The organism is Caulobacter sp. LARHSG274 (assembly GCF_052871235.1).
In genome coordinates this window covers 62,672-112,398 of the sequence record NZ_JBIXJO010000016.1, presented here as the reverse complement: position 1 = coordinate 112,398, position 49,727 = coordinate 62,672, and the positions used below count along the sequence as shown (strand labels likewise).

Below are 49,727 nucleotides of genomic sequence, written 5' to 3'. Positions count from 1 at the left end.
ACAGGCCCGAGCCGCCGACGTCCTCCTGCACATAGACCCCGGCGAATCCCAGGGCCGCGGCCTCGCGCAGCGCCTCGACGGGGAAATGCTTGGTCTCGTCCCAATGGGCCGCATGCGGGGCAAGGCGGTCGGCGGCGAACTCGCCGGCCATGGCCTGGATCGCGTTCTGGTCTTCGGTCAGGGCGAAAGGCATGGTGGGACCCATAAAGGGGCGGTTCGGGACCCAGATCCCGAACCGCCAGTTGGACGCCGCCTCCGGGAGGACATGCGGCGCACCGAGGCCTATTTCATCGTCGGGATGACGAAGGCTGAGTCCTCGACGGCGCCTTCGGGCCAGCGGGCGGTGACGGTCTTGAGCTTGGTGTAGAACTTGACGCCCTCGGTGCCGTACTGGTTGGTGTCGCCAAAGCCCGAGCGCTTCCAGCCGCCGAAGCTGTGATAGGCCACCGGCACGGGGATGGGCACGTTGATGCCGACCATGCCGACATTGACGCGGGATGCGAACTCGCGGGCGGCGCGGCCGTTGCGGGTGAAGATCGCCACGCCGTTGCCGTAGGGGTGGTCGCTGGGCAGGGCGATGGCTTCCTCGAAGCTCTCGGCCCGGACGATCTGCAGCACCGGGCCGAAGATCTCCTCCTGGTAGGTCTTCATGGTCCGGGTGACGCCGTCGAACAGCGACGGGCCGATGAAGAAGCCCTGCTCGAAGCCCTGCAGACTGAAGTCGCGGCCGTCGACCACCAGCTCCGCCCCCTCGTCGATCCCGACCTGGATGTAGTCGGCGATCTTGCTGCGATGGGCGGCGCTGACCACCGGGCCGTAATGGGCCGCGGCGTCGGTGGAGATTCCCACCTTCAGGGTCTCGATCTCGGCCACCAGCCGCTCGCGCAGGTCGTCGGCGGTCTTGCGGCCGACCGGCACCACCACCGGCAGGGCCATGCAGCGCTCGCCGGCCGAGCCGAAGGCCGCCCCCGACAGGTCCTTGACCACCTGGTCAAGATCCGCGTCCGGCAGCACGATCCCGTGGTTCTTGGCCCCGCCCATGGCCTGGACGCGTTTGCCGTGCGCCGTGCCCGTTTGATAGACGTATTGGGCGATGTCGGAGCTGCCCACGAAGCTGACGGCCTTGATCAGCGGATGGGCCAGGATGGCGTCGACGCAGGCCTTGTCGCCATGCACGACATTGAGCACCCCGGCGGGCGCGCCGGCCTCCATGAACAGCTGGGCCAGCATCACCGGCACGGTCGGGTCCTTCTCCGACGGCTTGAGGATGAAGCTGTTGCCCACCGCGATCGCAATCCCGAACATCCACATCGGGATCATGGCCGGGAAGTTGAACGGGGTGATGCCCGCGCAGACCCCCAGGGGCTGGCGCATCGAATAGACGTCGATGCCCGGGCCGGCGCTTTCGGTGTAGTCGCCCTTCAGCACATGCGGGATCCCGCAGGCGAACTCGATGACTTCCAGGCCGCGCTGGATGTCGCCCTTGCTGTCGGCGATGACCTTGCCGTGCTCGGACGACAGCACCTCGGCCAGGGCGTTCATGTCGCGCTCGATCAGCCGCTTGAACTCGAACATCACCCGCGCCCGGCGCTGGGGATTGGTCGCCGCCCAGCCGAGCTGGGCCCGGGCCGCGACCTGCACCGCCGCATCCAGCTCCTCGACGGTGGCCAGCTGCACGCGGGCCTGCACCTGGCCGGTGTTGGGGTTGAAGACCTCGCCGAAACGGCCGGAGGCGCCGGGCAGGATCTCTCCGTTCACGAAATGGTCGATGGTCCGCATGACGCCGTCCCTGTTCCTAAGCGCCCGGACTATTCCGAAAAGGTGCAACATCGCCATTGCATATATGCAAGGCATCGGGGCAAATTCTCACAGCCATGTTCGATTGGGACGATCTTCGCTACTTCCTGGCCGCCGCCCGGGCCGGCTCGTTCAGCGCCGCCGCCCAGACGACAGGCGTGGACACCGCCACCGTCAGTCGACGTGTCGCAAGGCTGGAAACGGCGCTGAAGGCGACGCTGTTCGTCCGCTCGGCCGCGGGCCTGCAGGTCACCAGCACCGGGTCACGCTTGCTCGAGACGGGTTTGCAGGCCGAGACCGCCATGCACGCCGCCGCGCGCTCGGGCGATCCAGAGGCCGGGGGCGGGACCGTGCGGATCAGCGTCGCCGAAGGGTTCGGCGCCCACGTCCTGGCTCCGGCCTTGCCCGCCTTCCGGCGGGGGCGGCCGACCTTGCGGATCGAACTGGCGGCCAATGCCGGCTTCCTGTCGCCGACCCGGCGCGAGGTGGACCTGGCCGTGACCCTCAGCGCGCCGACCGACGGCCGCCTGCTGGTCGAGCCGCTGACGGACTACCAGCTGGCCGTCTACACCTCGTCACGGTACCTGGCCGACAGCGGTCCGCTGGACGACGCCGAGGATCTGCGGCGATGCCAGGTCGTCGGCTATGTCGACGACCTGCTGTATTCGCCGGAACTGCGCTATCTGGACGAGGTCGCGCCCGGGCTGGAGACGGCGCTGTCGAGCTCGTCGATCCGCGCCCAGTGCGAGATCATTCTGGCCGGCGGCGGGGTCGGGGTGCTGCCCTGCTTCCTGGCCGAGGGCCTGGTGCGGGTGGCGCCGCGCGTGCTGCTGCAGCGCCGCTTCTGGGTCAGCACCCTGCGCGAGGTCGCCGCAAGCGCCCGGGTGCGAGCTGTCCGGGCCTGGCTGCAGGACCTTGCCGTCGCCCGCAGCCGCGATCTTCGCCCTTTCGACTGAGGTGCGAGGCCTGCTTCTAAATGTCTGGAAACTGGAGCAGCGCCAAGGTCTCCTTCTGGCGCTGTGCGGGCGCGAAGACCTTACAGGCGCAGACGTAGTAATCTGAAACTCACCTCGTTGGATTTCGACGCGGCGGTGGTTGGCGAGCTTCAAGGCGCTCAAGTTCGAGATCATCATCACCGACCAGCACCGCCCTGGCTGAACCCCATCGGGCCTGGACTGCGTTCCCGCCTCGGTCGGTCGCCACGGAACCGTCCATGGCGACCAGGTCTTGTCTCTAACGCTGATCCTCGGTTGCCGCGATCGCCGCCTTGGCCGCGAGGATGTAGGCGGTGGTGGTGCTCACCGTGTATTCGCTCTCGAACCACAGGAACGGCCAGTCGGTCATCATTTCAGGGAAGTCAGGCTTGATGATCAGCACGCCCGGCGCCATCCCGCCGGGAATGAACCCGTAGTCAGCGCGATTATGGCCATAGCCGTTCAGCTTCGAGCGCGTGCCGACGGTCGAGACCAGGGACAGGTTGTTGGCCGGGTGGCGGCCGAGCATGTAGTCCAGCGCGTGCAAGGTGTATTCCGGTCCGATCAGGTCCGGAAACGCCTTGTGCGCCAGGTACATGTTGACGCCGAAATTGGCGACTTCCCCCGATCCCGCCCATGAGCCCATCGCGATCGGGACGCCGAACGGATTATTGGTCAGCTCGGCGTCGACCCGCGGCTTGGCGGCGGCCACCAGGGCCTTGATCCGCGCCCGATAGTCCGCGTCCATATAGGGGAGCGCGCGCACGGCGACGCCGCTGACGCGGTCGAAATTCGTTTCGATCGCCGGCGTCAGGGTGCGCAGCCTCGCGGTGTAGACCGCGTCGCCCTTGGTGGTGATGATCAGTTCCACGGTCGCAGAGACCTTGGCTAGGTCAAGGAACCGGGACATGAAGCCGCTGTCGTCGCGGCCGTCGCTGCCATTGGCCGTCTTGCTTTCCTGGGCCGACCACAGCGCCTCGGCGGCGGACAGGGCTTCGGCCGAGGTCGCCGGGTCGAAGTCCTTGAGCGCGCGGCTGGCGGCCGCGAGGCTGCCGGCCACCATCAGGTCGTTGGCCGGATAGTCGGTGGTGAACGCCCAGCGGTCGTCGGGCGCGCCCGAGCGGTCGCCTCGGGTCTCGTTCGGCCCGAGCGAGGAATCGTAGAGCTTGCCGTCGGTTTGCGATCCGGCATCGCCGAGATGAGCGTATTGGCGAAGCTTCGGGTCGATGATGCCGACGATGGCGTGCCCGAAGACCTTGTACTGCGCGAGCAACTGCAGCGTGCCGTGGCGGATCTGCTGGAGCGCGTCGGGCGCGCCGTCCGGCTTGCGGATCTCGACCTCACGCGCCTTCTCGTCGATGCTGGTTTCATCCCAGTCGAGTCCGAAAAGCTCGCGCGTCCAGACGAGGTCGCGCACCACCTGCGCGTTCTGCGGGGTCTGGATGTCGTAGTCGCCGGCGTCCTGGAAACCGCCGACCGCCAGCCCGGGAATATGCTCCCCCGGCTTGAACGGCGAATCCAGGTTCGGCCCCATGCGATATCCATCGAAATGGACGTGATTGGGCGGGGCCTGAACCGCATCGTCCAGGTGCGAGGCGCGCTGCCACACTCGGTACTGCTCCCGCACGGTCATGTGGTCCATCTGCACGGGAAGATAGGTGTCGAGCGACGGCTGCCAGATCCGCGCATAGGCGTCGGCGGCGATCGGGAAGGGGTTGGTCGTCTGCCCGGCATAGGAGATGGCGTAGACGCCCGGTTCGCGCACGCTCGAGAAATCGAACGCGGCGTATTTGTAGCGTAGCCATTTGCCGCGCTGCTGAACCGCCGCGCTGAACACAGGCTTTGCGCCGCTGTCGGTGATTTTGACCAGAGTGGCCTCTCCAGGCCCGTCGGATGCTGGATCCAGCTCGATCAGCGCCACCTTGCTGCGCTGCGGCGTGTAGCCGGCCTGGTTGAAGGAGACGACCGGCGCTCGCTTCCAGCCCGCGATCACGTGGGGTCGTACGTGCCAGACGACGGCGTCTTGCTTTGCGCCCGCGGCGATCAGGGAACGGACGACGAACCAGCCGTTCTGCGCCCGATTGCGCGCGTCATATAGTGCGAGCGGCGTATTGGCGGTGATGGTGACGCGGGTATTGGGGTCTTCCGGCGAAAGGGTCACGCTCCGAGCGCCAGACGCCATCGGCTGAGGATCGCCCGAACCGTCGGTCTCCATCGGCCCGTTGGGATTGCGCGGAAACAGGCCGGGCTGGTCGCCCATCAGATAGGTCTTGCCGAAATAGGCGGTCGGCAGGAAATCCAGGTTGAAGCCGGCCTTGCCGACGAGCTCCGGCGGGAGCGGGGCGTCGAGATCCACCGCGATGCGGAAGCCACCATCCTCGGGGGTCACCTTCACCCGATAGTTCAGATTCGCCTTCGGATAGCTCGAGCGCACGACGACCTGGCCCGGCGTCTCGCCGAGCGTGCGCTCGCCGAACGTCGGCACCGGATCCCATTGCTCGGGCGTCGGATTGAGCCGGACCTCGCCGTCGGTCGCAATGCGTTCGCCATGCAGGACGATCTGGATGCCGGCGTTCTTCTCATCGAAGAAGATCGGGCTGAAATGATTCTGCTCGACGATCACGCTCAGGCCCGGCGCCTCGAGCGTCTGGTCCGGACTCAGTTGCAGGGTTTGGGCCTGCGCGGCCGTGATCGCAAACATCGAACACGCGGCCATGGACAGCTGGCTGGCGATGATCCTTCGCATTTCGATTCCTCTCCTGTTAGCGGTAACATTTTTATATCATCGCTCGGTCGTGATCCTCACATCGCCAATTTGGGAGCGGTGCGTTTGCTGACCCTCGCTTTCGCGGCCAGCAACCTTGAGCTTCGCGTCAGGTCGTCATCGGGATCGCTGAAGCCAGCGCGATCCGGATTTCAGCGTAACCCTCTTTTGTATGACTATTGGGAAAGCTGAACTAGGGGGAATAGACCATAGATGGAGCGAATTTATAGATATGCCATCATGCCGAGCAAGCTTCATTTGTCAGCTTAATTCTCATCGGAGCGGAGGGGGCGCTGTGGTGGCGAGGAGCTTCATCGCCGCGTCCGTGGGAGAGCGAAGAGCGCCGCGGCCGGCGACACGGACGAAAAGTCGCCGACCGCAAAGCGGATGTCGGATTTTCAGAATGAGGCGAAGGTCGGCTCCTGGCGCTGCCAGGTCCCCTTCCGGACTGCAGGGCGGGGCAGGGTGGTGAACGAACCGCAACCTGGCCTCCCATGGGCAAGCTGTGGCACGCTACGCCTATGGAGGTCGGCTGGCGTCCGCGAGGGCGCGGGAGCAGTCATCCGCTTTATGGCTTTGCGACCTAGGGAGATCTGCGATGAAGACAATGGCTAGAGCCTCCACGATCGGCGCGACCTTATTGGTGTTCGCCGTTTCGTCGGGCATCGGCCCCGCTTCCGCGCAGATGCGGCGCGCTCAGGCATCCGAACCGTCCGGTTTCGCGAGTGGCGCAGATGTCCAAACTCAACTCCGCGAAATGCTCGCCGAGATGAAACCCGATCAAGGATTCATGTGGCGACCCTTGGTCCGCGACGGTGCGACCGTGGCGGCGATCGAAATATGGAAGAAGCCGGGCCGCCCGGCTGTTCACCCCGCCGAAGCGGAATATGCAATCGTCTTAGAAGGCTCGGGCACGCTTGTTTCCGGCGGCGCCATGGCCGATCCAAAGGTCAGCAACGCCAACTTGGTTGAGGGAAGCCGAATCGAGGGCGGCACGACGCGGCCACTCGGGCCCGGCGATGTCATCTTGATCCCCGCAGGCGCACCTCATTGGTTCGGGATTGCCGGTGACCGACTGGTCCTGCTGGGAATCAAATTACCCGGATCGAAATGACCGATCCGGCGGGAGCGCGTGACGCCCGTTACGCGGAAGTTTTCGAACGCTGCCAGAGTTTCTCGCTGGCGCGGAAGCGGACTCCGCAAAGCTGGGAGGAGGTGGTGCTCGCCCAGCCGCCCAGCCGCCGAATGCCGCCATTCTGGAAGTGATCCAAAGGCCGCGATTGGTGCGGCCTCGCCGCTGGAGCAGACCATTCGGGGCGCATATGCTGCTGCCGCTGGTCGCGCGGGAGCGGATGGGCGAGCCGCGGGAGGTCGCGAACCTGGTCAGCTATCTGGCTCGCGAGGAGGCGGGCTTCATCACCGGCGTCAGCCTGACGATCGACGGCGGCTATTCGGTATAGTCCGTCGAGGCGCTGAGTTCGCGCCAGGCCTCCAGCATCGCCAGTCGCCCACGATCGGCGGCGGCGATCGCGGCCAGGGCGTCGCCGCCCAGGGGCAAGCGAAGCGGCGGCTGGTCCTCGGCGGCGATGCGCAGGATGGCCTGGGCCGCTTTCCGGGGATCGCCGGGCTGGCGGCCGTCGTATTCGGCCTGCCGACGGGCGGCGGCGCCCACGACGGCGTCGTATTCCGGCCGGCCGGGTTTCAGAGCGGTGGAGGCGCCGGCGAAATCGGTGCGGAAGCCGCCCGGCTCGATGATCGTCACCTTGACGCCGACCAGGGCCATCTCCTGCGCCAGGACCTCGGAAAAGCCCTCGACTCCCCACTTGGCCGCCGAATAGGCGGCGCGTCCCGGCGCGCCGAGCCGGCCGCCCACCGACGAGACCTGGATGATGTGGCCTCGGCCCTGCTCGCGCATCACCGGAATGGCCGCCTTGGTGACGATGACCGTCCCGAACAGATTGACCTCGATCTGCCGCCGGAAGTCGTCGAGCGAGGTGTCCTCCACCGAGCCGACATCGCCATAGCCGGCGTTGTTGACCACGACGTCGAGGCCGCCGAAGCGCTCGACCGCCAGGCGCACCGCCGCCTCGGCCGCCACCGGATCGGTGACGTCGAGGGCGGCGGCGGCCACCGCCGGGCCATGGCGCTGTTCGAGAGGCGCCAGGCTGGCCGGATCGCGCGCCGTGGCGATCAGTTGGTCGCCCGCCTCGAGGACGGCTTCGGCGAGAGCGCGGCCCAGGCCGCGCGAGGCGCCGGTGATCAGCCAGGTCTTGGACATGGGATTTCCTTTCCAGCGTTCCCCCGGGGGCGTCGCGAGAGGGGTGGGGGTGGCGTCCGTCAACCTTCCGCGGGCTCAGACGATGTTGATGGCGATGTCGATATTGCCCGCCAGCGCCTTGGAATAGGGGCAGGTGCGGTGGGCGGCCTCGACGATCGCCTGGGCCATGTCCCTCGGCAGGCCGGGCAGGACGACGTTGAGGCGGGCGGCGAGGCCGTAGCCGTCGTCATCGACATTGAGATCGATCTCGGCGTCGATCGCCGGGGCCTCGGGCAGGGCGAGCTTCATCTGCTTGGCCGCGATGGCGATCGCGCCCTCGAAACAGGCCGACCAGCCGGCGGCCAGCAGTTGCTCGGGGTTCGTGCCCGTTCCGGGGCCGCCGGGCGTGGAGAGCCTGATGTCCAGGCGTCCGTCTGCGCTGCGGGCGACGCCTTCGCGGCCGCCGGCGACATGGACCTTGCCGGTATAGAGGGTGCGGGGAGCGGTGGTCATGGTGTCGGTTCCTTTGCGAGAAGGGGGATCAGCGCAGCGAACGGAAGGCGGCGCGGACTTCCTGGGCGAACAGCGCCGGCTGCTTCCAGGCGGCGAAGTGGCCGCCGTTCGAGGCTTCGTTGAAATAGATCAGGTCGCGATAGCAGCGCTCGGCCCAGGTCCTGGGCGCGCGGAAGATCTCGCCGGGAAAGACGCTGACGGCGACGGGCAGGTCGATGACGCCGCGGGCGTTGAAGTTGTTGGTGTGGTCTTCCCAATAGATCCGGGCGGCCGAGGCGCCGGTGGCCGTCAGCCAGTAAAGCGAGAGGTCGTCGAGGATCTCGTCGCGGGTCAGGACCTTCAGGGGATCGCCGCCGCTATAGGTCCACTGGGCGATCTTTTCGTACATCCAGGCGGCCATGCCGACGGGCGAGTCGACCAGGGCGTAGCCGATGGTCTGGGGCCGGGTGTTCATCATCGCCGCATAGGCGGCGTTGTCGCGATAGAAGGCCTCCAACTGGTCGAAGGCCGCGCGCTCGTTGGCCGACAGGCCGGCCGGGGCCGGATCGCCGGCGGCGAGGGTCCTGGCGATGTCGGCCGGGACCACGGCGGGCATATTGAGATGGATGCCGAGCAGCCCCTCTACCTTCTGAAGCGCCATGCGCTGGGAGATCACCGAGCCGCAGTCGCCGCCCTGCGAGACGTAGCGGTCGTAGCCGAGGCGCAGCATCAGCGCCGACCAGGCCCGGCCGATATGGTCCGAGCCCCAGCCCAAGGTCTTCGGCTTGGCCGAGAAGCCGAAGCCGGGGATCGACGGGATGACCAGGTGGAAGGCGTCTTCGGCCCTGCCCCCATGGGCGGTAGGGTTGGTCAAGGGATCGATGGCCTTCAGGAACTCCAGGATCGAGCCCGGCCAGCCGTGGGTCATGATCATCGGCAGGGCCTGCTCGTGGCGCGAGCGGACGTGGATGAACTGGATGTCCAGACCGTCGATCTCAGTCACGAACATCGGCAGGGCGTTCAGCCGCGCCTCGACCTTGCGCCAGTCGTAGCCGGTCGCCCAGTAGCGCATCAGCGGCTCCAGGGTCTGGCGGCGGACGCCCTGGCTGTCGTCGCCGGCCGGCTCGGCGTCGGCCCAGCGGGTGGCGGCGATGCGGCGTTTCATCGTCGTGACGTCGGCCTGCGGGATGGCGACCTTGAAGGGGCGAACGGCGAGCGATGCGGCCTTGGCCAAGTGCGGCGTGAGCGCCGTCGCGCCGGCCGCGGCGAGGCCGCCCACCACCGTGCGACGGGTGGCCGGAAGGAAGAGATCGTTCACTGGGGAACTCCGTGGAGCTTGGAGAGAAGGGCGCGCCTCAGGGCGCGTAGCGGGTGAAGACGTAGTCGCGGTCCTGCACGCGGGCGGCGTGGCAGGCGAAGCAGGTCTGGTGCTCGGCCCGGTCGACGGGCTTGCCGTCGACGAACCGGCCAAAGCCCCATCCCCCGGTCGCGGCGTAGCGCGCGGAGTCCTTGACCATGACCTGGACGGTCGTCGCCGGGCCCGGGATCGAGGCCGGCGGGAAGTCGGGCGAGGGGGTGTGCTTCCAGGCCAGCTTCACCAGCACCGTGCCGTCCGGAAAGGGTCGGGTTCCGGCGCGGTAGGCGTCCAGCGCCTTGCGGTTGCCGACGACCGCCCGCAGCTCGTCCAGCGGCGCGGCCTCCTGGGCGGGGGCGACCAGGGTCCAGTCGCGATAGCCCTTCGGGAGGGTCACGCCATAGAGCGGCGACGCCGCCGACGGGGCCTGGACCGGGGCGCAGGCCCAGCACAGGCCGGCGACCACGGCGACGCCGCCGCCGATCGCCAGCATGGAGGAGGGGGAGGACATGGCGCGCCCCCGTCTCAGAAGCGATCGACGTCGATCACGGCCTGGGCGAAGGCGGCCGGGGCCTCCTGCGGCAGGTTGTGACCGATGCCGCCGGCGATCAGGCGATGGGCGTATTTGCCGGTGAATTTCCTGGCGTAGGTCACCGGTTCGGGATGCGGCGCGCCATTGGCGTCGCCCTCCAGGGTGATGGTCGGCACGGCGATGGTGGGGCCGGTCGCCAGCTGGCGCTCAAGGTCGTCGTACTGGCGCTCGCCATCGGCCAGGCCCAGCCGCCAGCGGTAGTTGTGGATGGTGATGTCGACATGGTCGGGATTGTCGAGCGAGGCGGCGCTACGATCGAACACCGCGTCGTCGAACGTCCATTGCGGCGAGGCCAGTTGCCAGATCAGCCTGGCGAAGGCGTGGGTGTTGGCCGCATAGCCGGCCCGGCCGCGGTCGGTGGCGAAGTAGAACTGGTACCACCAGGCCAGCTCCGCCTTGGGGGGCAGGGGCGCCTTGTTGGCCTGCTGGCTGCCGATCAGGTAGCCGCTGACGCTGACCAGCGCCTTGCAGCGTTCCGGCCAGAGGGCGGCCATGATGTCGGCGGTCCGCGCGCCCCAGTCGAAGCCGGCGACGATCGCCTGCTTCAGGTTCAGGGCGTCCATCAGGGCCAGGCCGTCGGCCGCCAAGGCCATCTGCTGGCCGTTGCGCGGCGTGTCGACCGACCGGAACCGCGTCGTCCCGTAACCGCGCAAATGCGGGACGATCACGCGATAACCCGCCGCCGCCAGCTGCGGGGCGACCTCGGCGAAGGCGTGGATGTCGTAGGGCCAGCCGTGCAGCAGCAGCACCGGCGTCCCGCTGATCGGCCCCAGTTCGACATAGCCGACGCTGAGCACGCCGGCGTCGATCTGTTTGAGCGCGCCGAACGGCAGGGCGTTGGCCGGCGTCGCGGCCTCGGCGCGGCGGGTTCCGGCCAAGGCCGCGGTCGCGGCGGTCAGGGTCATCGCGCCGATCAGGCGCCGGCGGCGCGCGTCGACGGCGAGGGCGGGGAGGTCATCGGCCATGGTGGATCGCCTTCCTGTTGAAGCCGTATTGAGACTAGGCGCGAGGCGATCCGTCTTGTCGTTAGGCGTCGTGAGCGCGTGTGAGCTCTTGCGCGGCCGACGGGCGAAGGACCGCCGTCGGCGAGGCTAGGGCTGGGCTGCCGCTGCGGCCTCGATCAGTTCGGCCACCGCCTTGGGGTGCGAGACCATGACGACGTGCGAGGCGCCTTCGATCACGACCGTCTTTTTGGACCCCGCCCGCGTGGCCATGAAGCCGAGCGCGGCGGGCGGGATGTTCCTGTCGCCGGTTCCATAGACGAACCACGAGGGCAGCCGCCGCCAGCTGGGGGCGCCGGAGGCCTCGGTCAGGGCTGCGTCGCGGACCGGGCGCTGGGTGGCGGCCATCAGCGCGGCCTCGGCCGGCGCGACATCGGCGGCGAACTGGGGCCCGAACCTGTCCTGGTCGATATAGAGATCCTTGCTGCCGTCGGGCAGCATGACGGGCGGCGCCAGGGCCTGGCCCAGGGAGCCGCCCGGGAAGCGTCCGGTGAGCTCCAGGGCGTTCTCGCCGGCGTCGGGGGCGAAGGCGGCCACGAAGACCAGGGCCTTGACGTTGGCCGGCGTCGCGCCGGCGTCGCTGATCACTGCGCCGCCGTAGGAGTGGCCGACCAGGACGACCGGTCCCTGGACGGCGGCGGCGACCCGCCCCACCGAAGCGGCGTCGTCCTTGACGCCGCGCAGCGGGTTGGCGGCGGCGATCACTCGGTAGCCGTCGGCCTTCAACAGGGCGGCGACCTGGTTCCAGCTGGCCGATTCCGCGAAGGCGCCGTGGACCAGGACGATGGTGACCGGCTTGTGGGACGGCGCGGCGAGCGCGCCAGATCCGCTGAGCGCCAGGACCACGGCGAGCGCGGTGAGCAGTTTGGGCATGGACAGGTTCCCGGGACGGATGACGAAGGTGGACGAGTGCGCCGCGTCCTCGATCCTGTCCGAACCCGACCGACTTTGCGTGTTAGGCGTCGCGAGATGCTGTGAGTTCTCGTGGCGCTGCCGATTGATCGGCTGGGGCGAATTCCCCTAGTCAGGACGAACCGGGTCGGCGGGCAAGCCGCGCGGGAAGGCGATGAGAGGGTCGGGTCTTGGAGCACGCATATCCCGACATGGGGGTCGACGGGCTCGCGTTCGGACCGTTCGAGTTGCGGCCCCGGCAGCGACTGCTGATCCGGAACGGCGCGCCGGTCGACATCGGCGGCCGGGCGCTGGACCTGCTGGTCGCCCTGGTCGAACAGCCCGGGCGCGTGGTGTCCAAGCGTGAACTCTTCGATCGGGTCTGGCCTGGGCGGACGGTCGAGGACGCAAGCCTGCGTTTCCACATGACCAGCCTGCGCAAGCTGCTGGGCGACGGGGAGGGGGACGAGCGCTACATCGCCACCCAGGTCGGCGTCGGCTATGCGTTCGTCGGCACGCTGAAGGCGGCCGCGATGGTCGATCCGCCGCCGCCTGCTGGAAGCAGCGTTGCGACGCTGTCGCTGAGGGCGGCCGGCGCGCTGCCGACCCGGACGCGGCTGATCGGCCGGGAAGCGGATGTCGAGCGCCTGCTGGAGGGCGTGGCTCAGCCCCGCCTGCTCACCGTGGTGGGCCCCGGCGGCATGGGCAAGACCACCCTGGCGGTCGAGGCGGGCTACCGGCTGGCCGGCGAACATGGCCGCCACGTGCGGTTCGTCGACCTGGCGGCCCTGGCCAATGGCGCGCTGATCCCGTCAGCCCTGGCCGGCGCGCTGGGCATTCCCGTGCAGACCGAGGACCCGATGACCGTCCTGCTGGGCCACATCCGCGCCCAGAACATCGTGCTGATCCTCGACAATTGCGAACATCTGGTCGACGCCGCCTGCGCCGTCGCCGAACGCATAAGGGAGACCGCCCCCAGGGTCAGCGTGCTGGCCACCAGCCGCGAACCGTTGCGGGCGCGCGATGAGCATGTCCACTGGCTGGGGGCCCTGCCGTTTCCGAGCGACACAGCGAGCCTGTCGTTGCAGGACATTCTGGCTTTCCCGGCCGTCCAGCTGTTCGTCGAGCGGGCCTGCGCCGCCAATAGCGGTCTGGCGGTGGGCGTCGAGGCGGCGCGGACGATCGCCCAGATGTGCCAGCGGCTCGACGGCATGGCCCTGGCCATCGAACTGACCGCGGTGCGGGCGGCCGCCCACGGCCTTGAGACCACCAGCGCCATGCTGGGCGAGCGCTTCGCCCTGGGCTGGACGGGACGACGCACCGCCCAGCCCCGGCAGCAGACCCTGCAGGCCACGCTGGACTGGAGTTATGGGCTCCTGAGCCAGACCGAACGGCGCACGCTGGAAAGACTGTCGGTCTTTCGCGGGCCGTTCTCGCTTAGGGCCGCCTTGCCGGTCGTCTCGGATGACCAATTGGACGAGGCGCAGGTCGTCGCCGCCTTCGAGGAACTGACGTCCAAATGCCTGGTCACGCCGGATCGGACCCACTGCCCCGAGGCCTACCGGCTGCTCGAAACCACCCGGGCTTATGGCAAGGCCAAGCTGGACGAACGCGGGCAGGCCGAGTTGGACGCCGTCCGCCGACGCCATGCGCGCTTCTTCCGCGACACGTTGGCCGGACTGGGCGAGACGCCCGAGGCGGTCTTCGCCGGCGCGGCCATGATGTCGGGGCAGATGGGCAATGTCCGCGACGCCCTGGACTGGAGCTTCGGGCCCAAAGGCGATTTGGCCGTGGCCACGTCGCTGGTGGCCGCCAGCGTTCCGCTGTTCGCCTTTCTGTCGCTGTTCGTGGAGTGCCGCACCTGGTGCGAGCGGGCGGTGCAGCGACTGGACGGTCAATTCCGCGACACCAGTGAGGAGATGGAGCTGCAGGCCGCGCTCGGCCTGACGATCATGTTCACCCGCGGCAACGCCCCGGAAGCCGGAGTCGCCCTGCGTCGGGCGCTCGACATCGCCATCGCCCTGGAGGATCGCTGGAACCAGCTGCGGCTGCTGGGCCGGCTGCACATCTTCCATGAGCGGGTGGGCGAGTTCGAGCAGGCCCTGGCGTGGGCGGAGCAGGCCGTGGAGGTCGCCGCGCAGGTCGGCGACCCCGAGGCGATCGGCTTGGCCGCTTCGCTGGCCGGCGTATCGCACCACCTGTCCGGAGACCAGGCGAGAGCGCGGCGTGAACTGGAGCTCTCGCTCTGGAAGAGTGCGCCGTCCGAGCGAAGCCGCACGCTTTACTACGGCTTCGATCATCGCAACCGATCCGGCATCGCGCTGGCGCGCGTCCTGTGGCTGCAAGGTCTGCCCGACCAGGCGCGGCGGCTGGCGGTGCAGACCGAGATCGAAGCCATGGCGCTCGATCATCCGGTGACGCGCTGCATCGCCCTGATCTGGAGCCATTCGATCTATGTCTGGACGGGCGACGAGGCCCAGGCGCAGGCCAGCCTCGAGGCCTTCGCCGAGATCGCCGAGGTCAACGGCTTTGCGCCCTACATCGCCGTCGCCCTTGGCCAGAGGGGCGCGCGGGCCGTCGAAACGGGCCGGGCCGGCGAGGGCGTGACCCGAATCGAAGAGAGCCTGGCGCGCCTGCACGCCGCCCGATACGAACTGCTGACCACGACCTTCGAGCTTGCCCTGGCCCAGGGCCTGCTGCTCAGCGGCCGACCCGACGACGCCCTGCGGACGGTGGACGCCACTCTGGCGCGGTGCCGCGCGAACGGAGAAGCTCTCGCATTGCCGGAACTGCTCCGTCTGCGCGCGCGCATCGTCGCGCAACACCGCGTCGAACAGGACGGCGAAGCCGAACGGCTGCTGGGCGAGGCCTTGGACGTCAGCCGCCGACAGGGCGCGCGCGCCTGGGAACTGCGGGCCGCGCACGACCTGGCGCAGCTTTGGCTGGCGCAGGGAAGGGCGGCCGAGGCGCTCGCGCTCTTGGGCCTGTTCCGCGACGCCTTTGTTGAGGGGCTGGACACGGTCGATTTTCGCGGTCTCGAAAGTCTTTGGAGTTCGATCCAGAAGGCCGAGGTTTCGTCCCAAGGACTGTGACTGACCTTCCCCACACCGATTGGTGGCGCCGCTCGATAGAAAAGCGTCCAGACCGACATTCGCTCCTCCTTCAGGCGGCTCAGCGCGAAGCCTTTGGGCATGCGGGCCCGCCGTCGTTGGCCGAACGCAGAGCCCATCTCGCCGCCCTGAAGGGGGCGCTCGTCGCCTGGCGCGAGCGGATCGAGGCGGCGATCGACAGCGATTTCGGCCACCGTTCGCGGTACGAAACGGCGATCCTGGAGGTGACACAGCCCCTGTCCGATCGCGCCGGCTACGAATCTGGGGGGGCGGACGTTCGAATCGTTCCGGGCGCACCTACGCTATTTTACGCCAGGGTTTCCCAGAGCTACCCCGGAGCCGCCGAAAGTACGCTAACGGTTTGCGAAGCGCCCGAGGCGTTTGTGCTTTGCCAAGCACAATTAAAGCGCGGAAGAACCGCGCGTTAAGGTTGCGCCCCTAGAAAAGGGGCATGTCACCGCTCCTTAAACCGACGTTCGACAATCGACCCGACCTCGCGGCGAGCGATCTGCTGCCGCTGTCGGAGGCGAGCCTGGCGTTGCTAGATGCGGCCTCGGCGTTTGAGCCGATCGATGACCGCCTGCTGGCGACGACCCCAGCCAGGGATCTGTCGAATTGCATTTCAGGGCTCGTCACCTCGCTTCGCGCTTTGGACGTCAACGCCGTGGTTAAGCGAAAGAGCTGGTGGCACCAATTCACCGGCGCCGATCTGGAAGCGCGGCTCAAGTTCGATCTGGCCTGCAAGACCTTGCGTGGCGCGTGCGAAGAAGGCCGCGCGCGGGCCACAGCCGCTCGGGACGCTGGCAGCTTGCTCTGGCGCACGGCGCGCAGGACGGAAGCCGAACAGGAGCGGCTCGCCTTGGTGGTCCGTGAAGCGAGGGCGGCGCTGAGCGCCCCCGGCGCGCGTGAGGCGCCTCCTGAAATCCGCGCCCGCTTTGAACGCCGGATCGCTAACCTGATGACGCTCGAGGCCGCCAACGCACTGACGCTGAAGCAAATCGAGCTTTCGATTTCCACCCTCAAGGGACTGCTTGACCGCTTCATGGAGGTCGAGCGCCTCCTGTTGCCGCTCTGGCAGCGCGCCGGCCTAGCAGCAGCCCAGGCTGTCTCCCCTGACCCAAGAGCGCCTCACCCTTTCCTGGACTTGCCTCAGCTGCACGCCAGCCTGGTTGCCGGCCTCGACAACCTTCTTGACGGAAAAGCCAATGCCTGAGACCCAAGCGCGCGCGCGCGCGCAAAACACGTCCCTTCTCCAGGAACCTAGCGACGACGCCGTCGCCGCCCTTGCCGCATCCATCGACGTGCGCTCGCCGCTGTCGATCGCCCAGTTCGGCAAGGATGTGGGGGCCAAGACGGCGCACTACGCCGACGCCCTCCTGAGCAAAGCGCGCAGTGGCGATCTGGACGAGGCCGGCGCCCGACTGAACGAGATCATCTTGTCGACCCAGGCCTTCGACCTCGCGTCTTTGGATGGAACCTGGAGTCGCACACCGATCATCGGCCGCCTCCTGCGCCAGGGCGCAGCCATGAAGGAAAAGGCCATGGCGAAGTTTGCCTCGGTGAAAACCCAGGTGGACAAGGTCGCGGCCGATATCGACGCGACGGCCAATAGGCTGATGGCGCGCGCACAAGACTTCGACGCCATGTATGAAGGCGTCAAGGAAGAGCACGCCAGCCTGACTCTGCACGTCCGCGCTGCGGAGCGCCGCCTTGCTCACCTGGAGAAAGAGTTCGCGGACCTGGCCTCTGAACCGCAGAACACCGCCACGCTTGAGGTGGGTCAAGCGATGGAGGCCAGTCGCCAAGCCCTAGGCAAGCGCGTCGCCGACCTGTCCATGCTCGCGCACAGCAGCTTGCAGACCCTGCCGATGATCCGGGTCATGCAAGGCAACAACCTGCTGCTGATCGACAAGTTTCAAACGATCCAGCGCCTGACCCTGCCGGCGTGGAAGCGTAGCTTTACTCTGGCCCTCGCGCTCGACGAGCAACGCAACGCGGCGCAGCTGGCTAACGACATTGACGACGCGACCAACCTGTTCATGCGTCGTAACGCCGAACTGCTTCACGAGAACGCGGTGGCCACGGCCAAGACGAACCAAAGGCTGGTAATCGACATCGACACGTTGCGCCACGTCCATGACACGTTGATCCAGACCTTCGTCGATGTCCGGACCGTGCACGCCGAGGGCGAGAAATCACGCGCCGAAGCGCTGGAGGACCTGAGCAGACTTCGTGATGAAATGGTTCGCGGCCTATCGCACGAGCCCCAGCCGCAGCCCTTAGCGCGCTAAGCCCTTTCACATGCACCAGAGCGTCTCAGCGTTGGAGGGCCGGGACAGGGTCGTGCGGCTGGGCGCGGGCCTAATCACGCTGCTCGGTCTGACGATGTTTTGCCTGGGCTTAGCCTGGCACCGTACGCCCCTGCATATCCCCGACGGGTTCGATCAGAGACTGGACATTCCCGCCAGCCTGAGAGCGACTCTCGAGGCCCAAGGTGTGACGCTGGACAAACGCCCCGGATGGGTGGCGAGTCAGTTCTGGATATATACGGCGCTCTTCACATTTCGGGCCGGCCTGGTCTGGTCGCTTGTCGGCGATCTGATCCGTCGTCGTCGAATACTGGCTGGCGTCGCCGCCGTCTTGCTCGCGGTGTCGTTCATACCGCTTAAGCCGGCGCCGGACATCTGGTTCACCTTCAGCAACCGTGTGGTCGAAGCCGGAACCTCGCGCTGGGATCCGGAGCGTGTCGCTGAAGCCGACGGCGCGGCGCGCCCAAATCTGAAAATCGCAACCCTGGACCCAGGACGTCTTCGCCCTCAGGAGCAGCGAGCGGCGCACTACGTCTTGGCTCAGAGCGCCTATATCGCCAAGAAGCCTCGGGAATTGGCCAGGCATCTCGCCGGCATGGGGGCAGACTACGTTCCAGGCAGCCTCAGCGCGCGCGACCGGATCATCGCAATGTCCGGCTACGCGCGGGCCCAAGGCCAAGCTGTCGCGCCGTTTCGGGATCGGACCCTAACACCGCCAGGGCCGCTACCCGCCATAATGAGCCGCCTGACGATCTGGCTGGGTGGTTGCCTCGTGGTCGTGGCCATGCTCGTGGAGCTCCTCGCGGCTCGACTCGCCGCGCGCCTACGTCGCGTTCATGGGCTGATGCGAAGCCTCGCGTCGGACGCGGGTTTAGCGGAAAACGACTCCGTCGCCGCCCGTCCCCTTCCGCTGGCGCAGCACACCGCCACCCTCGAAGCGCGCGGCGTGAGACTCGAGCGCTTGGCGCCCTATGGTTTTGGCGTAGGCCTGTTCCTGATCCTGTTTGCGTGGCTCTGCGGATTGCCCCCCGTTTTTCCCGCAAAGGCGTTCAGTACGATCCACGTCCCTCTGCCCGGTACGGATTTCATCTTGGCGCAGGGCGCTGTCTTGCAAAGTAGCGGGAACCGCGCCTTCGTGTTCGGCGTCTCCACGGAGGTGGTCCAGATCACCTTGAATTTCCTTAAATTCGGGGCGGTCCTGGCGGGCCTGTACTGCTTCTTTGCTCGCAAATGGAAAGGTTTGGCTGCATTGGTCGCTGTCGTTGTTTTGATGGCGACAGCGGATTCCGCGATCAACGACCGTAGCGGCGCCACTGTTTCAGAGCCTGTCATCGCGGCCCTTGAAGCGCGGCTTGCAAGTCCATTTGCCGAGAAGCTCAAAGCCATCGAGATCGCCTCACTGCGCTACGAGGCTGCCCAGCGTGCCTATCTCCGTGATGATCCCGTTCGCGCCGCACAGCTGTTGAACGCGATGTCTGCGTCTGACCTAGAACCAACCTGGGCTGTGACCTGGCGAATGAAGGCGATGGCCGATTGGTGCCGTCGTCACGGACAATCCTTCTCCTCGCACTCGATCGCCGCTAAGGCGCCGAACATGGAGGGAGAGAGAATCCGGGCGATTGCGATCGGCGCGGCCGGCCTGATATTTGTGATCCTTTCGGGCCTGAGCATGATGCTGGCAGGTGTCATCGCTGGACGGCTCGGCCGCCTCTCTGGCTCGGTAGCGCTTATGCCACTCGCTCCTGCGAAGATGCCGTAAGGCAGGCTAATGCGCAGCGACGCTTGCTGACTGTCGTTCGGTTCGCTTAGATCGCCAGCGGCCACTCATAGTTCTCCGCAGCATCCGTATCTGCGCGCCATCTTTCCTGACATCGTTGAAAACGTTGCGGTTCACCGTCTGGGCGACCATTTTTCGACGATTGCTACACAGGCAATCTACGCAATCCCGACCACGATCGGGATCTAAGTGTCTCTGAACGCGCGGGGCTTCTGCGCAACCGATCTACACAATGGATCAAGCGGACGGGCCGGTGTCAGTTGCCCAAGAACCGCTTGGTGCGCTCCTGAGCCTCGATCCTGATGATTGCCTCCTCGGCCGTGGCGCATTCGCCGCCCCGCACCGAGCCGTCTCGGCATCCGGCGACAACCTGACGCGCCTCGTCAACATGCGCGACGAAATATTGCGCGCCCCGCGCTTGGCTTGGCGCCGCAGCGATGGGGGACGAGATGGCGCCGGGGGCTGTCTGCTGCGTCGGCGCAATGACCGGCCGCAGGACAAATCCACCCGTGAAACTAACAAGCGAAGCGACGAGCACTATAATGATTGCCTTGCTTCGCCACATGGCGGCAACTCCAGAACCGGTCACTAATTTACTGCACGTTCTGCGAGAAATCGAAAGAGGGTGCATGAGGCGCCTTGGGGCGCGCGCCCCGGTCGAACCCTCGCAAACGACGCTTCGTCCGAGTCGTCGCCAAGCTGTCCCCGCACCTTGCCCGCTCGCAACATCGAGAACGACGATGGTTATCGTCATCGCCGAAGCCGTGCCTTGTTCCCTTGGCTACGGCGGCCCAAACCGGCCGATGATCTCGGAGCCGCGATCATGATCGTTAAGGTCGAGTCCGCCGGCGTTTCTTAGCGGCGCATTAACCCTAATGCCGGCGTTATCGGCCTCGATTTCCAACCGATGCGAGCCTTCCATGTCCGGCCTGCCGACCCCTCCGAACGCCGGCCAGGACCTGACCGCCGCCAAGGCCTTGCTGATGGCCGGCGACGCCGCCGGGGCGCTCCCGCTGATGCGGGCGCTGGTTGCGGCCGAACCGTCCAAGCACGAGCTGCGCTACTGGCTGGCCTCGGCCGCCCTCGGCGCCGGCCAGGCCGAGGAGGCCGACGGGGCGCTGAACGACGCGCGACTGCTGCACGCCTTCGCCCTGATCCGCGGCTTCGGCGGCGACGTCCAGCGCCTGACCAAGGACCCGGAATACGCCGTCGCCGTGGCGCAGATGCTCTATGACGCCAATGCGATCGCCACCGCCGGCGTGGCGCTGAGCCTGGCCATCAGCGCCGGCCATCCGGACATGCAGGCGCTGTTCACCTACGGCCTGTGCCTGCACCACCAGGGCCGGGCCGAGGAAGCCGCCCTGGTCTTCCGCGCGGTGACCGAGAGCGACCGCACCACCGCCCAGGCGCACGAGTTCCTGCTGTTCTCGCTGTTCTTCGTGAACGACGGGGTCCGGCGCCACGCCGCCGAGGCGCGCGAATGGGGCCGGCTTTACGAGGACAAGGGCCCGGCGCCGGCCTTGAAGAACAGCCGCGAGCCGGGCCGCAAGCTGCGGATCGGCTATGTCTCGCCCAGCTTCGTCCAGCTCCAGGCTCGCCAGTTCGTCGTGCCGCTGATCGAGAGCCACGATCGCCAGCAGGTCGAGGTCTTCCTCTATCCGGCCGAGGCGGCAGGCGAGACCGAGTGGGCCCAGCCGGTGACCGTGCGCGCCATCGGCGCGCTGTCGGACCAGGACGCCGCCGCCCTGATCCGCAAGGATCGCATCGACGTGCTGGTCGACGTCTGGGGGCACAATCCGGGCAATCGCCTGCCGGTGTTCGGCCGCCGCGCCGCGCCCGTCCAGGTCACCTGGCTGAACTACCAGCAAACCACCGGCCTTTCGAACATGGACTATGCGCTGCACGCCGATTCCGTGCCGACGCCCGGAATGGCCGAGCTGTTCACCGAGACGGTCTGGACCGTGCCGCGGATCTCCGCGCCGTTCCGGCCCGATCCGCAGGCCCGCGTCTCGCCCGCCCCATCCCTGGCCAGCGGCCAGGTCACCTTCGGCAGCTTCACCAATCCGGCCAAGATCAGCGACGAAACCGTGGCCGCCTGGGCGCGGATCCTGAAGGGCCGGCCCGGATCGCGGCTGCTGCTCAAGTACCGTTATTACGAGGACCACGTGCTGGCCCGGGTCATGGCGGCGCGCTTCGCCGCCCACGGCGTCGACATGGATCGCCTGGTCTTCGACGGCCACACCAAGGGCGAGGCCTATGAGAACGCCTTCGGCCTGGTCGACCTGGCGCTCGACACCTCGCCCTGCCAGGGCGGCACCACCTCGCTGGAGGCCCTGTCGCGCGGCGTGCCGGTCCTGGCTCTGCGCGGCGAGACCTTCTACAGCCGCACGGGCGTGGCGATCGTCACGGAGGCGGGCCTGCCCGACCTGGTGACCGACAGCTGGGACGACTATGTCGCCAAGGCGATCGAGGTCTCGGCCTCGCCGGCCGGCCTGCAGGCCCTGCGCGACCGCGCCGCCGCCGGCTTCGCCGCCGCGCCCTACCGCGACGAGGCGGGCGTGGCGCGGATGATGGAGCAGGCCTATCGCGAGATGTTCGAACTCTGGCGGGTGAAGGCCTAGCTGGCCAGCGCCGTCAGAATGGCGTGCAACCGCCGGACCCGTTCCTCGGACCGCGCGAACACCCGGCCGGGCCGCGTCATGTCGTAGCTGGGGCTGACCCGCGCGCAGATCGCGTGGTCCTCCTCGAAGATCCGGCGATTGACCTGGGCGCTGGACTCGAAGAACCCCTCGACCGCCGTCTCGGCCCCGGGCTTGACGCGGGAGGTCAGCAGCCGGCTGCAGAAATGCGCCTGGTTGGGGAGCGCCGACGGGAAATAGGTCTGCAGGGCGTAGGAGTAGCCGAAGGTCGAGGAGACCATGGCGAACGGAAAGACGTACAGCGACCAATAGCCTTCATAGGCCTCGTCGACCTCGAAGAACCGCTTCATCACCGACAGGCCCTTGGCGGTGCGAGCCTGGCCGATGCGGGCCAGGTAGCCGATGTTGCGGCCCTGGTAGTCGATGCGGTCGTCGATCAGGCCCAGCGGGGCCAGGGTCTGCGGATGGATCGGATTGACGTGGTAGCCCTCCAGCGCGTTCTCGACCCCGACCCGCCAGTGGGCTTGGAAGGGGAAGGCGTTGAAGTCGCGGCGGGCCGTGATGCGCCGCGAGGCGCGCTCAAGGTCGGCGAAGGCCTCGCCCAGCTGGGCGTCGAGGCTTTCCACCGGGGCCAGGCCGACGAACAGGAAGTCGCCGCACCAGGCGGTGCGGAAGGTGCGCAGCCCAATCCCGGCCAGCTCGGCCTCGTCGAAACTGGCGCGCTGGGCCACCCGCAGTTGGCCGGCGCGATAGGCCCAGCCATGATAGGGGCAGACTACACGCCCGACCCCATGATCGCCGGTGAAATAGCGGGCGCCGCGGTGCGGGCAGACATTGTCGAAGGCCAGGATCTCGCCCTCGTCGTTGAACAGGGCCAGGTCGCCGCCGGGCCAGTCCAGGCGCAGCCAGGCGCCGGGCTCGGCCAGTTCGGCGCGATGGGCGACCAGGTGCCAGAAGTCGGTCAGCAGCCGGTCGTCCAGGCGGGGCAGGGCGGGCGTCACAGTCGGCGGGCCGGGGCGGCGTAGAGCGTGGCGCCGTCGGGGGCCTTGCGCACCACCACCGCGCCGGCGCCGATCATGCAGCCGTCGCCGACCGACACCCCCGGCAGGACCCGCGCCCCGGAGCCGAGGAAGGCGACGCGACCGACCTTGACCCCGCCCATCAGGTCGACATAGCCGCTGAGCGTCGAGAAGTCGCCGACCTGGGCGTCGTGGCCGATGCTGGCATAGGCGTTGAGGGTGACGTAGTCGCCGCCGCGCGCGTCGGCCGAGACGTCGGCGAACGGTCCCACCACCACCCCCTGGCCGAGCCGGGCCGAGGCCGAGATCCAGGCGCGGGGGTGCAGCAGGGTGGCGAAGCGTCCGCCCTGGGCGGTCAGGCGCTCGGCCAGGGTCTGCTTGCCGTCGGGGTCGCCGACCGCCATCACCAGCAGGGTTTCGGGACCGGGCTTGAAGCCATGGGTGTCGCCCAGCTGGGGCAGGTCGCGGCCGAAGGCCCTGAACGGCTGGTCGCCGTCGTCGAGATAGCCGCTGAAGCGGTCGCCGGCCTCCAGGCCCGGGGCGAACCAGTCGAAGATCTCGCGGGCGAAGGCCCCGCCGCCCACCAGCACATAGTCGGTCATGGCGTCCCCCTTCAGCTGGCCAGATAGCCGCCGTCCACCGTCCAGACCGCGCCGGTCACCCAGCGGCTGGCGGGCGACAGCAGGAACACCGCCGCGTTGGCCACGTCGGCCGGCGCGCCGAAGCCCAGCAGGTGCTGGCGTTCATAGTCCGCCATGCCGGCTTCCGACAGTCCTCGGGCCAGGCGGCCGTGCATCTCGGTCTCGACCCCGCCGGCGGCGATGGCGTTCACGCGAACCGACTTGGGGGCCAGCTCGCAGGCCAGGGATCGGGTCAGGCCCTCGACCGCCGCCTTGGCCGCCGAATAGGCCACCATGCCCGGACGGCCGCGCGAGGCGGCGGCCGACGACATGAAGACGATCGAGGCGCCGGGCTTGAGGGTCCCGGTCTTGCCGGCGGCGCGGGCCAGGCCCATGGCGCCGTTGACCGCCGCCCCGAACACCTCGTCGAGATTGCGGGTCTTGGTCAGGCGGACCGGCAGGATCAGCTCGACCCCGGCGGCGTGGAAGGCGCCGTCCAGGCCGCCGGCCTCGGCCGCGGCGGTCGAGATCGCGTCGGCGGTCTCGTCGGCGTCGGACAGCACCGCCGCGAAGGCCCGATGGCCGTCTCCGGCCAGGTCGGCGATGGTGGCCTCCAGGCGCGCGGCGTCCCGGCCCGTGGCGATCACCCGGGCGCCGCAGCGCGCCGCCAGCTGGGCGGTGGCGCGGCCCAGGCCCGAGGAGGCGCCGGTGACGAGGATGGTCCGCCCGGCCAGGGCGTCGGGGGCGAAGATCATGCGACGATGGTCTCCGCGCAGGTCAGCGGTTCCAACTCCATCAGGGCCGAGCCCCAGGACAGGCCGACCCCGAAGCCGACCAGCATCATCCGGCTGGATGCGCGGGTGACGCGCTCGGCCAGGTCGGTGGTCAGCAGCAGGGGCAGGGTGGCCGAGCTGGTGTTGCCGTAGCGGTCGATGTTGATCGGGGTCTGGGCCTCGGTGGCGCCGATCTTCTTGGCGATGTGGCGCAGCATGAAGCGGTTGGCCTGGTGCAGCAGATAGGCGTCGACGCTGTCGCCCTCGACGCCGGCGTCGGCCAGGGTGTCCTTGATCAGCCTGGGCACGGCCCGCAGCGTGAAGGTGAACACCTCGCCGCCGTCCATGTGGAGGCGCGTGGGGTCGAGGCCCTCCGGCCGGTCGGGATCGGGGACGGGCGTGCGGAAGCCGCCCTCGGGCACGATCAGGGCGCCGGCCCCCGAGCCGTCCGTGCCCAGTCGGAAATGGATCGGCGGCGCGCCGGGCGCGGCCTCCAGGCCCGAGGCGGTGCCGGCGTCGCCGAACAGGATGGCGGTGCCGCGGTCGGACGGGTCGACCAGCCGGCTGCTGGTCTCGCCGGCCAGCAGCAGCACGCGCCGGCAGCCGGCGTTGATCATCGCCGCGGCCAGCCACAGGCCGTAGGTGTAGCCCGAGCAGCCCAGGCTCACGTCGAAGGCCTGGCAGCCGGGCGCCAGCCCCAGGCGGCCGTGCAGGATGCAGGCGGTGGCGGGCAGGCGGTGGTCGGGGGTCTGGGAGACGAAGACCAGGGCGTCGACGCTTTCGGCCGCCCAGTCCAGCCGCTCCAGCAGCACTCGGGCTGCGTCCAGGCACAGGTCGGCGGTCGTCTGGCCGGGACGCGCCCAGTGCCGCGCCTCGACCCCGATCATCTTGACGACGTCGTTCACCGCCTGCTCGCCGAAGCGCTCGACGAAACGCGCATTGTCGATGGGCTGGCCGGGAACGGCCGAGACCACGCCGCGCAGGGCTACGCCGCCGACGGCGAAGCCGCCCTGCCCGGCCGCTGAACCGACCGCCGCGCTCATCACGCCGCCTGGGCGGCGGGGATGAGGGCCTGGATGTCGCTGACCACCACGCACTTGGCCAGGGCCGCGCCGTCGACCAGCTCGCCATAGACCTCGTCGATCAGGGCGATGGTCGAGACGACGGCCAGCGAATCCCAGTTGTAGGCCGCCAGTTCGAGGTCGGGGGTGATCTCGGCCGTGTCGATCTCGAAGATCTCGGCCAGACCGGCATAGAAGGCGCTCATGATGGTTCTCCGTCAGAGGACGACGCTGGTCGCCGCCCAGGAATAGCCGACCCCGAAGCCGACCAGCAGAGCGCGGCGCGGCGGAGCGGCCGCGTTCAGCAGGGGTTCGAGGGCGATGGGAATGGTGGAGGAAACGGTGTTGCCGCAGGCCTCCATGCGGATCACGAACCGGTCGGCCGGGATCGCCAGTTTCTGGCGCAGCCGTTCCAGCATGAAGGCGTTGGCCTGGTGGAAGACGAAGAGGTCGTGGTCCTCCATCGTCCGCCCGCTGCGGTCCAGGACCTGGGCGATGGCGGCCGGCACGGTCTTCAGGGTGAAGGTCATGATCGCCGGGCCGTTCATGTAGAGGTGCTCGGCCGAGCGGACATTGCCGGAGGCGTCGATCGTCTCGGCCGCGCTGGCCGCGTCGCGCGGGCGGCGGAAGCCCCCGGCCGGCACGATCAGGTTCTCGGCCCCCGCCCCATCGGTGCCGAACACCACCGGATCGATGGCCGGCGCGTCCGCCTCCACGGCCTCGACCAGGGTGGCGGCAGCCCCGTCGCCGAACAGGGTGCGCACGCTCTTGTCCATCGGATGGATGAACTTCGAATAGGTGTCGGCGGTCAGCAGCAGCACGCGCCGGGCCTGGCCGCTCTCGATCAGGGCCTTGGCCAGGGACAGGCCGTAGACGAAACCCGAGCAGCCGAGATTGAAGTCCAGCGCCCCGGCGGTGGTCGGCAGGCCCAGCCGCTGCTGCAGCACGCAGGCGGTGGTCGGCAGCACGTAGTCCGGCGCCTGGGTGCAGAGCAGCAGGAAGTCGAGGCTGGCCGGGTCGATCCCCTCGCGGTCTAACAGCGCGCGGGCGGCGGCGAAGGCCAGGTCGCCGGCCGTCTCGCCGGGCGCGGCGATCCGTCGCTCCCGGATGCCGGTCTTTTCGAGGATCTTGCTCGCCGGCCAGTCGGGATACAGGCGCGCCAGGTCGTCGTTGGAGAGCCGCCCCTCCGGCAGATGACTGGCTATCGCCCTGATTTTGGCCGTCCGCACCCGGTTTCGCCCCGATCCGACCCGTCGAACCAGGCCTGTCCGAGAGGGTGGCCAACTATGCTTAAAGCCGAATTAACCATGGCGTCCGAGCCCGCCGCCGCGGCTCAGTCGGCGATCGAAAACCCCTTGGCCCGCAGCCGCTCGGCCAGGGCCGGACGCAGGGCCGGCCAGTCGGCCGCCAGCAGGCCCAGGCCGACCACGTCCAGCGGGACGCCGCCCTTGATCACATGGTGGCGGAACAGGGCCTCGCGCTGGAAGCCGTAGGTCATGTGCAGCTTCCACACCGCTTCGTTCGACAGCAAAACCTCGCACCACAGCTTTTCCAGGCCCAGCCCGCCGAAGACGTGCTCGATCATCCAGAACTCGACATAGGAGCCCACGCCCAGGCCGCGCACCGAAGGGCTGGCCAGATAATAGGCCCAGGCGCAGCGCCGGTTCTTGCGGTCGATATCGGCCAGGTTGGCCAGGCCCACCGGCGCGCCGTCGACCTCGATCACCCAGTAGGCCGCGCGGTCCGAGCCGGCCATGCCGTCGAACCAGCGGTCGTGCTCGTCCTGGCCGATGACGTGGTCGCCGTACATATAGGCCGACACCGCCGGATCATTGCGCCAGGCCAGCAGCCTGGCCCGATCGTCTTCCCGCACCGCCCTCAGCGACACCTGGGTCATTGCACCGCCCCTAAGCCTTGTTGACGCTGTTGGCCTTGATCACCGCCGCGCCGCGCGCGTCCAGGTCCTTGCGGGTGGCGTCCAGGCTGAGCGGACCGTTCAGGGCGGCGTTGACCACGTCGATCCCCCCGCCCTGGCGGCCCGGCTTGCGGGCGATCAGGTAGCGCAGCGACAGGCGCTCGTTGTCGGCGGCGTCCGGTTGGGTGCCGTGCAGGGTGCAGGCGTGCCACATGGCCGCATAGCCGGCCGGGCCGGTCAGCAGGTGCTGGCGGGTCTCGACCTGGCCGCCCCGGCCGTCGCGATAGGTCCAGCCGTCGGCGGTGCGCGTCAGGTCGTGCGGGAACAGGGTCCCGCCCAGCCTGTGGCTGTCCTCCAGCAGGAACAGCGGGGCGTCGTGCGCGCCCACGTCGTGCAGGTAGATGTAGAGGGTGATGAAGTCGGCTTCGCGGTCCTTGTAGTCGATCAGGTCCTGGTGGAAGTCGATGCCGTAGAAATAGGTGATGTCGCGGTACGGGGCCTTCACATAGGCGCCCAGATTGTTGACGGGATTGCCGTGGATGCGCGCCTTCAGCCAGTCGGGCACGATGCTGGCGGGCACGCCGCAGACCAGCTTCTTGAGCAGGATCTCGTAGTCGTCGCCCAGCAGGCTGCTGACGGCCGCGACGATCGCCGGGTCCTTCTCGACGAAGGCCAGGTCGTCCTCGAAGCGTTCCAGCAGGTTGCGGCCGGGGGCGGGATTGACGCCGACATAGCGCGGATCGGCGTCGAACTCGGCCTCGGACAGGAAGAGATCGGCGTCGAAGGTCCGCAGGGCCCGGATCCTGGCCAGCAGCTCGCCCGCCGCCCCAGCGTCCACCCCGCCGTCGAACACGTGGTAGCCGTGCGCGATGAAGTCGCCGACCGCGGGATGACCAGCCGGCTCGCGTTGCGGGGCGCTCATGCGGAACCTTTCGAATCGTTCGTCCAGGACACGGGCCGACTCTAAAGCGCGACACGCTTAACGAAAGCCGACGCCGACCGCGGCCGACGCACGGGACAATAGGTCGCAATTTGGCGCAACACCCTTGTTGGTCAAGGCTTCCGCCCGTCCGGGCCCGGAACGTTAAGGATTGTGTTAACCCTATTGGCGACAGGCTCCGCTTTCGTCGGAGGGGGAAGTCGGTTGACTCGCACTAGCGCCATTCGCACGCCCTTGGCCGAAACGGCCGCGCGGCGGACCGTCCAGGTGGCCCGTCCGCGCCTGCCGACGGCCGAGGCGATCCTGCCCTATCTGCAGCGCATCGACGCGGCGCGCTGGTACTCGAACTTCGGGCCGCTGCTGATGGAACTGGAGGCGCGCCTGGCGCATCGCTTCGGCGACGGCGCCCAGGTGGTCACCACCGTCAACGCCACCCAGGCCCTGACCCTGGCCCTGAAGGCCATGGACCTGCCGGCCGGCTCGCTGTGCGCGACGCCGTCCTGGACCTTCGTGGCCACCGCCCACGCCGTGCGCCAGGCTGGGCTCATCCCCTGGTTCGTCGATGTCGACGCCGAGACCTGGATGCTCGACCCCGCCGCCGTCCGCGAGCGGCTGGCCCATGCGCCAGGACCGGTTTCGGCGGTCATTCCCGTCGCGGCGTTCGGCCATATGCCCGACCTGGACGCCTGGCGGGCCTTCCAGGACGACACGGCCGTGCGGGTGCTGGTCGACGCCGCCGCCGCCTTCGACGCCGCCAGCGACGCCAGCCTGCCGATCGTGGTCAGCCTGCACGCCACCAAGGTCATGGGCCTGGGCGAAGGCGGCTTCCTGGCCACCCGCGACCCCGACCTGGCCAGGCAGGTGCGGCGGCTCACCAGCTTCGGCTTCGACGGGACCCGTGAGGCGCTGTGCGTGGCCACCAACGCCAAGCTCAGCGAATACGCCGCCGCCGTTGGCCTGGCCGCCCTGGACGGCTGGCCGGCCGACCGCCTGCGTTGGTTCATGGCCGCCCAGGCTCTGCGGGGGGCCGTGGCCGCGGTTCCGCAGGTGCGTTTCCAGTCCGGCTGGGGCGCGCGATGGACGACCAGCGTCTGCGTCGTCGGCCTGCCCGACGGAACGGCCGACACGGTCGAGACGGTCCTGCGGGCCGAAGGCGTCGACACCCGCCGCTGGTGGGGCGAGGGCTGTCACCTCGGCGCGGTCTTCGCCGACTGCCCGCGCGACCGCCTGCCCAACACCGAGCGCCTGGCCCGCTCGACGATCGGCCTGCCCTTCGCGATCGATCTCACGGCCGCCCAGGTCGGCCGGGTCGCCGAGGCTCTGGCGCTGGCCTTGCCGGGCCAGACCTAAGCGGACGAAAATCCGCCCGCGGTTCGGCGGCTAGCTAGCGGGCGGCGGACCGCAGTCCGTGCGCCAGGGCCTGGGCGGCGATGGCGGCCTGGGTGCGGTTGTGAACATTGAGTTTGCGCATCAAGGCGGTCATGTGGGCCTTGACCGTGGCCTCGGCGATGCCGAGGTCGAAGGCGATCTGCTTGTTGAGCCGCCCCGAATTGACGCCTTCCAGGACCTTCATCTGGGTCGGCGTGAGCTCCTCAAACGCCGCCTTCAGATCGCGGTCGATAACCCGGCCTTCCGTCGTGGTCATGGCTGAACCCCTCTGCTTCGTCCCTGCGCGCCCGTCGTTCGACGATGCGGCGTCCGTTCGTTTTGTCCGCCGATGCTGGTCGGCCGATCCGGTTAGACATGTTAGCGCTATCTGTTGGACAAGTTCAAGTGATTTGGACGATGTGAGCGTGAACATTGCGCCGCTCGGAACTCCGTGTCAAAACCTGTCATACAGGTTTGGCGGCGTCGGCATGTCTTGTGGACAGGTCGGCGGCCGCTTTCTATCCGGCGCGAACGGCGCGATGGTGACGCCCGTCGAAGGGGAGACCGGGAATGAGCGAAGGCCGCCTGGCCGACCGGGCCTATACCGGCATCGTCGAGATGATCAACGCCGACGGCCTGGCGGTCGGCGATCGCCTGCCGTCCGAGGCCCGCCTGGCCGAGATCTTCGGGATGTCGCGCACCGTGGTCCGCGAGGCGCTGGTCCGGCTGGCGGCGGACGGCATCACCGAGGCGCGGCGCGGGGCGGGGTCGTTCGTCAAGAACCGCCCGTCGGACAAGCTGAGCGCCTACATGCCCCTGTCGGACCTGCCGTCCACGCTCGGAAGCTACGAGGTGCGTTTCGTGCTCGAGGCCGAGGCGGCGCGGCTGGCGGCGGCGCGGCGGTCGGCCGAGGAGATGGCCAGCATCGAGGAGGGCCTGCTACAACTGCGTGCGGCTCTGCTGTCCAACGCCCCGGCCCATGTCGAGGACATGGAGCTCCATCGCCGCATCGTGCAGGCCACAGCCAATCCCGCCTTCCTGGTCGCCTTCGATGCGCTGCAGGCGGACGTCGACCGGATCATGCGGGCGGGCGTGGGCATTTCGCGCTCGAGGCCGCCGGACGCCATCGGCGAGATGATGCGCGAGCACGAGATGATCGTCGAAGCGATCCGCGCCCAGGACGGGGACGGCGCCGCCCTGGCCATGCGCTGGCACCTGTCGCAGGGGCGAAAGCGGCTGATGCCCTGACCCCAGGCGACGGCGGCCGGGCAACGGAAAAGGCCGCGACAACTACGACCTTGGTCGCGGATGGCGACGCGCTTTCCGCGCCTTATCCGTAGTTGAATAAGCGCAGGGAAACGGCATGAGAGTAGTCCTCCTGGCGGCGGTGATCCTGGCGTCCGCGTCCGCATCCATGTCTGCGGCGATGGCCGCCAGTCCATCGGTTCTTCTCACCGCCCCCGATGATCCGCGCGCCGTCCGCGTGCAGGGCGTCGGCGACGGCCGGGCGGACGACACCGAGGCCGTCCAGCGCGCCATCGACGACGCCCGCGACAAAACCGGTCATGGTCTGGTGTTCCTGCCGTCGGGCCGCTATCGCCTGACCCGCAGTCTCCTGGTGCCGCCCGGCGTGCGCATTTTCGGGGTCGGCGCCCAGCGGCCGGTCTTCGTGCTCGGCCCGAACACCCCCGGGTTCCAGAAGGGCGTGGGCACGATGATCGTGTTCACCGGCGGCGACCAATATAACGTCGGCCGCATTCCCGTGCCGGTGCCGACCGTGGTGCCCGCCACCAACAGCGTGCGCGACGCCAATTCCGGAACCTTCTATTCGGCGCTGAGCAATGTCGACGTCGAGATCGGGGCCGGCAATCCGGCCGCGGCGGCGGTGCGGTTCCGCATGGCCCAGCACGCCTTCCTCAGCCACATGGACTTCCGCCTGGGCTCAGCCTTCGCCGGGGTCTACCAGGCCGGCAACGTCATGGAGGACGTCCACTTCCACGGCGGCCGCTATGGGATCGTCACCGAAAAGACCTCGCCGGCCTGGCAGTTCACCCTGCTGGACTCCAGCTTCGACGGCCAGAGCGACGCGGCGATCCGCGAGCACGAGGTCGACCTAACCCTGGTCAATGTGGCCATGCGCAATACGCCGGTCGGCATCGAGATCGATCGCGGCTACAGCGACTCGCTGTGGGGCAAGAACGTGCGCTTCGAGAACGTCTCGAAGGCCGCCGTCGTCATCTCCAACGAGGACAATGTCTTCACCCAGATGGGCTTCGACAACGCCGTGGCCTCCAACACGCCGGTGTTCGCCCGCTTCCGCGACAGCGGCAAGACCGTGCCGGGCAAGGGCCGCGACTACCGGGTGGCCTCCTTCACCTACGGGCTGACGCTGCCCGGCCAGGGCCAGATCGGCGTCTATGAGACCAAGGCCGACATCACCGCGCTGCCCCGGCCGCCGGCGGCCGGGGCGCCGGCCATCCGCCCGCTGCCGCCGGTCAGCGGCTGGACCAATGTCAAGACGCTCGGCGTCAAGGGCGACGGCGAGACCGACGACACCGCCGCGCTGCAGGCGGCGATCGACAGCCACCGCGTGCTCTACCTGCCGATCGGCTTCTACAAGGTCACCGACACGCTGCGGCTGAAGCCTGACACCGTGCTGCTGGGCCTGCACCCGGCCCTGACCCAGTTGGTCCTGCCCGACAACAATCCCCGCCACGCCGGGGTCGGCGCGGTCGCGCCGATCATCGAGACGCCGCGGGGCGGCGACAACATCCTGTCGGGGATCGGGCTGTTCACCGGCCGCATCAATCCCCGCGCCGCGGCCGTGCTCTGGCGGTCGGGCGAGGGTTCGCTGATGGAGGACGTCAAGATCATGGGCGGCGGCGGCACGCCGACCATGGACGGCAAGCCGCTGGGCGCGGCCAGCGTCCGAAGCGGCGACCCGGTGGCCGACAACCGCTGGGACGCCCAGTATCCCAGCCTCTGGGTGACCGACGGCGGCGGCGGCACCTTCGCCAATGTCTGGAGCCCCAACACCTTCGCCCAGGCCGGCTTCTACGTCACCGACACCCGCACCCCGGGCTATGTCTACGAGATGTCGGTCGAGCACCACGTGCGCAACGAGTTCGTGCTCGACAATGTCGAGAACTGGGAATTCCTGGCCCCGCAGACCGAGCAGGAGGTCGGCGACGGTCCGGACGCGGTGTCGCTGGAGGTGCGGAACTCGCGCAACATCCTGTTCGCCAACTATCACGCCTATCGGGTGACGCGCAGCTACCATCCGGCCAGGACGGCGGTGCGGCTGTTCAATTCGTCCGACATCCGGTTCCGCAACGTCCACGTCAACGCCGAAAGCGGCTACGCCACCTGCGACGCCAAGGGCTGCGGCACCTTCCTGCGGGCCAGCAAGTTCCCGTTCGAGAACGCCATCGTCGACGAGACCCGGCGGCTGGAGACCCGCGAGCGCGAGTTCGCCGTGCTCGACATCCCGGCCAAGGCGGCGCCGGTTCCCCCGTCGCCGACGGCGGCCAGGATCGAGGCGCTGGCCGGCGGCTTCTGGTCGATTTCGGGCGCGGCGGTGGGGGCGGACGGCGCGCTCTACTTCGTCGAGCGTCGCTTCCAGCGGATCTATCGCTGGACGTCGGCGCGCGGGCTGGAAGTGGTGCGCGATAACGCGCTGGATCCCGTCAACCTGGCGGTCGACCGCTCCGGCAAGCTCCTGGTGCTGTCCTCCTTCGGTCCGGAGGGAACGGTCTATTCGATCGATCCGGACGGGCCCAAAGATCAGCTGACGACCATCGCGGCGACCCCGTCGGCGCCGCATCCGGGCGCCAGGACTCTGCTGCCGGTCAACTGGTGGAACAACGGCGAGTTCAGGGATCAGTACGATCCGTCGACCGACCACTTCACCACCCTGGCCGAAATGTTCGCCCGCGACGCCGGCGCGCCCAAGGCCATGGAATACGCCTCGCCGGACGGCAGTCTCGTCCTGCCGGCCTTCCGGGTGTTTCAGCAGGGCCCCCCCGACCATGTCGGCTGGCGCTGGTCCGACACCCTGCAGGCCCATGGCCTGATCGGGGCCGGGCTCGGCGAGCGGGTGTTCGTCAGCAACGGGTCCGAGGGCAAGACCTACAGCGGCAAGGTCGGTCCCGGCGGCGCCTTGACCGACCTGCAGGTGTTCGCCAACCGGGGCGGAGAGAGCGTCGCGGTCGACAGCCAGGGACAGGTGTTCGTCGCTAACGGCCAGATCTTCAAGTACGGCGCCGACGGCCAGCCGGCCGGGCGCATCGACCTGCCTGAGCGACCGCTGCAACTGATCTTCGGCGGCCCGGACCGGCGCACGCTGTTCGCCCTGACCCACCACACGCTCTATGCGGTGACGCCGTGAGGCGCCGGTCGGCGATCGACGTACGACCATGGTCGTAATGGTTCGTCGCGCCCGGGTCTGACAACTTCGCGCCAGGCCATCGCCGATGGACTCAACGAAAAGCGGGAGGATGCAGGATGAGTGCTTCAGGTCGGACGCGAGCGGGATCGCCCTTTTTGAGCGTGTTGTTCGCGACCAGTGCGGTGGCGATGATCGTGTCGGCGGGAGCGGCCAGCGCCCAGACGACGCCAGCCCCCGCCCCGGCGCCGGCGTCGGAGCCCCCGACCGTGTCCGAGGTCGTGGTCACCGGCTCGCGGATCCGGTCCGTCGGATTCACTGCGCCCACGCCGACCCAAGCTCTGAGCCAGGCCGACCTGGAGCGAGCCGCCCAGCCGAACATCTTCACCGCCATCACCCAGCTGCCGTCGCTGCAGGGCTCGAGCGGCGCCACCACGGGCACGTTCAGCACCTCAAGCGGCCAGCAGGGCCTCAGCTCGTTCTCGCTGCGCGGCCTGGGCACCATTCGGACCCTGACCCTGCTGGACGGCCAGCGGGTCGTCCCGGCCAACGTCACGGGCGTTCCCGACATCAGCATGTTCCCGCAGCTGCTGGTCGAACGGGTCGACGTGGTGACGGGCGGCGCCTCGGCCTCGTACGGCTCCGACGCGGTCGGCGGCGTCGTCAACTTCATCACCAACAAGCGGTTCGTGGGCCTGAAGACCAACGTCCTGGCCGGCGTCACGACCTATGGCGACAACCACCAGTGGCTGGGCCAGATCGCGGCCGGCAAGAACTTCATGGACGACCGCCTGCACGTGCAGGTCAGCGGCGAATACGACTGGGAAGAAGGCGTTCCCGCCGGCGGCTTCGGCGAGGATGCGCCCGGCAGCCGCGACTGGTACACCACCGCGACCCTGATCAATCGCGGCGTCACCAACGACGGCTCGCCGCAGTACCTCTACCGCGAGCACGCCCAGGCCTATCAGTACACCAAGTACGGCCTGATCAGCGCCGGCCCGCTGCAAGGCACCGCCTTCGACCAGGCCGGCAACCCGTTCCAATTCCAGTACGGTTCCAACGGCGTGCCGTCCAAGGCCGCCAACGGCGCGGTGATCGGCTGCTATTCGAACGGCGGCTTCTGCGTCGGCGGCGACCTGTCGGGCAATGTCGGCGTCGGCACCTCGTTGCAGTCCAGGATCAAGCGGATGGGCAGCTACGGCCGCATCGGCTACGACCTGAACGCTGACAACGAGATCTACGCGACCTTCAACGCCGCCCGTGTCGAGAGCTCCAACCAGCCCAATCCGGGCGCGGCCACCACCGGCCTGACGATGTCATGCTCGAACCCGTTCCTGCCGGCCTCGGTCGTCGCGGCCTGCGCCGCCAATGGCATCACCAGCTTCACCTTCGGCACCAGCAACGCCCTGCTGCCGCGCAACATCTCGGTGCACCCGAGGCGGACCCAGTACCGCGGCGTGATCGGCGCCGACGGCAAGTTCAACGCCCTGGGCAAGGAATGGCGCTACGACGCCTATTACGAGCACGGCGAGAACACGACGGACATCCACGTTCGCGACATCCTGCTGACGCCGCGCTATCGGGCGGCCGTCCAGGCGACGACGGTGAACGGCCAGATCGTCTGCGCCGATCCCGTGGCGCGCGCCAACGGCTGCGTGCCGATCAACATCTTCGGCGGCCAGGTCCCTAGTGATGCGGCGCTCGCCTACATCACGCCCGAGCACGGCCCCTATCAGCACTCGGTGCAGAAGCAGGACGTCGCCAGCATCAACTTCAGCGGCGAGCCCCTCTCGCTGTGGGCCGGTCCGGTGTCGCTGGCGTTCGGCGGCGAGTGGCGCAAGGAGCAGTACCACGTCAAGGGCGACCCCTACGGCGACGGCAATACGGAGTCGCCCAACACCGCCGACTACCCGGCCGATCCGGTCCTGAACGCTTCGGGCGCCAACTGGTTCGCGGGCAACTATCACTCCGGCGCCGGCAAGTACTCGGTGAAGGAAGCCTATGCCGAAGTGAACCTGCCGCTGATCAACTCCGACGCGGCGGGCAAGGCCAACCTCAACATGGCCGGCCGCTGGACCGACTACAGCACCTCCGGCACCGTCTATACCTGGAAAGTCGGGGCTACCTGGGACACGCCGATCGATGGCGTCCGCCTGCGGGCCGTCACTTCGCGTGACGTCCGCGCGCCGAACCTGTCCGAACTGTTCGCCGCCCCGGTGACGACCACGCTGCCGAACTTCACCGTTCCCTCGAACGGCACGCCCCCAGCCGGCCAGCCCTCCAGCGGCTCGCTGACGGTTCTGCAGAACGTGGTGGGGAACCCGGACCTGAAGCCGGAAATCGCCAAGAACGTGACCATCGGCGCGGTCCTATCTAACCCGAAATGGCTGCCGGGTTTCAGCGTTTCGGTCGACTGGTACAACATCGTCCTCAATGGCGGCATCTCCAGCCTGGGCGCTCAGCAGATCGTCAACTTCTGCTACCAGGGCCTCACCCAGTTCTGCGGCGCTTTCAATCTCAACCCGCCGTCGGCCTTCGTGAACGCCCAGACGTTCAACCTGGCTTCGATCAAGACCAGCGGCTTCGACATCGAGAGCAGCTACCGCTTCGAGCTGCCCAGCGTGCCCGGCCGCTTCACCGTCCGGGGCCTGGCCACCAACGTCCACAAGTACGTCACCAACCCCGGCATTCCCGGGGCGGTGGCCGTCGACTCGGCCGGCCAGAACTCCGGCGCCACGCCGGACTGGAAGGTCCTGGCCATCCAGTCCTGGGACACCGACCGCATCGCCTTCAGCGTACAGGAGCGCTGGTTCAGCGACGGCACCTTCGGCGGCACCACCACCCAGTATGTCGAATGCAAGGCCGGCAGCTGCCCTGTCTCGACCGCCAGCCGGCCGACCATCGACTACAACCACATGAGCGGCGCGACCTATGTCGACGTCAGCGCCTCATACAAGTTCGGCAATGGCCTGCAGCTCTACGGCAAGGTCGACAACCTGCTGAACCGCGATCCGACCCCGTCGCCGCAGACCAATACCGGCCTGGACGCCAATCCGGCGCTCTATGACCTGCTGGGACGGTTCTACCACGTCGGCCTGCGCTACAGTTTCTAGCGCCGCCCTGGCGCCCCCGCGGCGGTTCGGCTCAAATGCCGGGCCGCGGCGGGGACGATCGGCCAACACGCCCCCGCCGCGCTTTCGGCGGACGCAAGAAGGTTATCCATTGAGCAGGCCAGACCGCGCCCGAGGCGCCACCATTGTCGATGTCGCCCGCCTGGCGGGCGTCTCGCGCATGACGGTGTCGCGGGTGATCCATGATCGCGCCAAGGTGCGGGAAGAGACACGCACCGCGGTGCTGGCGGCGATCCGCGACCTGAACTACGAGCCCAACCTGGCGGCCCGCAACCTGGTCATGGCCGGGGAATTGCGGATCGGGGTGATCTATTCCAACCCCAGCGCCGCCTTCATGAGCGACTTCCTGATCGGCGTGTTCGAGGAAGCCACCAGCGCCGGGGCGCGGCTGATCCTGGTGCGGGGCGAAGACGGCCAGGCCCCGGCGCCGGAGGACCTGCGGCGGTTGCTGGGGACCGGCGTCCAGGGCGTGGTCCTGGCGCCGCCCCTGGGCGAATCCGCGATCGTGCTCGACCTGCTCCGCGCCGCCGACCTGCCCGTCGCAGTGGTCGCCGCGGGCCGGCCGCCGGCCGACGCGATCAGCGTCCGCATCGACGACCGCCTGGCCAGCGAGGCCATGGCCCGGCGCCTGCTGGATCTGGGCCATCGGCGCATCGGCTTCATCGCCGGCAATCCCGACCAGACCGCCAGCGCCGAGCGCCTGGCGGGGGCGCGCGCGGCGATCGCCGCGGTCCCGGGGGCGGAACTCGTCCTGGCCCAGGGAACCTTCACCTACGAATCGGGCCTGGGGGCCGCCGAGCAGCTGCTCGATTCCGACCCGCCGCCCACCGCGATCTTCGCCAGCAACGACGACATGGCCGCCGCGGCCGTGTCGGTCGCCCATCGCCGACATCTCGACGTGCCGCGCGACCTCACCGTGGTCGGGTTCGACGACACGACCGTGGCCACCACGCTCTGGCCGCCGCTGACCACGGTGCGCCAGCCGGTGCGGCAGATGGCGGCCGTGGCCCTCGATCGGCTGATGCGCGCCTTGCGCTCGGCCGAGCCTTCCGAAGCCTCCGCCGACTATGTCCTGGGTCACGTTCTGATCGAGCGCGAGTCCACCGCTCCGCCCCGGCGCGCCGCCACGAGCGCGAAAGCCCCCGAGAGGTCCTCGCATGTCTGATCCGTCCCCCGACATGGAACGCGCGACGGTCGGGCGGGTGACCCGGCGGCTGATGCCGCTGTTCTGCCTGATGTACCTGATCGCCTATATCGATCGGCAGAACGTGTCCTACGCCAAGCTCGACATGGTTCATGCCCTGGGCCTCACCGAGGCGGCCTACGGCCTGGGCGCTTCGTTGTTCTTCATCGGCTATTTCCTGTTCGAGGCGCCGTCGAACCTGATCCTGGCCCGGGTGGGCGCGCGGGTCTGGTTCGCGCGGATCATGTTCACCTGGGGCCTGGTCACCCTGGCCCTGGGCTTCACCCAGAACGCCACGATGTTCTACATCCTGCGTTTCCTGCTCGGCGTCACCGAGGCCGGGTTCTTTCCCGGCGTGCTCTATGTCCTGACCCTCTGGTACCCGCAACATCACCGCGCGCGGATGGTGGGCCTGTTCATGATCGCCAGCGCCGTGGCCAACGCCGTCGGCGCGGCCGTGGGCGGCCTGCTGCTGGACCTGGACGGAACCCTGGGCCTGGCGGGCTGGCAATGGGTGTTCCTGGTCACCGGCGTCCCGGCCGTGCTGCTGGCCCCCTATGTGCTGTGGCGGCTGCCGGACGGCCCGGCCCAGGCCCGCTGGCTGCCGCAGGACGAAAGAACCTGGCTGGCCGCGGTGCTGGATGCGGAGCGGGGCGGGGCGGTCGACGACCATCGCGGCGCCTGGAAGGCGATCTTCGACCCGCGCGTGCTGCTGCTGGCGGGGCTCTATATCGGCATGCCGCTGGGCGCCTATGGCCTCAGCTACTGGCTGCCGACCATCGTCAAGTCGTTCGGGGTCTCCAACACCGTCAACGGGCTGATCAATGTCATCCCCTGGCTTCTGGTCGGCGTGGCCCTGTGGCTGGTGCCGCGCCACGCCGCCCGCCATGGCGCCAGCGCCTGGCACATCGCCGGACCGGTCATGGTGGGCGCGGCCGCCCTGACCCTGAGCGTGGTCGTGCCGGGCGCGGCCCTGAAGTTCGCCATGCTGTGCATCGCCGCGCCGGCCATCTTCTCGGCCCAGCCGGTGTTCTGGAGCCTGCCGCCCAGCTTCCTCAGCGGACCGCGGGCGGCGGCCGGCATCGCGGCGATCAACGCGATCGGCAATCTGGGCGGCTTCATCGCCCAGAACCTGGTGCCGCTGGTGCGCGACGCCACAGGCAGCAACCTGGCGCCGATGCTGGCCCTGGCGGCCGTGCTGCTGGTGACCAGCCTGCTAATCTTCTACGCCATGGCCCGGCTGGACCGGGCGCGGGCGAACGCCGGATGAGCCTCCGGTCTGGACCCCTGCCATGAGCCGCAAGATCCCGAACCTTCGCTGGTGGATGATCGGCCTGGTGATGCTGGGCGCGGTGATCAACTACCTGACCCGCAGCACCCTGGGGGTCGCCGCCCCGACGGTGCTGGCCGACCTGCAGATCGGCCCGCGGGAATATTCCTGGATCACCGGCGCCTTCCAGCTGGGGGTGATGCTGCAGCCGTTCTGCGGCTATGTGCTGGACTCCATCGGCCTGAAGCTGGGCTTCGCCCTGTTCGCCACCGCCTGGTCGCTGATCACCATGGCCCACGGACTGGCCGGCAGCTGGCAGGTCCTGCTGGGCTTGCGCGGGGCCCTGGGCGTGGCCGAGGGCTGCGCGCATCCGGCGGGCATGAAGGCGGTGTCGACCTGGTTCCCGGCCCGCGAGCGCGGCCTGGCCGGCGGGGCCTACAACATCGGCGCCTCGATGGGCTCGGTGCTGGCGCCGCCGCTGGTGGCCTGGTCGATCCTGGTCTGGAACTGGCGGGCCGCCTTCGTGGTGGCCGGCGCCCTGGGCTTGGCCTGGGTGCTGCTGTGGCTCTTCGCCTACCAGTCGCCCGACCGCCACAAGGCCCTGTCCGACAGCGAGCGCGAGCTGATCGCTTCAGGACAGGAGGCGCATCTGGAGGACGCCGGGACCCGGCCCTCGATGCTCGGCCTGCTGGCGCGGCGCAATTTCTGGGGCATCGCCGTGCCCAGGTTCCTGGCCGACCCCACCTGGGGCACGCTGTCGTTCTGGATCCCGCTGTACCTGACCACCGTCCGCCATTTCGAGCTGAAGCAGATCGCCCTGTTCGCCTGGCTGCCGTTCGTGGCGGCCGACGTCGGCTGCCTGTTCGGCCCGGCGGTCGTGCTGTTCCTGCAAAGGCGCGGCGTCAGCCTGATCAACGCCCGGCGCGGCGCCTTCACCCTGGGCGCCCTGCTGATGACCGGCATGATGTTCGTCGGCCGGGTCGAGAGCCCCTATGTCGCCATCGCCCTGCTGTGCCTGGGCGGCTTCGCTCACCAGACCCTGTCGGTGACAGTGATCACCATGTCGTCGGACCTGTTCCGCCGCAACGAGGTGGCGACGGTGGCCGGCATGGCCGGGTTCTTCGCCAATCTGGGGGTGCTGGTCTTCTCGCTGCTGATCGGCGGCCTGGTGGCCAGCGTCGGCTACAGTCCGTTCTTCGTCGCCCTGGGCGTGCTCGACCTGGCGGGGGCGGCGCTGCTGTGGATCCTGGTCCGCGACCCAGCCTCCGCCAAGCCCGTCACTGTTCCGACCCTGTAGAGCGTTCCATGTCGCAAGCCACGATCCACAATCCGATCCTGCGAGGCTTCAACCCCGATCCGTCGATCGTCCGGGTCGGCGAGGACTATTACATCGCCACCTCGACCTTCGAGTGGTTCCCGGGCGTCCAGATCCACCATTCGCGCGATCTGGTGAACTGGCGGCTGCTGACCAGGCCCCTGGCCCGGGCGAGCCAACTGAACATGCTGGGGGCGCCCGACGGCTGCGGGGTCTGGGCCCCGTGCCTGACCCATGCCGACGGCAGGTTCTGGCTGATCTATACCGACGTGAAGCGCTATGGGCGCACCACGGTGGGCGGCGCGTCCGGCGCCTCCCTGCGCGACTTCCACAACTACCTGGTCACCGCCGACCACATCGAAGGTCCGTGGTCGGAGCCGGTGTTCCTCAACAGCAGCGGCTTTGATCCGTCGCTGTTCCATGACGACGACGGCCGAAAATGGCTGCTGAACCAGCTGTGGGACCACCGGCCGGGCCGCAATCGCTTCGCCGGCATCGTGGCCCAGGAATACGACCCGTCGGCGGCCGCCCTGGTCGGCGCCCGCAAGCTGATCTTCCCCGGCACGTCCCTGGGCCTGACCGAAGGGCCGCATCTCTACAAGCGGGAAGGGTGGTACCACCTGATCACCGCCGAGGGCGGCACGGGCTTTGACCACGCGGTGACCATGGCCCGCGCGCGCACCCTGGAAGGGCCCTACGAACTGCACCCCGACGGTCCGGTCCTGACCGCCCGCAACCGACCGGATGTCGCGCTGCAGCGCGCCGGCCATGCCGACCTCGTCGACACCCCCGACGGCCAGACCTGGATGGTCTATCTGTGCGGGCGGCCGCTGCCGGACCTCGGCCGTTGCGTGCTGGGCCGGGAGACGGCGATCCAGCCCATGGTGTGGGGCGGCGACGGCTGGCTGCGCACCCGCGACGGGTCGGGCGACCCGGAACTGAACCCGCCGTCGCCGGGCCTGCCGCCCGCGCCGTTCCCGCCCGGGCCGGCCTGGGAGGATTTCGACGGTCGGGATCTGCCCATCGATTTCCAGTGGCTGCGCTCGCCGTTCCCGGACGCGCTGTTCAGCCTGACGGCGCGCCCTGGCTGGCTGCGGCTGTTCGGTCGCGAGACGATCGGCAGCCAGTACCGCCAGGCCCTGGTCGCCCGCCGCCAGCAGGCCCACAGCTACGCCGCCTGGACGGTGATGGATTTCGCGCCCGAGCATTTCCAGCAGGCGGCGGGCCTGGTCTGCTATTACGGGGCCAGCAAGTTCCACTACCTGTTCGTGTCGCGCGACGATGAGCACGGCCGCCACATCCAGGTGATGTCGGCCCTGCCCGACGGCCCCGAAGGCGACGCCTTCACGCGGCCGATCCCGCTGCCCGACGCCGGCCTGGTCCACCTGCGGGTCGAGGTCGATTTCGAGCGCCTGCGCTTCGCCTTCAGCCTGGACGGCCAGGCCTGGACCTGGCTGCCGGAGGTGTTCGACGCCTCGATCCTGTCGGACGAGGCCACGACGCCCGGCGCGCCCAATTTCACCGGCGCTTTCGTCGGCATGGCCTGCCAGGACCTGTCGGGCGCGGCCCGGCCGGCCGATTTCGATGGCTTCGGCTATGTGGAGCGCGTCCATCAGCCTTAGGCGGGCGATGCGACGTCATCAGGCCGATCCCGGCGCCGGTCGGTATCTGAAGCTGTAATACCCCTCCCAATCACCACCAATGCGCGTAAGCTTGGTCATGGCGCGCCGGCGGGCGAAGCGGCCGAGGGGGAGCATGAGCCAGACCCATACCGAACTGCCCCTGCCTCGGGCCGCGGCGATCGTCCTGGTCGCCGTCGCGCTCACGGGCGGCGTCCTTTTGGTGGCGGGCCCTGGCGACTATCCGGACCTCCACACCATTCTGGACACTAGCCTGGCCCTGCTGTTGGGGGTGATGGCGCTGTTGCTCTGGGACATGGGCCAGCACGCGGGAAGCTCGTTTCCGAAATGGCTCGCCGTCACCTGCGCCGCCGCCTTCGTCCTGGCGGTCATCCACGTGCTGGTGACCGTCGAGTGGTCGGGGTCGCTGGCGGTGATCGCGCGGTCGAAGGCGGTGCTGCGTCCCGCCACCTGGCCGCCGGCCACCCACCTGTTGCCGATCGGCGTCGGCTGGGCGCTGTGGCGCCTGCGACGGGGCATGACGGGCGGGATGGCTCGATATGCCCTGGTCATCACTATCTTGGGCGCCGGGCTGTTCGTGGCCTTTCAGCACCTGCCGACCTATCTGCCGCCCGGCCTGCTGGGCGTCACTCGCCCGGCCCTGGTCCTGGCGCCGTTGCTATGGGCGGGCGTCGGGGTGGCGGCATGGCGGCTGCGCGCCCTCGACCGTCTGGCCGCGCCCATCGCCTGGATGGCCGGGACGCTGGCGGCGGCCAATATCGTGATGCTCTATTCGCGCGCGCCGGCCGACGGACCGGCGATGGTCGCCCACTTGGGCCGGGCCGGCGGTTTCCTGGTCCTGCTGCTTTCGGCCATCCAGGTGGCCTCGCGCGACATGTTCGAGCGCATCGGCGCCGAGGCGGCGCTGTCGCGGCTGAACACCGAACTGGACCAGCGCGTGGTCGAGCGAACCGCCCAGCTCGAAGCCGCGAACGCCGCCCTGGAAACCGAGATGCGGGCGCGCCGCCAAGGCCAGCGGCTGCTCGACGCCATCATCGAGAGTTCCCCGGCCGTGATCTACGTCAAGGACCTGGAGGGCCGCTATCTGATGGTCAACCGCCGCTATGCCGACATCTTCCATATCGACCGCGACGCGATGATCGGCAGCACGGACCACGATATCTTCTCCAAGGAGGTCGCCGACGCCTTCCGGGCCATGGACGTGCGCGTCGCCGCCGCCGACCTGCCGCTCACCGAGGAGGAGGAGGCGCCGCACGACGACGGTCCGCACGCCTATATTTCAGTGAAATCTCCGCTGCGGGACGAGGCGGGCCAAGCCTATGCGGTGTTCGGCATCTCGACCGACATCACCGAGCGCAAACGGGCGGAAACCCGCCTGCGCACGCAATTCGAGCGCCTGAGCCTGCTGGACGAGATCACCCGCGCCATCGGCCAGCGGCAGGATATCCAGAGCATCTTCCAGGTCGTCGTGCGCAGCGTCGAGGACCAGCTGCCGGCCGACTTCGCCTGCCTGTGCCTCTATGACGACGTCGAGCGGGCGCTCACGGTCGCCGCCGTCGGGGCCAACAGCCAGGCCCTGGCGTTCGAGTTGGCCATGCCCGAACGAGCCCGCGTCGACATCGACCAGAACGGCCTTTCGCAATGCGTCGGTGGTCGCCTGGTCTATGAGCCGGACATCGCCAAGGTGCGTTTTCCCTTTCCGCAGCGGCTTGCCGGCGGCGGCCTCGGATCGATGGTCTGCGCGCCGCTGCAGATCGAGAGCAAGGTGTTCGGCGTGCTGGTGGTGGCCCGTTTCCAGGCCGAAGCCTTCGTCAGCGGCGAATGCGAGTTCCTCCGCCAGCTGAGCGAGCATGTCGCCCTGGCGGCGCACCAGGCCCGGTTGCACGGCGCGTTGCAGGCGGCCTATGACGACCTTCGCCAGTCCCAGCAGGCGATCATGCAGCAGGAACGGTTGAAGGCCCTGGGCCAGATGGCCAGCGGCATCGCCCACGACATCAACAACGCCCTGTCGCCGGTCGCCCTTTACACCGAATCCATGCTGGAGACCGAAACGGGGCTCAGCCCGAACGGCCGGGGGCGGCTGGAGGTCATCCGGCGCGCCGTCGAGGACGTGTCGCAGACCATCGCGCGCATGAAGGAATTCTACCGCCAGCGTGAACCGCAACTGGCCCTGGCCGCGGTGACGCTGAACGATCTGGTGCAGCAGGTGGTCGATCTGACCCGGGCGCGGTGGAGCGACATGGCCATGGAGCGCGGCGTGGTCATCGAGGTCCGGGTCGAGCAGGCCGTCGACCTACCCGCGGTGCTCGGCGTGGAAAGCGAGATCCGCGAGGCCCTGATCAATCTGGTGCTGAACGCCGTCGACGCCGTTCCGGACGGCGGCCTGCTGACGTTGCGCACCCGGCTGGCCGGCGACGCCGTCGTGGTCGAGGTCCAGGACAACGGCGTGGGCATGGACGAGGAGACGCGCCGGCGCTGCCTGGAGCCGTTCTTCACCACCAAGGGCGAACGCGGGACGGGGCTGGGCCTGGCCATGGTCTATGGCGTGGTCCAGCGTCATGGCGCGGAGATGGACATTCGCCCGGCGTCCGGCGGCGGTACGCTGGTCAGCTTGAGTTTCCCCGTTCCGGCCCATCTGGCGGCCCAGGCCGGCGAGGCGGCCGCGCCGGTCCCCCCTAGCCGGCTGCGCCTGCTGCTGATCGACGACGACCCGGTGCTGCTCAAGGCTCTGGGCGACACTCTGGAGGCCGACGGTCATCAGCTGACGATCGCCAATGACGGCCAGGCCGGCATCGACGCCTTCAGCGCCGCCCACCATCGCGGGGAGGCGTTCGCCGCGGTGATCACCGACCTGGGCATGCCCTATGTCGACGGCCGCAAGGTGGCGGCGGCGATCAAGGCGCTGTCGCCGTCCATGCCGGTGCTGTTGCTCACCGGCTGGGGTCAGGGGCTCGCGGCCGATGCGGAGATCTCGCCGCATGTCGATCGGGTCCTCAGCAAGCCGCCCAAGCTGCGCGAACTGCGCGCGGCCCTGGCGCAACATTGTCCGGCGGGGGAAGGCTGATGGAAGGCGGCGGCGGGGAAACGACGGGCATGGCGGGTTCGCGGCGGCCCCGGATCTTGATCGTCGACGATGAGCCGGCGATCGTCGAGGCGCTGCGCGACACCCTGAGCGATCGCGGCTACGACCCCGTCGGGTTCACCGACGGGACGGCGGCGCTGGCGGGCCTGGAGGCCGGTCAGTTCGACCTGCTGCTCGCCGACCTGTCGATGCCGCGGATCGGCGGGGTCGACCTGTTGCGCGAAGCGCAACGGCGCGATCCGGATCTGGTCGGGGTGATCATGACCGGCGACGGCACGATCGCCACGGCGGTCGAGGCGATGAAGACCGGCGCGCTGGACTACATTCTCAAGCCGCTGAAGATGAGCGTCATCCTGCCGGTCCTGGCGCGGGCCCTGACCGTGCGCCGGCTGCGAACCGAGAACGCGGCGCTGGAACGCAGCGTGCGCGAACGCACCGTCCAGCTCGAAGCGGCGCTGCGCGACCTCGAAGCCCAGACCGCCGAACGGCTGCGGGCTGAACAGGCGCTGATGCAGGCCCAGAAGCTGGAGGCGGTCGGGCGGCTGACGGGCGGCGTCGCCCACAACTTCAACAACCTGCTGATGGCCATCGACGGGGCGCTGCAGCTGCTCGACAAGCGGCTGGACCCCGAGCATGTCGGCCGCAAATATGTCGACTGCGCCCGGCAGGCGACCGAACGGGGCGCCAAGGTCACGGGCGAGCTCCTGGCCTTTTCACGCACCCAGCGGTTCGATCTGCGGCCCACGGAGATAGGCGGCGCGCTCCGGGCGGGCCAGTCGATCTTCGCCCAGGCCGCGGGACCCACGGTCCGCTTCAGTCTTGAGCTGGGGGACGACGAGGTCTGGGCCATGACCGATCCGGACCAGCTCGAACTGGCCGTCGTCAATCTTGCGATCAATGCGCGCGACGCCTTGCCGGACGGCGGGGATGTCACCCTGGGCCTGACCGTCGAAGACGCCGCTGCGCCGACCGTGGCGGTCTGGCTGCGCGACACTGGGACCGGCATGTCGAGCGAGGTCGCCGCCCGGGCCTTGGAGCCGTTCTTCACCACCAAGGAGCGGGGCAAGGGCACGGGCCTGGGCCTGGCCCAGGTCTACGGCTTCGCCCGCCAATGCGGCGGCGAGGTGAGGATCGACAGCGCGCCGGGGCTGGGCACGACGGTCACCATGGCGTTGCCGCGCGCGGCGGCGCCGGCCGTCCTGGATGCGCCGCCCAAGGCCGCCGCGTCCAGGACCCTGGAAGGCGAGGCGGAGGGCGTTCGGCTGCTGGTCGTGGACGATGACGACGCCGTGCGCCAGATCCTGGTCGACGGCCTGCGCCTGGAGGGCTTCGAGGTGGCCGAGGCCGCGGACGGCGAAGCCGGTCTCCAGGCGCTGCGCCGCGAACCGCCCGACGCCCTGGTGGTGGACTACGCCATGCCCGGCATGAACGGGGCGGAGGTCGCCAAGCAGGCCCGGGCCCTGCGGCCGGGTCTGCCGGTGGTGTTCTGCAGCGGCTACGCCGACACCCTGGCCTTGGACGACATCGAGGACGCGCCCCTGGTGCGCAAGCCGGTGGTGGTCTCGGCGCTGGGACGCATGGTGGTCGACCTGATCGCACGGCAGGGTGGGTGACGGCGGGCAACGCGGCGCATGGCCATTCGCCTATTGGGCGGTTGGTTTGGGCCGCACCTCCGCGATCGCGCCGTCGGCTTCGTAGTGCAACGGTTCGATGGCGATCGAGCGGCGGTGGTCGCCGCCGCCGGGCAGCAGGGCGTCATGGTAGAAGAACCAGGTCTTGCCCTTGTCCTGCAGGATGGCCTGGTGGTTGGTCGAGATCTTCAGATAGTCGAGGATCACGCCCCGATAGGCGTAGGGGCCCATCGGGGTCTTGGCGGTGGCGTAAACGATCTGGCCCGGCCAGCCGGTGGAGAAGCTGAAGTAGTAGAGGCCCTTGCGCTTGTGCAGGAACGGCGCTTCCCCATACTTCTTCTTTGGATCGGCGGCCGGGAAGCCGGTGACGGCGATGTCCTGGATCGGGCCGGCCAGGCTGATCATGTCCGCGCCCAGCTTGACGATCTTGGGCACGCGGGTGCCGAACACCATGTAGGCTTGGCCGTCGTCGTCGATCAGGACCTGGGGGTCGATCGGTTCGGCGCCGGCGTTGGCGTCGCGCGCCTTGTCGACCAGCGGCGCGCCGATGGCGTCGCGGAACGGACCCTCGGGACGGTCGGCCACGGCCACGCCGATCTTGTCGCCGCCGACCGGGGCGTAGAAATAGTACTTGCCGTTGCGATAGGCCGCCTCGGGGGCCCAGGCCTTGGCGTCGGGCTTGGCCCATTTGAACACCGAGACGCCGAGGAAGGCGCCGGCGTCGGTCCAGGTCTTCAGGTCCTTGGAGGTGTAGAGCCGCCAGGTGGTGGAGTCCCAGTAGGTCCCCGAATTGGACGCATCGTCGGTGGTGTACAGGTAGTAGCCGCCCTTGAAGGCGTGTGGCGACGGGTCGGCGTTGAAGCGCGGACTGATCGGCTCGCCGGCCAGGGCCGGGCCCGCGAGCAGGGCGGCCAGGAGGAGGGCGAAGCGCTTCATGACGGGAACTCCTTGAATACAGGCCCTGGCGAGCCTGTCTCGAAAGGCCGCCGGGAAGCGATGGCGAGGATGGACGATTATTCCGGCGGCGTCGCCTGGGCTGGGCGGGCCTTTTCAGGCGTGGTCCCGTCGCCGGTGAACGGCTCGAAGCGGAAACTCACGCGCGTGGGCGTCAGGGTGGTTCGGTACTTCATGTGCGGCAGGCCGAAGGCGTTCCAGGCGGTGTCGCCGCCAATGCCCCACTGGGCGGCGTCGACCAGCAGGGTTCCGTCGCCGTGGGGCACGACGTCGGTTGATTTCCAGGTCCCGGGCGGACGGCGATAGAGGTCTTCATAGGGGAAGGCCAGGGCGGTCATCATCAGCGGCCGCTCGCCGGTGATCCGCACGCCGCGTCCCTGGCCGCTCAGCTCCATCCAGCGGACGTCGATCTTGTTGCCGGTGTCCTGCGGGCGGATGTAGTCGTGGTTCTGGTCCGCCACCGCCCCGCGCCACAGCCCGATCGGCGCCGAGGTGTAGCGGTCGACATAGGTCTCCTGCGGCCCGCGGCCCAACCATTCGACCGTCTTCAGGTCCGGAGGCGTCGTGTACCAGAGGCCCACGCGCACGGGCGGCGGCAGGTCGTCCTTCAGCGGCGTGAGTTCGCCGGCCACCGCCACGCTCCCGTCGCCGCTCATGGTGTAGGTGGTGACAAAGCGGGCCGCGCCCGCGCCCAGCGCGTGCTCGACGACGACCTGGCCGCCGCCGGCCGCCGCACGGGCGGTCACCGAACGCACCTGGCGATGTTCGGTCATCGCCTGCCAGGCGCGTTGCTGGAGGGCCAGGCCGGTGCCGGTGTCGTTGTCGGTCTCGGCCCGGAAGAAGTTGGGCTGTCCGCCGCGCGCGAGGACGACGCCGTCCTTGGCGTAGCCGTCGACCAGGCCGCTTGCACGATCGATCGTCAGCACCGCGCCGGCGGCCGACAGGGACACGACGTCCTTGCCGTCCGCGACCCTTACCGATCCGGCGCGGGCCGGCTCGACCCCGGGCGTCGACTTGAGCGCGAACTGCTCCCAGCCGACCACATAGCCTTCCGGCGTCAGCGGCACGGACCCGGTCTTGGCCTTGGCGCGGATCGTCACGAAATACTCAGCCCCTGGTTTGCGCGGCAGGGTCGGCAGCGGCAGGGCGATCGTCTGGCGTCCGCGCGCCCGGGTCGCCAGATCGGGAAGCGGACCGGAAGCGACCGCCACCCCGTTCTCCTCCAGCACCCACTCGAAGGCGAAGCCGGACAGGTCGCGGAAGTCGTGGCGATTGATCACGGTCACGCGGGCGCCGGCTTCGTCGAAGCCCTCGAACTGGATGGGCGAGAGGACCTTCCGGGCTTCGTAGAGCTGGGGATTGGGCGTGCGGTCCGACTGGTTCAGGCCGTCGCCGAACTCGATCTCGCCGCCGGGATTGGGCCCGTACTCGCCGCCGTCGCCCCAGTAGCGGCGACCGTCCTTGGCGTAGCGGTACATCGACTG

The 49,727-nt window shown here is 68.8% G+C and carries 39 protein-coding genes and 1 tRNA gene (1 of these 40 cut by a window edge); 19 read left to right on the top strand and 21 right to left on the bottom strand.

Features of this window, described 5'->3' with window-relative positions; translation table 11 throughout:
* Window positions 1-193 (bottom strand): acyl-CoA dehydrogenase family protein (locus tag ACIPQB_RS20465; protein ID WP_446487099.1); only part of this gene is annotated, 193 nt, incomplete at its 3' end.
* Between the two features lie 89 nt (window positions 194-282).
* Entirely contained in the window at window positions 283-1,779 is a 1,497-nt protein-coding gene (locus ACIPQB_RS20460; protein ID WP_446487098.1) for a CoA-acylating methylmalonate-semialdehyde dehydrogenase, read from the bottom strand.
* 95 nt (window positions 1,780-1,874) lie between these two features.
* On the opposite strand from ACIPQB_RS20460, the gene ACIPQB_RS20455 reads away from it, so the two are divergent.
* Complete coding sequence (locus tag ACIPQB_RS20455; RefSeq protein WP_446487097.1) at window positions 1,875-2,753, top strand: LysR family transcriptional regulator; 879 nt, start codon at window positions 1,875-1,877, stop codon at window positions 2,751-2,753.
* Window positions 2,754-3,030: 277 nt separating this feature from the next.
* Here ACIPQB_RS20455 and ACIPQB_RS20450 read toward each other — a convergent pair whose 3' ends face one another.
* The gene (locus tag ACIPQB_RS20450; RefSeq protein ID WP_446487096.1) at window positions 3,031-5,517 is read right to left on the bottom strand and encodes a glycoside hydrolase family 9 protein; all 2,487 of its coding nucleotides are present in this window, start codon (window positions 5,515-5,517) and stop codon (window positions 3,031-3,033) included.
* Between the two features lie 616 nt (window positions 5,518-6,133).
* Here ACIPQB_RS20450 and ACIPQB_RS20445 point away from each other — a divergent pair.
* Both ACIPQB_RS20445 and ACIPQB_RS20440 read left to right on the top strand, forming a co-directional pair.
* Entirely contained in the window at window positions 6,134-6,649 is a 516-nt protein-coding gene (locus tag ACIPQB_RS20445) for a cupin domain-containing protein (protein WP_446487095.1), read from the top strand.
* Window positions 6,650-6,857: 208 nt separating this feature from the next.
* A complete protein-coding gene (locus ACIPQB_RS20440; RefSeq protein WP_446487094.1) occupies window positions 6,858-6,995 on the top strand; it encodes an SDR family oxidoreductase in 138 nt (45 codons plus the stop codon).
* Here the strand turns inward: ACIPQB_RS20440 and ACIPQB_RS20435 are convergent.
* The 6 genes from ACIPQB_RS20435 to ACIPQB_RS20410 form a co-directional block, all read right to left on the bottom strand.
* Window positions 6,983-7,813, bottom strand: a complete 831-nt coding sequence (locus ACIPQB_RS20435; protein ID WP_446487093.1) for an oxidoreductase — start codon at window positions 7,811-7,813, stop codon at window positions 6,983-6,985. The genes ACIPQB_RS20440 and ACIPQB_RS20435 overlap by 13 nt on opposite strands.
* A gap of 75 nt (window positions 7,814-7,888) precedes the next feature.
* A complete protein-coding gene (locus tag ACIPQB_RS20430; protein ID WP_446487092.1) occupies window positions 7,889-8,305 on the bottom strand; it encodes an organic hydroperoxide resistance protein in 417 nt (138 codons plus the stop codon).
* A 28-nt stretch (window positions 8,306-8,333) separates the two neighbouring features.
* A complete protein-coding gene (locus tag ACIPQB_RS20425) occupies window positions 8,334-9,602 on the bottom strand; it encodes an epoxide hydrolase family protein (protein WP_446487091.1) in 1,269 nt (422 codons plus the stop codon).
* Between the two features lie 37 nt (window positions 9,603-9,639).
* Window positions 9,640-10,149 (bottom strand): cytochrome P460 family protein, encoded by a 510-nt coding sequence (locus ACIPQB_RS20420; protein WP_446487090.1) that lies wholly within the window; start codon window positions 10,147-10,149, stop codon window positions 9,640-9,642.
* Window positions 10,150-10,163: 14 nt separating this feature from the next.
* Window positions 10,164-11,195 carry an alpha/beta fold hydrolase gene (locus ACIPQB_RS20415; RefSeq protein ID WP_446487089.1) on the bottom strand — a complete coding sequence of 344 codons (1,032 nt, stop codon included), beginning with the start codon at window positions 11,193-11,195 and terminating at the stop codon, window positions 10,164-10,166.
* 126 nt (window positions 11,196-11,321) lie between these two features.
* Window positions 11,322-12,104: an alpha/beta fold hydrolase gene (locus ACIPQB_RS20410; RefSeq protein WP_446487088.1), complete on the bottom strand. Its 783-nt coding sequence runs from the start codon at window positions 12,102-12,104 to the stop codon at window positions 11,322-11,324.
* 209 nt (window positions 12,105-12,313) lie between these two features.
* Here ACIPQB_RS20410 and ACIPQB_RS20405 point away from each other — a divergent pair, with 209 nt between their 5' ends.
* The 5 genes from ACIPQB_RS20405 (at window position 12,314) to ACIPQB_RS20385 (ending at window position 19,300) form a co-directional block, all read left to right on the top strand.
* A complete protein-coding gene (locus tag ACIPQB_RS20405) occupies window positions 12,314-15,214 on the top strand; it encodes an ATP-binding protein (RefSeq protein ID WP_446487087.1) in 2,901 nt (966 codons plus the stop codon).
* 230 nt (window positions 15,215-15,444) lie between these two features.
* Window positions 15,445-15,528 (top strand) — tRNA-OTHER (locus ACIPQB_RS20400).
* Window positions 15,529-15,683: 155 nt separating this feature from the next.
* A complete protein-coding gene (locus ACIPQB_RS20395) occupies window positions 15,684-16,445 on the top strand; it encodes a hypothetical protein (RefSeq protein WP_446487086.1) in 762 nt (253 codons plus the stop codon).
* Window positions 16,438-17,523, top strand: coding sequence for a toxic anion resistance protein (locus ACIPQB_RS20390; RefSeq protein ID WP_446487085.1), 1,086 nt, complete (start codon window positions 16,438-16,440; stop codon window positions 17,521-17,523). The genes ACIPQB_RS20395 and ACIPQB_RS20390 overlap by 8 nt, the downstream gene beginning before the upstream one ends.
* Before the next feature lie 52 nt (window positions 17,524-17,575).
* On the top strand, window positions 17,576-19,300 hold the full coding sequence (locus ACIPQB_RS20385) for a hypothetical protein (RefSeq protein WP_446487084.1): 1,725 nt from the start codon (window positions 17,576-17,578) through the stop codon (window positions 19,298-19,300).
* A gap of 274 nt (window positions 19,301-19,574) precedes the next feature.
* On the opposite strand, the gene ACIPQB_RS20380 is transcribed toward ACIPQB_RS20385, so the two are convergent.
* Window positions 19,575-19,883 (bottom strand): hypothetical protein, encoded by a 309-nt coding sequence (locus tag ACIPQB_RS20380; RefSeq protein WP_446487083.1) that lies wholly within the window; start codon window positions 19,881-19,883, stop codon window positions 19,575-19,577.
* Between the two features lie 355 nt (window positions 19,884-20,238).
* Here ACIPQB_RS20380 and ACIPQB_RS20375 point away from each other — a divergent pair, with 355 nt between their 5' ends.
* The gene (locus tag ACIPQB_RS20375; protein ID WP_446487082.1) at window positions 20,239-21,939 is read left to right on the top strand and encodes an O-linked N-acetylglucosamine transferase, SPINDLY family protein; all 1,701 of its coding nucleotides are present in this window, start codon (window positions 20,239-20,241) and stop codon (window positions 21,937-21,939) included.
* On the opposite strand, the gene ACIPQB_RS20370 is transcribed toward ACIPQB_RS20375, so the two are convergent.
* From ACIPQB_RS20370 to ACIPQB_RS20335, 8 genes are all read right to left on the bottom strand, one after another.
* Entirely contained in the window at window positions 21,936-22,958 is a 1,023-nt protein-coding gene (locus tag ACIPQB_RS20370; protein ID WP_446487081.1) for an aromatic ring-hydroxylating oxygenase subunit alpha, read from the bottom strand. The genes ACIPQB_RS20375 and ACIPQB_RS20370 overlap by 4 nt on opposite strands.
* Window positions 22,955-23,578, bottom strand: a complete 624-nt coding sequence (locus tag ACIPQB_RS20365) for an acetyltransferase (protein ID WP_446487080.1) — start codon at window positions 23,576-23,578, stop codon at window positions 22,955-22,957. The genes ACIPQB_RS20370 and ACIPQB_RS20365 overlap by 4 nt, the downstream gene beginning before the upstream one ends.
* 11 nt (window positions 23,579-23,589) lie before the next feature.
* Window positions 23,590-24,351, bottom strand: a complete 762-nt coding sequence (locus ACIPQB_RS20360; protein WP_446487079.1) for an SDR family NAD(P)-dependent oxidoreductase — start codon at window positions 24,349-24,351, stop codon at window positions 23,590-23,592.
* A complete protein-coding gene (locus tag ACIPQB_RS20355) occupies window positions 24,348-25,412 on the bottom strand; it encodes a 3-oxoacyl-ACP synthase III family protein (protein ID WP_446487078.1) in 1,065 nt (354 codons plus the stop codon). Before ACIPQB_RS20355 ends, ACIPQB_RS20360 begins: the two co-directional genes overlap by 4 nt.
* Complete coding sequence (locus ACIPQB_RS20350; protein WP_310080691.1) at window positions 25,412-25,636, bottom strand: phosphopantetheine-binding protein; 225 nt, start codon at window positions 25,634-25,636, stop codon at window positions 25,412-25,414. Before ACIPQB_RS20350 ends, ACIPQB_RS20355 begins: the two co-directional genes overlap by 1 nt.
* A 12-nt stretch (window positions 25,637-25,648) precedes the next feature.
* Entirely contained in the window at window positions 25,649-26,659 is a 1,011-nt protein-coding gene (locus tag ACIPQB_RS20345; protein ID WP_446487077.1) for a 3-oxoacyl-ACP synthase III family protein, read from the bottom strand.
* Between the two features lie 104 nt (window positions 26,660-26,763).
* Window positions 26,764-27,327, bottom strand: coding sequence for a UDP-4-amino-4,6-dideoxy-N-acetyl-beta-L-altrosamine N-acetyltransferase (pseH, locus tag ACIPQB_RS20340; RefSeq protein ID WP_446487076.1), 564 nt, complete (start codon window positions 27,325-27,327; stop codon window positions 26,764-26,766).
* 10 nt (window positions 27,328-27,337) lie between these two features.
* Window positions 27,338-28,267: a phytanoyl-CoA dioxygenase family protein gene (locus tag ACIPQB_RS20335; protein WP_446487075.1), complete on the bottom strand. Its 930-nt coding sequence runs from the start codon at window positions 28,265-28,267 to the stop codon at window positions 27,338-27,340.
* Between the two features lie 222 nt (window positions 28,268-28,489).
* Here ACIPQB_RS20335 and ACIPQB_RS20330 point away from each other — a divergent pair, with 222 nt between their 5' ends.
* Window positions 28,490-29,635 (top strand): DegT/DnrJ/EryC1/StrS family aminotransferase, encoded by a 1,146-nt coding sequence (locus ACIPQB_RS20330; protein WP_446487074.1) that lies wholly within the window; start codon window positions 28,490-28,492, stop codon window positions 29,633-29,635.
* A gap of 34 nt (window positions 29,636-29,669) precedes the next feature.
* Here the strand turns inward: ACIPQB_RS20330 and ACIPQB_RS20325 are convergent, their stop codons facing one another.
* Entirely contained in the window at window positions 29,670-29,930 is a 261-nt protein-coding gene (locus ACIPQB_RS20325; protein ID WP_446487073.1) for a LuxR C-terminal-related transcriptional regulator, read from the bottom strand.
* Window positions 29,931-30,223: 293 nt separating this feature from the next.
* Between ACIPQB_RS20325 and ACIPQB_RS20320 the strand changes: the two genes are divergently transcribed.
* From ACIPQB_RS20320 to ACIPQB_RS20280, 9 genes are all read left to right on the top strand, one after another.
* A complete protein-coding gene (locus ACIPQB_RS20320; protein ID WP_446487072.1) occupies window positions 30,224-30,901 on the top strand; it encodes a FadR/GntR family transcriptional regulator in 678 nt (225 codons plus the stop codon).
* A 115-nt stretch (window positions 30,902-31,016) separates the two neighbouring features.
* Window positions 31,017-34,040 carry a glycosyl hydrolase family 28-related protein gene (locus tag ACIPQB_RS20315; protein WP_446487071.1) on the top strand — a complete coding sequence of 1,008 codons (3,024 nt, stop codon included), beginning with the start codon at window positions 31,017-31,019 and terminating at the stop codon, window positions 34,038-34,040.
* A gap of 116 nt (window positions 34,041-34,156) precedes the next feature.
* On the top strand, window positions 34,157-37,150 hold the full coding sequence (locus ACIPQB_RS20310; protein WP_446487070.1) for a TonB-dependent receptor plug domain-containing protein: 2,994 nt from the start codon (window positions 34,157-34,159) through the stop codon (window positions 37,148-37,150).
* A gap of 109 nt (window positions 37,151-37,259) precedes the next feature.
* Entirely contained in the window at window positions 37,260-38,333 is a 1,074-nt protein-coding gene (locus ACIPQB_RS20305; protein WP_446487069.1) for a LacI family DNA-binding transcriptional regulator, read from the top strand.
* Window positions 38,326-39,621, top strand: coding sequence for an MFS transporter (locus ACIPQB_RS20300; RefSeq protein WP_446487068.1), 1,296 nt, complete (start codon window positions 38,326-38,328; stop codon window positions 39,619-39,621). The genes ACIPQB_RS20305 and ACIPQB_RS20300 overlap by 8 nt, the downstream gene beginning before the upstream one ends.
* A 22-nt stretch (window positions 39,622-39,643) precedes the next feature.
* On the top strand, window positions 39,644-40,918 hold the full coding sequence (locus ACIPQB_RS20295; RefSeq protein WP_446487067.1) for an MFS transporter: 1,275 nt from the start codon (window positions 39,644-39,646) through the stop codon (window positions 40,916-40,918).
* 8 nt (window positions 40,919-40,926) lie between these two features.
* Complete coding sequence (locus ACIPQB_RS20290) at window positions 40,927-42,558, top strand: glycoside hydrolase family 43 protein (RefSeq protein WP_446487066.1); 1,632 nt, start codon at window positions 40,927-40,929, stop codon at window positions 42,556-42,558.
* 133 nt (window positions 42,559-42,691) lie between these two features.
* Entirely contained in the window at window positions 42,692-45,640 is a 2,949-nt protein-coding gene (locus ACIPQB_RS20285) for a hybrid sensor histidine kinase/response regulator (protein ID WP_446487065.1), read from the top strand.
* A gap of 56 nt (window positions 45,641-45,696) precedes the next feature.
* Window positions 45,697-47,271 (top strand): response regulator, encoded by a 1,575-nt coding sequence (locus ACIPQB_RS20280; protein ID WP_446487064.1) that lies wholly within the window; start codon window positions 45,697-45,699, stop codon window positions 47,269-47,271.
* A 30-nt stretch (window positions 47,272-47,301) separates the two neighbouring features.
* Here the strand turns inward: ACIPQB_RS20280 and ACIPQB_RS20275 are convergent, their stop codons facing one another.
* On the bottom strand, window positions 47,302-48,225 hold the full coding sequence (locus ACIPQB_RS20275; protein ID WP_446487063.1) for a family 43 glycosylhydrolase: 924 nt from the start codon (window positions 48,223-48,225) through the stop codon (window positions 47,302-47,304).
* Between the two features lie 77 nt (window positions 48,226-48,302).
* A protein-coding gene (locus tag ACIPQB_RS20270) for a glycoside hydrolase family 2 TIM barrel-domain containing protein (protein WP_446487062.1) crosses the window boundary here: on the bottom strand, window positions 48,303-49,727 show its final stretch. It continues 1,785 nt past the right edge of the window; the window shows 1,425 of its 3,210 coding nt (coding positions 1,786-3,210); its start codon lies off the right edge, out of view — the gene reads right to left on this strand; it ends in the stop codon at window positions 48,303-48,305.

Bases quoted from the DNA above. Each gene is read 5' to 3' on its own strand.
- ACIPQB_RS20460 (WP_446487098.1), bottom strand. From the start codon at position 1,779: ATGCGGACCATCGACCATTTCGTGAACGGAGAGATCCTGCCCGGCGCC.
- ACIPQB_RS20415 (WP_446487089.1), bottom strand. From the start codon at position 11,195: ATGGCCGATGACCTCCCCGCCCTCGCCGTCGACGCGCGCCGCCGGCGC.
- ACIPQB_RS20390 (WP_446487085.1), top strand. From the start codon at position 16,438: ATGCCTGAGACCCAAGCGCGCGCGCGCGCGCAAAACACGTCCCTTCTC.
- ACIPQB_RS20315 (WP_446487071.1), top strand. From the start codon at position 31,017: ATGAGAGTAGTCCTCCTGGCGGCGGTGATCCTGGCGTCCGCGTCCGCA.
- ACIPQB_RS20375 (WP_446487082.1), top strand. From the start codon at position 20,239: ATGTCCGGCCTGCCGACCCCTCCGAACGCCGGCCAGGACCTGACCGCC.
- ACIPQB_RS20410 (WP_446487088.1), bottom strand. From the start codon at position 12,104: ATGCCCAAACTGCTCACCGCGCTCGCCGTGGTCCTGGCGCTCAGCGGA.
- ACIPQB_RS20335 (WP_446487075.1), bottom strand. From the start codon at position 28,267: ATGAGCGCCCCGCAACGCGAGCCGGCTGGTCATCCCGCGGTCGGCGAC.
- ACIPQB_RS20360 (WP_446487079.1), bottom strand. From the start codon at position 24,351: ATGATCTTCGCCCCCGACGCCCTGGCCGGGCGGACCATCCTCGTCACC.
- ACIPQB_RS20355 (WP_446487078.1), bottom strand. From the start codon at position 25,412: ATGAGCGCGGCGGTCGGTTCAGCGGCCGGGCAGGGCGGCTTCGCCGTC.
- ACIPQB_RS20430 (WP_446487092.1), bottom strand. From the start codon at position 8,305: ATGACCACCGCTCCCCGCACCCTCTATACCGGCAAGGTCCATGTCGCC.
- ACIPQB_RS20290 (WP_446487066.1), top strand. From the start codon at position 40,927: ATGTCGCAAGCCACGATCCACAATCCGATCCTGCGAGGCTTCAACCCC.
- ACIPQB_RS20310 (WP_446487070.1), top strand. From the start codon at position 34,157: ATGAGTGCTTCAGGTCGGACGCGAGCGGGATCGCCCTTTTTGAGCGTG.
- ACIPQB_RS20285 (WP_446487065.1), top strand. From the start codon at position 42,692: ATGAGCCAGACCCATACCGAACTGCCCCTGCCTCGGGCCGCGGCGATC.
- ACIPQB_RS20450 (WP_446487096.1), bottom strand. From the start codon at position 5,517: ATGCGAAGGATCATCGCCAGCCAGCTGTCCATGGCCGCGTGTTCGATG.
- ACIPQB_RS20420 (WP_446487090.1), bottom strand. From the start codon at position 10,149: ATGTCCTCCCCCTCCTCCATGCTGGCGATCGGCGGCGGCGTCGCCGTG.
- ACIPQB_RS20275 (WP_446487063.1), bottom strand. From the start codon at position 48,225: ATGAAGCGCTTCGCCCTCCTCCTGGCCGCCCTGCTCGCGGGCCCGGCC.
- pseH (WP_446487076.1), bottom strand. From the start codon at position 27,327: ATGACCCAGGTGTCGCTGAGGGCGGTGCGGGAAGACGATCGGGCCAGG.
- ACIPQB_RS20350 (WP_310080691.1), bottom strand. From the start codon at position 25,636: ATGAGCGCCTTCTATGCCGGTCTGGCCGAGATCTTCGAGATCGACACG.
- ACIPQB_RS20445 (WP_446487095.1), top strand. From the start codon at position 6,134: ATGAAGACAATGGCTAGAGCCTCCACGATCGGCGCGACCTTATTGGTG.
- ACIPQB_RS20395 (WP_446487086.1), top strand. From the start codon at position 15,684: ATGTCACCGCTCCTTAAACCGACGTTCGACAATCGACCCGACCTCGCG.
- ACIPQB_RS20325 (WP_446487073.1), bottom strand. From the start codon at position 29,930: ATGACCACGACGGAAGGCCGGGTTATCGACCGCGATCTGAAGGCGGCG.
- ACIPQB_RS20320 (WP_446487072.1), top strand. From the start codon at position 30,224: ATGAGCGAAGGCCGCCTGGCCGACCGGGCCTATACCGGCATCGTCGAG.
- ACIPQB_RS20365 (WP_446487080.1), bottom strand. From the start codon at position 23,578: ATGACCGACTATGTGCTGGTGGGCGGCGGGGCCTTCGCCCGCGAGATC.
- ACIPQB_RS20380 (WP_446487083.1), bottom strand. From the start codon at position 19,883: ATGTGGCGAAGCAAGGCAATCATTATAGTGCTCGTCGCTTCGCTTGTT.
- ACIPQB_RS20300 (WP_446487068.1), top strand. From the start codon at position 38,326: ATGTCTGATCCGTCCCCCGACATGGAACGCGCGACGGTCGGGCGGGTG.
- ACIPQB_RS20455 (WP_446487097.1), top strand. From the start codon at position 1,875: ATGTTCGATTGGGACGATCTTCGCTACTTCCTGGCCGCCGCCCGGGCC.
- ACIPQB_RS20295 (WP_446487067.1), top strand. From the start codon at position 39,644: ATGAGCCGCAAGATCCCGAACCTTCGCTGGTGGATGATCGGCCTGGTG.
- ACIPQB_RS20435 (WP_446487093.1), bottom strand. From the start codon at position 7,813: ATGTCCAAGACCTGGCTGATCACCGGCGCCTCGCGCGGCCTGGGCCGC.
- ACIPQB_RS20440 (WP_446487094.1), top strand. From the start codon at position 6,858: ATGCTGCTGCCGCTGGTCGCGCGGGAGCGGATGGGCGAGCCGCGGGAG.